At 43.1% G+C, this 43,211-nt stretch carries 39 protein-coding genes (1 of these 39 only partly in view); 28 read left to right on the top strand and 11 right to left on the bottom strand.

What is annotated here, in order from left to right:
- Positions 1–134: 134 nt before the first annotated feature.
- Genes M3197_RS15740 through M3197_RS15730 form a run of 3 tightly spaced genes read left to right on the top strand, consistent with a single transcriptional unit; the run spans position 135 to position 1,468 of the window.
- Positions 135–782 (top strand): pentapeptide repeat-containing protein, encoded by a 648-nt coding sequence (locus tag M3197_RS15740; RefSeq protein WP_251662622.1) that lies wholly within the window; start codon positions 135–137, stop codon positions 780–782.
- A 39-nt stretch (positions 783–821) separates the two neighbouring features.
- Positions 822–1,298 carry a hypothetical protein gene (locus tag M3197_RS15735; RefSeq protein WP_251662620.1) on the top strand — a complete coding sequence of 159 codons (477 nt, stop codon included), beginning with the start codon at positions 822–824 and terminating at the stop codon, positions 1,296–1,298.
- Positions 1,295–1,468, top strand: coding sequence for a hypothetical protein (locus M3197_RS15730; protein ID WP_251662618.1), 174 nt, complete (start codon positions 1,295–1,297; stop codon positions 1,466–1,468). The genes M3197_RS15735 and M3197_RS15730 overlap by 4 nt, the downstream gene beginning before the upstream one ends.
- A gap of 43 nt (positions 1,469–1,511) precedes the next feature.
- Here the strand turns inward: M3197_RS15730 and M3197_RS15725 are convergent, their stop codons facing one another.
- The 4 genes from M3197_RS15725 to M3197_RS15710 all read right to left on the bottom strand — a co-directional run bounded on the left by M3197_RS15725 (position 1,512) and on the right by M3197_RS15710 (position 5,868).
- Positions 1,512–3,623: an MMPL family transporter gene (locus M3197_RS15725; protein ID WP_251662616.1), complete on the bottom strand. Its 2,112-nt coding sequence runs from the start codon at positions 3,621–3,623 to the stop codon at positions 1,512–1,514.
- 254 nt (positions 3,624–3,877) lie between these two features.
- Positions 3,878–4,078, bottom strand: coding sequence for a cold-shock protein (locus M3197_RS15720; RefSeq protein ID WP_025783780.1), 201 nt, complete (start codon positions 4,076–4,078; stop codon positions 3,878–3,880).
- A 158-nt stretch (positions 4,079–4,236) separates the two neighbouring features.
- On the bottom strand, positions 4,237–5,235 hold the full coding sequence (locus M3197_RS15715) for an inorganic phosphate transporter (RefSeq protein WP_251662614.1): 999 nt from the start codon (positions 5,233–5,235) through the stop codon (positions 4,237–4,239).
- A 12-nt stretch (positions 5,236–5,247) separates the two neighbouring features.
- Positions 5,248–5,868 (bottom strand): DUF47 domain-containing protein, encoded by a 621-nt coding sequence (locus M3197_RS15710; protein ID WP_251662612.1) that lies wholly within the window; start codon positions 5,866–5,868, stop codon positions 5,248–5,250.
- 237 nt (positions 5,869–6,105) lie between these two features.
- Here M3197_RS15710 and M3197_RS15705 point away from each other — a divergent pair, with 237 nt between their 5' ends.
- The 9 genes from M3197_RS15705 (at position 6,106) to M3197_RS15665 (ending at position 15,026) form a co-directional block, all read left to right on the top strand.
- Positions 6,106–6,639, top strand: coding sequence for an NfeD family membrane protein (locus M3197_RS15705; protein WP_251662610.1), 534 nt, complete (start codon positions 6,106–6,108; stop codon positions 6,637–6,639).
- A 26-nt stretch (positions 6,640–6,665) separates the two neighbouring features.
- Complete coding sequence (floT, locus tag M3197_RS15700) at positions 6,666–8,228, top strand: flotillin lipid rafts scaffold protein FloT (RefSeq protein WP_251662608.1); 1,563 nt, start codon at positions 6,666–6,668, stop codon at positions 8,226–8,228.
- Positions 8,229–8,729: 501 nt separating this feature from the next.
- Positions 8,730–9,428 carry an ABC transporter ATP-binding protein gene (locus M3197_RS15695; protein WP_251662606.1) on the top strand — a complete coding sequence of 233 codons (699 nt, stop codon included), beginning with the start codon at positions 8,730–8,732 and terminating at the stop codon, positions 9,426–9,428.
- Positions 9,418–10,740 carry an ABC transporter permease gene (locus M3197_RS15690; RefSeq protein ID WP_251662605.1) on the top strand — a complete coding sequence of 441 codons (1,323 nt, stop codon included), beginning with the start codon at positions 9,418–9,420 and terminating at the stop codon, positions 10,738–10,740. Before M3197_RS15695 ends, M3197_RS15690 begins: the two co-directional genes overlap by 11 nt.
- Positions 10,741–10,870: 130 nt before the next feature.
- Complete coding sequence (fumC, locus tag M3197_RS15685) at positions 10,871–12,253, top strand: class II fumarate hydratase (protein ID WP_251662604.1); 1,383 nt, start codon at positions 10,871–10,873, stop codon at positions 12,251–12,253.
- An 84-nt stretch (positions 12,254–12,337) separates the two neighbouring features.
- Complete coding sequence (locus M3197_RS15680) at positions 12,338–12,847, top strand: PCYCGC motif-containing (lipo)protein (protein ID WP_251662603.1); 510 nt, start codon at positions 12,338–12,340, stop codon at positions 12,845–12,847.
- A gap of 282 nt (positions 12,848–13,129) precedes the next feature.
- Positions 13,130–13,636, top strand: a complete 507-nt coding sequence (locus tag M3197_RS15675; protein ID WP_251662602.1) for a DinB family protein — start codon at positions 13,130–13,132, stop codon at positions 13,634–13,636.
- A gap of 133 nt (positions 13,637–13,769) precedes the next feature.
- Positions 13,770–14,432 (top strand): Dph6-related ATP pyrophosphatase, encoded by a 663-nt coding sequence (locus M3197_RS15670; protein WP_251662601.1) that lies wholly within the window; start codon positions 13,770–13,772, stop codon positions 14,430–14,432.
- A gap of 18 nt (positions 14,433–14,450) precedes the next feature.
- Positions 14,451–15,026, top strand: a complete 576-nt coding sequence (locus tag M3197_RS15665) for a YgaN family protein (RefSeq protein ID WP_251662600.1) — start codon at positions 14,451–14,453, stop codon at positions 15,024–15,026.
- 80 nt (positions 15,027–15,106) lie between these two features.
- Here M3197_RS15665 and M3197_RS15660 read toward each other — a convergent pair whose 3' ends face one another.
- On the bottom strand, positions 15,107–16,738 hold the full coding sequence (locus tag M3197_RS15660) for an MFS transporter (protein ID WP_251662599.1): 1,632 nt from the start codon (positions 16,736–16,738) through the stop codon (positions 15,107–15,109).
- Positions 16,739–17,055: 317 nt separating this feature from the next.
- A complete protein-coding gene (locus tag M3197_RS15655) occupies positions 17,056–17,595 on the bottom strand; it encodes a GNAT family N-acetyltransferase (RefSeq protein ID WP_251662597.1) in 540 nt (179 codons plus the stop codon).
- Positions 17,596–17,816: 221 nt separating this feature from the next.
- Here M3197_RS15655 and M3197_RS15650 point away from each other — a divergent pair, with 221 nt between their 5' ends.
- Positions 17,817–19,211, top strand: a complete 1,395-nt coding sequence (locus tag M3197_RS15650; protein WP_251662596.1) for an L-cystine transporter — start codon at positions 17,817–17,819, stop codon at positions 19,209–19,211.
- Positions 19,212–19,992: 781 nt separating this feature from the next.
- Here M3197_RS15650 and M3197_RS15645 read toward each other — a convergent pair.
- A complete protein-coding gene (locus M3197_RS15645) occupies positions 19,993–21,162 on the bottom strand; it encodes a class I SAM-dependent methyltransferase (RefSeq protein ID WP_251662594.1) in 1,170 nt (389 codons plus the stop codon).
- A 45-nt stretch (positions 21,163–21,207) separates the two neighbouring features.
- Positions 21,208–21,939: an oxygen-insensitive NADPH nitroreductase gene (nfsA, locus tag M3197_RS15640; RefSeq protein WP_251662592.1), complete on the bottom strand. Its 732-nt coding sequence runs from the start codon at positions 21,937–21,939 to the stop codon at positions 21,208–21,210.
- A 73-nt stretch (positions 21,940–22,012) separates the two neighbouring features.
- Between nfsA and M3197_RS15635 the strand changes: the two genes are divergently transcribed.
- Together M3197_RS15635 and M3197_RS15630 are read left to right on the top strand one after the other, a co-directional pair.
- Complete coding sequence (locus tag M3197_RS15635) at positions 22,013–23,572, top strand: FMN-binding glutamate synthase family protein (RefSeq protein ID WP_251662590.1); 1,560 nt, start codon at positions 22,013–22,015, stop codon at positions 23,570–23,572.
- Between the two features lie 151 nt (positions 23,573–23,723).
- Entirely contained in the window at positions 23,724–25,361 is a 1,638-nt protein-coding gene (locus M3197_RS15630; RefSeq protein ID WP_251662588.1) for an AMP-binding protein, read from the top strand.
- Positions 25,362–25,397: 36 nt separating this feature from the next.
- Here M3197_RS15630 and M3197_RS15625 read toward each other — a convergent pair whose 3' ends face one another.
- Both M3197_RS15625 and M3197_RS15620 read right to left on the bottom strand, forming a co-directional pair.
- The gene (locus M3197_RS15625) at positions 25,398–25,763 is read right to left on the bottom strand and encodes a DUF2188 domain-containing protein (protein ID WP_251662586.1); all 366 of its coding nucleotides are present in this window, start codon (positions 25,761–25,763) and stop codon (positions 25,398–25,400) included.
- A gap of 38 nt (positions 25,764–25,801) precedes the next feature.
- Positions 25,802–26,281, bottom strand: coding sequence for a nucleoside deaminase (locus M3197_RS15620; protein ID WP_251662584.1), 480 nt, complete (start codon positions 26,279–26,281; stop codon positions 25,802–25,804).
- Between the two features lie 161 nt (positions 26,282–26,442).
- Between M3197_RS15620 and putP the strand changes: the two genes are divergently transcribed.
- The 3 genes from putP to hflX all read left to right on the top strand — a co-directional run bounded on the left by putP (position 26,443) and on the right by hflX (position 30,015).
- Positions 26,443–27,927 carry a sodium/proline symporter PutP gene (gene putP / locus M3197_RS15615; RefSeq protein WP_251662583.1) on the top strand — a complete coding sequence of 495 codons (1,485 nt, stop codon included), beginning with the start codon at positions 26,443–26,445 and terminating at the stop codon, positions 27,925–27,927.
- Positions 27,928–28,014: 87 nt separating this feature from the next.
- Positions 28,015–28,701: a VOC family protein gene (locus M3197_RS15610; protein ID WP_251662581.1), complete on the top strand. Its 687-nt coding sequence runs from the start codon at positions 28,015–28,017 to the stop codon at positions 28,699–28,701.
- A gap of 30 nt (positions 28,702–28,731) precedes the next feature.
- Positions 28,732–30,015, top strand: coding sequence for a GTPase HflX (hflX, locus tag M3197_RS15605; protein ID WP_251662580.1), 1,284 nt, complete (start codon positions 28,732–28,734; stop codon positions 30,013–30,015).
- 98 nt (positions 30,016–30,113) lie between these two features.
- Here hflX and M3197_RS15600 read toward each other — a convergent pair whose 3' ends face one another.
- Positions 30,114–31,832, bottom strand: a complete 1,719-nt coding sequence (locus tag M3197_RS15600; RefSeq protein ID WP_251662578.1) for an ABC transporter ATP-binding protein — start codon at positions 31,830–31,832, stop codon at positions 30,114–30,116.
- A gap of 219 nt (positions 31,833–32,051) precedes the next feature.
- On the opposite strand from M3197_RS15600, the gene M3197_RS15595 reads away from it, so the two are divergent.
- From M3197_RS15595 to M3197_RS15550, 10 genes are all read left to right on the top strand, one after another.
- Complete coding sequence (locus tag M3197_RS15595; RefSeq protein ID WP_251662576.1) at positions 32,052–32,954, top strand: DUF6612 family protein; 903 nt, start codon at positions 32,052–32,054, stop codon at positions 32,952–32,954.
- Between the two features lie 291 nt (positions 32,955–33,245).
- Positions 33,246–34,196 carry an ABC transporter permease gene (locus tag M3197_RS15590; RefSeq protein ID WP_251662574.1) on the top strand — a complete coding sequence of 317 codons (951 nt, stop codon included), beginning with the start codon at positions 33,246–33,248 and terminating at the stop codon, positions 34,194–34,196.
- Positions 34,189–35,139, top strand: coding sequence for an iron chelate uptake ABC transporter family permease subunit (locus tag M3197_RS15585; RefSeq protein ID WP_251662572.1), 951 nt, complete (start codon positions 34,189–34,191; stop codon positions 35,137–35,139). Before M3197_RS15590 ends, M3197_RS15585 begins: the two co-directional genes overlap by 8 nt.
- Positions 35,136–35,897 carry an iron ABC transporter ATP-binding protein gene (locus tag M3197_RS15580; RefSeq protein WP_251662570.1) on the top strand — a complete coding sequence of 254 codons (762 nt, stop codon included), beginning with the start codon at positions 35,136–35,138 and terminating at the stop codon, positions 35,895–35,897. Before M3197_RS15585 ends, M3197_RS15580 begins: the two co-directional genes overlap by 4 nt.
- 23 nt (positions 35,898–35,920) lie before the next feature.
- Entirely contained in the window at positions 35,921–36,898 is a 978-nt protein-coding gene (locus M3197_RS15575; RefSeq protein ID WP_251662567.1) for a siderophore ABC transporter substrate-binding protein, read from the top strand.
- Positions 36,899–37,007: 109 nt separating this feature from the next.
- The gene (locus tag M3197_RS15570; RefSeq protein WP_251662565.1) at positions 37,008–38,954 is read left to right on the top strand and encodes a FapA family protein; all 1,947 of its coding nucleotides are present in this window, start codon (positions 37,008–37,010) and stop codon (positions 38,952–38,954) included.
- A 93-nt stretch (positions 38,955–39,047) separates the two neighbouring features.
- A complete protein-coding gene (locus M3197_RS15565) occupies positions 39,048–40,283 on the top strand; it encodes an MFS transporter (protein WP_285851433.1) in 1,236 nt (411 codons plus the stop codon).
- A 67-nt stretch (positions 40,284–40,350) separates the two neighbouring features.
- The gene (locus tag M3197_RS15560; protein WP_251662563.1) at positions 40,351–41,322 is read left to right on the top strand and encodes a hypothetical protein; all 972 of its coding nucleotides are present in this window, start codon (positions 40,351–40,353) and stop codon (positions 41,320–41,322) included.
- A gap of 125 nt (positions 41,323–41,447) precedes the next feature.
- Positions 41,448–42,164: a uracil-DNA glycosylase gene (locus M3197_RS15555; protein ID WP_432814009.1), complete on the top strand. Its 717-nt coding sequence runs from the start codon at positions 41,448–41,450 to the stop codon at positions 42,162–42,164.
- Positions 42,154–43,211: the 5' portion of an ABC transporter ATP-binding protein gene (locus M3197_RS15550; RefSeq protein ID WP_285851432.1), read on the top strand. The gene runs 712 nt beyond the window's last position; the window shows 1,058 of its 1,770 coding nt (coding positions 1–1,058); its start codon is at positions 42,154–42,156; its stop codon lies off the right edge, out of view. The genes M3197_RS15555 and M3197_RS15550 overlap by 11 nt, the downstream gene beginning before the upstream one ends.

Genomic DNA, 43,211 nt, shown 5'->3' with positions numbered 1-43,211 from the left:
TAGCGTACCCATGGACGTTTGAAGATTCAAATATCTAATTATTATTGTTTATCTGCGTGTCAAAAAAATATTTTTGGCACCCTAACAACGGGTCAAACCGTTGATACATCAACATTTATAGAGGGAGTGATGGTATGAGAAAAATGGGAATTCAAAAACCAAAGTTATCAGCACGACGGGAACAACTACGTGTTGAACAGATTCCTTCAGACCCGGAAACGCTTCGTGGCATTGAAGTGCAGAACGGAGATTTACGTTTTACGAGTGGCATGCAACTTGCAACTGATGATGCAGTGTTCACGGATTGCACTTTTGCAGAAATGGATTTATCCGGCGCCTCATTCGTCGATACGGTATTTGAACGGTGTGATTTCTCGAATGTGGAGGCGGGGCATGCAGACTTATTGCGCTGTGAATTCCGCAACTGCAAATTGACTGGAGCGAACTTCGATCATTCGGTGGTCAAGCATGTACGTTTCGAAGAGTGTGACGCGCGCTACGGCAGTTTTAGTTTCAGTAAGTTGCAGGCGGTTCAGCTCGAAGATTCCCAGTTTTCGGAGTCGGACTTTTTTGAGTGCGTATTAAAAGATATGAAGCTTTCCCGTAGCCAATTGGAGAATGCGAATTTTAGAGAGACAGATCTTGCAGGAGTGAATCTGGCTGGTTGTACATTCGAGCGCTTGGAAGTGACACCGTCCAAAATTGCAGCATGCACAGTTTCTAAGGAACAAGCAATCGGATTTGCACGGATGTTCGGGTTATTGATACACGAAGAATCATGATATACTGAAACGAACAATAAGAGGAGTGTGTAAACACCAATGCTTACATTTGAAGAGAAACAAACAATTATTGAATCTTACCCGGAGCTGTCACGTAAAGACGTTTCAATGAAACGAGTCAATTATCATTATGCAGCTAGTAAATTTGATAAGACAGTTGTCGTTCAGCATTTACATCCAAATGGCAACGCGTTTATTTACGTTGCGGATGTTCCTGGCTATGAGCCGGATAGCCGCGGGCTTGTGAATGTCCGCGAAGCTTCTGAAGCAGAATTACGTAAGACGATTGAAGATGCAATTGCAGGGTTGGCTGAAGAGAAGGTGGAATCAGAACCGGTTGAAGAAGTTTGGTTAGACGGACATAACTCTAAACTCGAGCTAAAAGAAGAACTTGGTGCTTGGAACATCTATCACGGTTTAAATTTGGAAGATAGTTTTGGGGATTACCAAGAAGCTGTGGATTATTTGAGAGAAGAAGGATTTAAGAAAGTGGAGGACGGAGGGATCGTCCGATGAAAGGGAAAACAATCGTGATTGCAGTGATTGTCCTGACAATAGTAGCGGTAGCTGCCATTTACTTTCTAGTCATGGCAACGTTCAAACACGACCAACAAAGTGTCGATTCATCCGTAGACACATCAGTTTCGATTGAATGGATGGAACAACAGGCAACCGTAAGTCTATAAAAAAAGACACATACTCCATGAAGGAGCGTGTGTCTTTTCGTTATTAATCAGCTTTTTTTCGGAATGGCAACCACCAGTTCCAGTCACCAAACAGTTTCATAAGACTTGGAACAAGTAACAAGCGGATAATGGTCGCATCAATTGCTACCGCAAGTGCAATCCCAACACCAATTTGCTTCACAGGCATGACATCTGTAAACGCGAATGCACCAGTCAATACAATCATGATAAGCGCAGCGGACGTAATGACTTTACTTGTCGATGCAAGTCCTTCAACCGTTGATTTGTCATTGTCACCTGTTTCCAAATAGGACTCCTGCATACGAGAAATTAGGAAAACTTCGTAATCCATACTCAGTCCGAAAACGAGGCTGAAAACGATGACCGGGATAATCAGAGCAATCGTTCCAGGATGGAGTCCGAAATGACCATATTGGAAAATGTAGACGAGCAGTCCGAATGACGCCGACAATCCGATGATGTTCATCAGAATCGCTTTAAACGGAATGAGGAGCGATCGGAATGCAATCATTAAAATGATGAACGTTGACACTATAATGATGAGTAGGGCATAGACGATATTGTCTGTAATTTCGTCAAATATTTCTTGGTTGAACTTCGCTTCTCCTCCGATTTGCAAGTTCCATGGAGTCTCTTTCTCAGACCATTTTCGTGCCCAGTCTTGGGCTTTACTTGATGCACCATCCGCTTCCAGTGTTACAGGAATCATAAGGAGGTCTTTGGAGATGAATGCATCGAGCAATGGTTGCAACTGAGCAGATTGTTCTGGGAGTTGTAACGCTTTGGCGAAGTCTTCCGGTTGTTCAATACCACTTTCTGAGAAAACGGTCGTCACTTTACTTGTGAGTGCATCTTTTTCGAGAGCCTGTTGAACGTCTTTGAGTGCATTCAATCCTTCTTCATCTTCCCAACCGCCTGAGCGTTCGGCTATAACGAAAGAAGTGGATTCGTTCCGAATACCAAATGCATCCTCCATATTCTCATAGGCAGACCTTGTGTCATATGAAAGCGGCAAGGAGTCAATCTGCGGAATCGTAAGCGTCATGTTGCGAACGGGTATAAGCGCAATTCCGAGTAGGACAAGTGCAACAATCGTGATGAGGACTGGACGTTTAATGACACCTTCGGCAAAGGAGCGCCAACGATCTGTTCCGGTTTTGACGTTAAGAATCTGTCCTTTGTCAATCAGTTCCTTCAATACAAGGAGCACAGCTGGCAATAGTGTAAGGGAAGCAAGAACTGCCATCGATACGACAATCATGCCACCAAGTGCGATATTTTGGAAGATATCCACACGAATGAGAAGCATCGCACCAAGTCCGATGAAAACACAAAACGCTGAGAAAATAATCGAGCGTCCTGCTGTTTCAATTGTGGTGCGAACCGCTCCAGGGATCGATTGTAGTTTTCGTTCTTCCCGATATCGACTGATGAACAGGAGAGCAAAATCGATACTGAGTGCTAGTCCGAGCATCGGAATAATATTTAGGACGAAGATGGACAAATCCGTGGTTTCGCCGAACAATGCTAGGATTCCGAATGACGTAACAATCGTGGCTATCCCGATTAATAGGGGAACTAGAGAAGCGACAACAGTACCAAATGCGAATAGCAAAACAATGAGTGCAATTGGGAGACCGATAGCTTCAGCCACCATTAAATCTTTTTGACTTGCCGCGTTAATATCTTTTGTAATCGGTGATTGTCCGGTAAGTGTAATACCATTATCTATTCCCACTGTATCGCGAATTTTAGTAACGAGCCCCGACTTATCGCTCTCCCTATCGTCGAAATGAAGCATCGCATAGGAAATGTCGTCTTGATACTGATCCAGTTCGTCTAATGGGGAAATGATATCTTTTGTAATATCTAGCTTTTTGATGGCGGTTAAAGCTTCTGAAATTTCATCATCGGTTTTCCCTTCGAAGACGAGAAACATGGTTTCGTCGGGCTGATCAAAATCTTGCGTTAACGTCTTAGAAACGTCTTCTTGCTCGCCATCCATACGGAATCCATCGCCTTCAAGAAGACCTGGAAGTCGGATAGCGAAAATGGCAAAACCGATGAGTAGCAAGATCCAGAACCCGATTAACCATTTATACCGAGCGGCAACGAAGCCGGAGAATGCCTTCATGTTGAGTCCCTCTTTCTTATGTAAGTTTCGTTATGTTCATCATATCGGGTAGAGTTGAAGAATGGAACTATTTCGTTGGAAGAATTCGTATCTTTGGGTGGAGGAGTGAAGATGAGTTGAATTGACAATGTGGGGGGTTGAAAAAGGAGAAAGGAATTGGAAAGAAGAAGCGAATTAGCATCAAGAAGCAATTCAAAATGAGCATAAAAAAACCGTTCCCTCAGGAGGAAACGGTTTTGAAAGGTTGAAGTTAATTAGTTCTTTTCAACGTTTGTAGCTTGAAGACCGCGTTGGCCTTGCTCGATTTCGAAAGTTACATCCTGGCCTTCTTCAAGAGTCTTGAAGCCTTCGCCTTGGATTGCTGAGAAGTGTACGAATACGTCGTCGCCATCTTCACGTTCGATGAAGCCGTAACCTTTTTCTGCGTTGAACCATTTTACTTTACCATGTTCCATGTTTGTTTCCTCCTCGTATGCGTATTTGCGCATACATTGTGTTACTATCCTTGCTCAAGTCTTGAAAGGGTCAAGTGAACTTAACCATCGCGCCGAACAAAAATAATTCTTCTTTATCATAACAGACGGCTGTTGGCAAAGCAACCCATATGTTCAAATTAAAAAAACAAGTTCAGCAATTGATACAATAGTGCAGCTACTAAAGCAGAGATCGGCATCGTGATCACCCAAGTGATGACAATCTTCTTAGCAGTCCCCCATTTAACGCCTTTTACACGTTGAGCAGAGCCTACTCCCATAATGGAGGAAGAGATCACATGAGTTGTCGATACAGGCAAGTGAAGAAGCGTTGCTCCAAAAATGATGGCAGCAGAATTCAAATCGGCTGCAGCCCCATGAATTGGACGGATTTTCATAATCTTACCACCGACTGTTTTGATGATTTTGTATCCACCGATGGATGTCCCGATACCCATGGAAGTGGCAGCGGCAATCCGTACCCACATTTGAATATCATCACCTGTTTGAAGGTTTGCAGCAATGAGGGCCATCGTAATAATCCCCATCGCTTTTTGAGCATCATTTGTACCGTGTGTAAACGACTGAATCGCAGCTGTGAGAATTTGTAAATACCGAATACGTTTGTTCGCTTTAAACAGATTTCGATTTTTCAGCACAGCACGAAGGAGCGTCATGACGATGAATCCACCGGCAATTGCAATGACTGGTGAAATGAGAAGTGCCTCCATAATCTTTATGAAACCACTGTAGTTCAGAATTCCAAGACCTGCCGCTGAAATCGCAGCGCCTGCAATCGAACCGATTAAAGCATGTGAAGAACTAGATGGAATACCGAAATACCACGTTACCAAGTTCCAGATAATCGCGGACAGGAGAGCCGCTAAAATGACGAGTGACCCGTTGTCTAGTGTGAATGGGTCCACAATATCTTTTGAAATGGTTTTTGCTACGCCAGTGAATGTTAAAGCACCCGCAAAGTTCATTGTCGCAGCGAGTAAAATCGCTGCACGAGGCTTCAGTGCACGCGTCGACACGGAAGTGGCAATCGCATTCGCTGTGTCGTGAAATCCGTTGATGAAATCAAATGCAAGTGCGAAAATGACTATCAAAATTGTCAGAAGCAATACTGTATCCATCAGTCTGCCCCCTTACGCGTTACGCATGATGATCGTCTCAATCGTGTTGGCGACATCCTGGCAGTAATCTGCAACATCTTCTAAGAGTTCGTATATATCTTTAAACTGGATGATTCGGATTGGATCCGTTTCGCGTATGAACAATTGTTTAATGGATGTACGAAGCACTTCATCACAAACTCGTTCATATTCCTTAATAGTGACGGCATGATCACGCATCTCAACAAGTTTTCTTCGTTCTAACAACTTCATCGCTTTTACGATTTCATCGGAACTTTTCACAATGTTGTCCATGAATGTCTGGACGTATTCATCGATTTCAATCAATGAAAACATTTCTAAGTTAGCAGCGAAATGTTCGACTCCGTCTAAAATGTCATCCATCTTTATAGCGAGTTGTAAAATATCTTCACGCTCGATTGGTGTCATGAATGATACGTTCAGTTTTGAGATAAGCTCGTGGATTAGGTCGTCCCCATCCGTTTCGTATTTCTTTAACCGTATACTAACTTCTTTTAAGTCAGCAACGGACGTCACTTTATAATCATTTGCATAGTGCATGGCTTCTTGCACATGTTCTGCGATTGTTAGCAAAGCAGCAAAAAAGGGATCGGTTTTTCTTGGACTGAACATGATTGACCTCCATCCGATTATCGGAAAGTGTATTGGTTAATAACTTATCTATTATAGCAAATTCAGTGTCGTAAGACGAACATATTTTGCGTTTTTTCGACAAAAAAATTGAACTCCACGAATTATTCACAAAAGAGGAGAGAAATAACCAAATTTAAAATTCAGTCACAAAATATTCATTCAAATGAATCCTTTCCAAATCTCGTACGTATAGAATAGACAAAGGGGGTGTTTGAAATGGAACTGTTCGGCATGACGACTCAAGAATTATACTTACCGATATTGATTGTCGCAGGGATTGCAACATTGCTCTACTTATTCTTCAGTGATTTAACGGATGGAGCAGGTGATCTGTTTCCTTTATTGGATCCAGCTGTCATCTTGCCATTCATTACCTTATCGGCAACGTGGGGATATGTATTAGAACTAGCTACAGGACTCGGAAGCGGAGTCATTCTTATTATTGCACTTGCTGCCGGCGCAATACTCGACTTTTTACTATACTTCTTCATTTTGTTGCCACTAAAGTCGGCAGAAGTTTCGATTGCCTATGCGGACGAATCTCTTGCAGGAAAAGTTGCTAAAGTAATTGTTCCGATACCTGCTGATGGCTTTGGTGAAATTGTCATTGAAACAGTCAATGGCGTATTGTCGAAACGAGCGTCAGGCTATGAGAATCTTCCGATTGACTATGGAAAAGAAGTGCTTATTATCGAAGTCGATTCAGGGACATTCATCGTCAAAGAATACGAACCTTTCCGTTTCAAATAATCTTACTAGTTTAAGGGGGAAACAAAATGCCAATAGAATTATCTGGAATTTGGATTGCCATTGCAGTCGCCGTATTTGTTGTGTTAGCTGTCATCCTTGTGTACGTAACCAAGTACCGAACAGTTGGTCCAGATGAGGCCTTAATAGTTACTGGTAGTTATATCGGGTCGAAAAATGTCCATACTGACGACTCTGGAAACAAAGTGAAAATCATTCGTGGTGGCGGTACGTTCGTCCTGCCCGTGTTCCAACAGGCAGCTCCACTCAGTTTGCTGTCCAGCAAACTTGAAGTTACAACTCCTGAAGTATACACGGAACAAGGGGTTCCAGTGATGGCAGACGGAACGGCAATCATCAAGATTGGCGGGTCCATTTCAGAAATTGCCACAGCTGCTGAGCAGTTCCTCGGAAAGTCAAAAGAAGACCGAGAGAACGAAGCGAAAGAAGTATTGGAAGGTCACCTACGGTCCATCTTAGGATCAATGACAGTTGAAGAGATTTATAAAAACCGAGACAAATTCTCTCAAGAAGTTCAACGCGTGGCCTCACAAGATTTAGCGAAAATGGGCTTAGTAATCGTTTCATTTACGATTAAAGACGTACGCGATAAAAACGGTTATCTCGATTCACTTGGTAAGCCGCGTATCGCACAGGTTAAACGTGACGCCGATATTGCTACCGCGATTTCAGAGAAAGAAACGCGTATTAAGAACGCAGAGGCTTCTAAAGAAGCACAGAAAGCTGAAATCGAACGCGCAACTGAAATTGCAGAAGCTGAAAAGGAAAATCAATTAAAAGTTGCAGAATATCGTCTGGAGCAAGACGCAGCTCGTGCACGTGCAGACCAAGCGTACGAACTACAAACAGCCCGCTCCAAGCAGGAAGTTATGGAGCAAGAGATGCAAATCCGCATCATCGAACGTCAGAAACAAATTGAACTCGAAGAAAAAGAGATTCAACGTCGTGAGCGACAATACGACTCTGAAGTTAAGAAAAAAGCAGACGCGGACCGTTACGCAATTGAGCAAAATGCAGCGGCTGATAAATCCCGTCAACTTGCTGAAGCCGATGCAGAGAAATACCGCATTGAAGCGCGTGCAGCTGCAGACGCTGAAAAAGTCCGTCTCGATGGTACAGCGCGTGCCGATTCCCAACGAGCTCAAGGTGAATCTGAAGCAGATATCATCCGTTTGAAAGGTCTCGCAGAAGCAGAAGCGAAGCGCAAAATCGCGGAAGCATTCGAACACTACGGTCAGGCAGCAATGCTCGATATGATCGTCGGCATGCTACCGGAATACGCGAAACAAGTTGCAAGTCCACTTGCTAACATCGATAAGATTACTGTGGTCGATACAGGTAGCGGAGAAGGTGGCGGTGCCAACAAAGTCACGGGCTATGCAACAGACCTCATGTCTACTATGCAGGAATCACTAGGTGCTACAACAGGTCTAAACATCAAAGAAATGCTAGAAAGTTACGCAGGTAAAGGGACATTGCGCCCAAGCCTCGATAACTTAGCGGAAGAACTCAAGAAACCTCGTTCACCACTAGCGGCATCTACAGAAGAATCTGCAACTGACGAAGCGTAAGGGAAAAAGTGAACTAATTGAATGAAGGAAGCTGTTCTCCTTAGATGTCTCGGGAGAATAGCTTTTTTTGTGTGTTGGGATTTTTCAGGAATCTAGTATGTAAAGTGTGGATGTTTCTAAATACTTGGAAGTGCTCATAAAACTGGAGAAACGCTCATATACTCGCAAATGTGCTCATAAATTTGTAAAAGTGATCAAAAATCTCTAGAAGTGCTCATAAGTCCTTGAAAATGATCATAAACGAAAAAAACTGCTCATAAAACTTGAAAACTGCTCATAAACCTCTCATCCAACACCGTGCGTTCCCACGGCCGCGCCAATCCCTATCCACACTATAAAAGTACCCTTCATCCATCAAGACAAAGAAGCCGAATCCACAATTCATTCTGAGAAGCACTCAAACTTCTCTCATCTTAAGAAACTCTTCATATTTCCATACACTACTTCTAAAGAATTGGCTGTCATACTCAAAGTATCAGCAAATTAGAGGAGGACAACAAAGTGATTCATGTAGAACATATACAGCATTCATTCAAAATCGGTAAAAAAGGAAAAGAGCGGCCGATCCCTGTCTTAAAAGACCTTTCTTTCGAAGTGCAAAAAGGTTCCATCATTTCTATTGTCGGAAGAAGTGGATCAGGGAAGTCGACATTACTTCATATTATGGCTGGATTCCTAAAGCCTGAGAGTGGAAAAATTACAGTTAATGGAACAGTGACATCTGATTTCAATGAAACCCAAAGTGCAGAATTCCGACTCGCCCAATTCGGGTTCATCTTCCAGAACTTTCAGCTCATGCCCGGTCTCACGACATTCGAAAACATTGAGCTCCCTTTAAAACTGAAAGGTGTCTCAAAAGCAGAACGCACACAACTCGTGAAGCAACTCATCCAACACGTCGGTTTAAAAGAAGTACAAGACCATTACCCAAATGAGTTATCGGGCGGTCAACAACAACGCGTCAGTATCGCTCGTGCCCTAATCACAAATCCCCCAATCATTTTTGCAGATGAACCAACAGGCAGTCTTGACTCAGAGACGGAACAGGAAATCCTAGCGCTCATCCGTTCATTGAACGAATCACGTGGGATTACTTTCGTCATTATTACGCATGACGATGAGGTTGCGTCAATCGCAGATGAGATTTACCAAATGCATGACGGTGTTTTAAAAGCAGGGGGTGTGCATCATGCAATTTAAGGATCAAATCGATTTTGTTAGCCAGCACATTAAAAAGAACAAACTTCGGGTCTTTATGACGATTTTAGCAGCAACGATGGGGACGGCTTTCCTGATCATATTGGCTTCTGTCGGTTTCGGCATCCAAGACACATTGAAAAAAGAAATTCTCGATAACCGACTTGTGACCCAAGTAGAAGTGTATGCAGCTGATCTAACTATTGACAAAGCAAACGAAATGAAAAAACTGGACCATGTAAAAGCCGTGGTTCTGAGACAAGAAGTGAATGCCTTTCAGGAAACCACACTAGATAAGTATAAGGGTCAAAGCGGACTTCTCGTTTCAGATTTTGAAGAGGAAAAGAAAGCCGGATTCGCTTTAGAAGAAGGACGATTACCGAATGGGAAATATGAAGTGGTGGTCGGACATGACTTCGCTAAAAATTTAATGAATGAAGAAGAGGTAGAAAAATTTCAAAATCAGCAACAAGGCAATAAATTGAATGAAGAAGAACAGGCTGAACTAGAATTGCCACACTATAAAGGAGATTTACTAGGTATGGAAATTGCCTATGAAATTGGAAGCTACGAAACGAATGAATCTTACAAAGAGCCGATTAAACTGACGATTGTAGGAATCGCAAAGGCTCCTGCGAAAGACTTTATTTTAGACGGTAAACTGTACGCAGATGCTTCGCTTATTCCAGAGTTAGAGGCCATTTACAAGAGTCATCAGGCAGAAGAAAGTGAAGACTCGCTTTTCTATCCGAATTTGAATGTATACGCCGATGAACTGCAGAATGTAAAGGGGATCACAACTTCGTTAAAAGATGACGGCTATTCTGTCTATTCCATATCAGAAGAATTGGAGCAAATCGATGTCTTTTTCTTAGCACTGAAAGCAGGTCTCATCTTCGTGGGAACCATCGCGATCTTGATCTCTTCTATTGGTATCTTTAATACGATGACGATGGCCGTGACCGAGCGTACACGTGAAATCGGTGTCATGAAAGCACTCGGAGCGAAGCCGAAATTGATTCAACGTTTATTTTTACTGGAAAGTGCATGGATTGGCATTATTGGAACTGTAATCGCAGTCCTCCTTTCTTATGCAATTAGTATTCTCGCAAACTACATTTTGCCACTCATCGTCGGAGCGGCACTTGGAGAAGAAGATTTCAATGAACTGAACGTTACGTTTTCCATCATTCCATGGCAACTTGTTGTCATTGCATCCGCAATCAGTATTGGCGTAGCGATGATTTCAGGATGGCGTCCCGCACGCAAAGCAACCCAAATCGATGTTATCGATGCGCTGCGCCGTGAATTATAAAAGGAAGATCCGCTCGTTATGGCGGATCTTTTTCTTATTATACTGATTCAAATATCTTTGATTTTACAGCTGAATTCCGGCATGATAGATAAGAAGAAAGTGAATTTATTTGCGAAAAGGGGTTTTCAGGATGGAATACCGCATTGAGCACGATACGTTTGGTGAAATTCAAGTCCCAGCGGACAAACTATGGGGTGCACAAACACAGCGTAGTAAACAAAACTTTAAAATTGGCGGAGAGCGCATTCCAACTGGCGTCATCCAGGCCTTTGCACACTTGAAAAAATCTGCAGCCATTGCGAGTCACTCGTTCGGAAATCTTTCCGAAGTGAAAATGAAAGCAATCTCAGCTGCAGCCAATGAAGTATTAGAAGGTAAATGGGACGACCATTTCCCACTAGTCGTTTGGCAAACAGGAAGTGGAACGCAGTCCAACATGAATATGAACGAAGTACTTGCTAACCGTGGCAATCAGTTGCTTGAAGAGTGGGGCGAGGAAGAGCGCTTGCACCCGAATGACGACGTGAACAAGTCGCAAAGTTCGAATGATACCTTCCCGACAGCGCTTCACGTATCAGGGGTAATCGCGGTTGAACGTGAACTCCTTCCTGCACTTGAAAAGTTAAAGAAAACACTATGCGATAAGTCTGAAGCGTTCATGGACATTATCAAAATCGGACGGACACACTTGCAGGATGCGACACCTCTAACTCTTGGTCAAGAGATGAGCGGTTGGCATCAGATGCTTGTGAAAACAGAGAAGATGCTAAAAGAAAGCGTTCAATCGATGAAAGAACTTGCAATCGGAGGTACTGCTGTTGGTACAGGTCTGAACGCACCAAAAGGATTTGGGGATAAAGTGGCGGAAGAAATTTCGAAGTCTGTCGGGATTGAATTCACGTCAGCCGAAAACAAATTCCACGCACTTACAAGCTATGACGAAGTCGTTTATACACACGGCGCGATGAAAGCACTAGCCGCAGATCTCATGAAGATTGCCAATGACGTCCGTTGGCTTGCGAGCGGGCCGCGTTCAGGTATTGGTGAAATTACGATTCCTGAAAACGAGCCGGGTAGTTCAATCATGCCTGGTAAAGTGAACCCTACACAAAGTGAAGCATTGACAATGGTCGTTGCACAAATCATGGGGAATGACGCAACAATCGGATTTGCAGCAAGCCAAGGGAACTTCGAACTCAACGTATTTAAACCGGTGATCATCTTCAACTTCTTGCAAACGGCAAAACTGTTAGCAGATGGAATGATCAGCTTCAACGACAACTGTGCAGTTGGAATTGAACCAAATCTTGAAGAAATCGATAACAAAGTGAAAAACTCACTCATGCTTGTAACTGCCCTTAATCCGCATATTGGATATGAAAATGCAGCTAAGATTGCAAAAAAGGCGCACAAAGAAGGAACAACTTTGAAGGAAGCAGCACTCAAATCAGGACTTCTAACTGAGGATCAGTTCAATGAATGGGTAGTCCCTTCAAAAATGATTGGACGGTAAGTTGCCACAATATTGTAACGGCACGACCATGTATAATCCTGTATGCTGAGAGGACAACCTTCAAGAAAAGGAGTCGACATGTCTATGAAGAAACGTCTCATGCCGATCTTAGCTGTACTTGTGATTGTTCTCGCTGCATGCAGTGGGAAAACGGCTACAGAACAGCATCATGAAGAAACACCAGCATTAGCAGTAGGGGAAGAAAAACAACTACCGAATGGTGACTTACAACAAGTCACTGCGTCTGCAGAAGAACTGCCTGCTTTCCTCGATGACAAATCAGACGATCTTCAACTTGTTTATCAAGTAGCAGGAAGCGCAGAAGACATTTTGAAATACATGCCGTGCTACTGTGGATGTGCAGATAGCGCAGATCATGGCAGCAACTTGAACTGTTTTGTGGATGAAATTCGCAAAGACGGTTCAGTCGTATGGGATGATCATGGAACACGCTGTGACGTCTGTGTTGAAATTGCAGTTAAGTCTGTCACCATGGCACAAGAAGGTAAATCGTTGAAAGAAATTCGTAAAACAATCGACACAGATTACAACAAAGGGTACGCACGTCCAACGGATACGCCAATGCCATCATAAGATAAGAAAACAGGTTCTCTTTTGAGGGCCTGTTTTTTTAATTCATTCAACCAGTATTTTCGCATAAAAAACCTCTGGAAACCCTATAACAATAGGAATAACCCATAAAGGTTGTATTCTTTTGAAAGGTAGTCTATGATCGGTGTCAGATGAGCTGCAAAAGGGTCGGGAATTTACTATTCTGACAGTTAAATTTAGGGTTCCTTTTTCAAGAATATGAGCGTATGATTCTAATATATTTCAGAGAGAATGCAGACGCGAATACTGCGTAGGAGGGGTACCATGGTTTTTGAAGGCAATAACAAAATACGCAAGAAGATTTTACAGGCAGTCCAAGGACTGACGAATGAGGAACTCAATCGGAAACCTGCCAATGGTGGCTGGTCACCGAAACAAATCCTCGAGCATCTCTCACTCATGGAAACGCTCATCGCTTCAAATGTGGCAAAGGAGTTAAAAAATCCAGAAAGCCCTAAAGCGATGAAAAAGCCAATTTCCATTTCAACCAACCGCATTATTAAAGTAGAAGCTCCAGGACGAACAGTTCCTTCGGATACATTTAAGACGCTTTGCGAGATGAAACAGGAATTACACAATTCCCGGTTATATTTGCTCGACGTATATGATAGCAGCAACAAAGAGTCACTTATGAAAAAGTCATGTAAGCATCCAATTTTTGGACAAATCCCACTGTGTCAATGGTTCCCGTTTGTCGGATTGCATGAAAAGCGCCACCTTAAACAATTGAGAGATACAATCGAATCATTACAACTGAAAAAAGCAATCTAACCAGAAGTTTGTTAACGAGCGTAGGTTATTTAGCAAATCACCCTCTAAGCCGGTTTGTGCGTAGAGGGTTTTTTCATGGGTAAATGTGCGTGCTATACTGTCTGCAAGGAAGCAAATAAGGAGAGTGGATTGTATGGATCGGAAATTCGTAGCATCCTGGAGTGGCGGTAAGGATTCAGCCATGGCTGTTTACAAAGCGTTGGAAAATGGGCGAACCCTTACACGGATATGGACAATGTTTGAAGAAGAGGCAGACCGATCGCGTTCTCATGCTTTGCCAGAGTCCGTTATTCATGCGCAAGCAGAGCGGTTGAAGGTTCCATTGATGAAACGACAAGCATCTTGGGAGACCTATGAAAAAGAATTTATCGGCGCCATGAAAGAATGTACAGATGCAGGGATTCACTACGGTGTATTTGGGGATATCGATTTAGAAGACCATCGAACTTGGGTTCAACAAGCATGTGACCAAGCAGGGATGGCTGCGTGGCATCCGTTATGGCTTATCCCCAGACGTCAGTTGCTGGAGGAATTCATTGCAGCGGGATTTGAAGCGTATATTATTGTAGTGGACACCAGTAGGATGCCAGAACGCTTTCTTGGAAAGCGTTTTACAATTGAATTAATGGATGAACTCGAAGCGCTCGGAATCGATAGTTGTGGAGAATCAGGTGAATTCCATACAGTCGTTGCAAATGGTCCGATTTTTAGTGAGCGAGTTCCACTTCTATTTGGAGAACCTGTGGAAAAAGGAAACTACATCTTTTTACCTACAGACTGCGTCGAATTACGCTAACAAACAAAGGGGATGCGTGTGAAACGATTATGTGTTGCTGGAGTATGGTTATTCGCAACATTGTTGTTAGCGGGGTGCTTTGGAGGCAAGTCCATCACGTTGACACAAAGAACGTTGACAGAAGATGAACAGCGGTTAATCTACAGTGCAGGTGGAATGGAGGCCCTACATTTTACTTCAAAAGACACCTTGGCAGATGGCAAAAGTATTCAACTCACCATTGAGCAATATGAACAAGGGGAATACGTAGGAACGCTTGCGGAAATCCCATGGAATGGTTCAGTAGAACAACAAGTACCATTAATTGGGTTTGGGGTTGAGCAAACTGATGAAAATACAATCGAACGAATCCTTTTCAGCTCACTAGGTGGACGCTTACTACCTGAACTAGAAGTGATGCCGGGAGGATCCACGTTAATGCCGGCCTTTGAAAGTGAACTCACTTTAAAACAAGGGGAAGTTGCCTATCTTGCGTACTATATCGTTTCCGCAAGTGGCAGGGTTCAAACGTTTAACATGGATGATGAAAACGCGTTGAAACAGCTTCAAGCATATGATCGCTGTCTTCTCTTAAAAGCAGAATGGAAAGAGTAACCCGAAGTGTGTTTTAGCTTCGGGTTTTATGGTGTAAAAAAACCGTTCAGAAGTATTCTGAACGGTTCGGTAAAACTGTATTATTCGTTTTTTGAAACAGTCTGTTGGTTTTTTTCTGTTTCCTGTTTATCTAATCTGTTGCTTTCAATCGCGTCCTGTTTATATTGTTTACTAAACACAATGGAAATGATGATCATAAGAAGCGCCATGAAAGCGGTTGTTAAATAGATCGGTTCATATGCGGAGTGTGAAGCTTGTTGAAAGGCTACGTGCAAAGCATCTCGCACTTCAGGAACTGGAATCTGATCGATTTTAGCTTGCAAATCCCCGTAGCTGCTACCCGACAATTCCTCCATAGAACCTTCTGGAAGCTGACTAGGATCGATTCCGTGTTCCTTCAATTTCTGAGGGATTAGCTCTCCAATTTTACTGAATCCATTTTGGATGAAGGCAGCAAATATAGTCGGAGAAATGGTCAACCCTACTTGACGTGCTACGGAAAGAGTTCCTATGGCAGAACCTTTTTGTGTACCAGCGGCGTTTGAAGTGAGTACGGTTAATGGTGCGCCTAGTACGAATCCGAATCCTGTACCTGCAATGACAGAGAACACGATGAACAGCAATTTAGTATCCGCAAAGTAACCAAGACCCCCAAATCCAATAATCCCGATGATTCCAGCAAAAATCAGCGTCTTCACGGGCCCTTTTTTATCAACAAAATATCCACCACCACCAGCTCCGATACCTGAAGCGAGCGCAAGTGGTGTCATCCAATAACCTGATTTCGCAGCGGAAATTCCGAGGATTTGTTGTGCAAAGGATGGAATGAAGATAATCGCACCGATGAACGTCCCTGATAATAATCCCATCACCATCGTCATTGCATAAGTAGGTTTGCGAAGTAGGCTATATGGAAGAATCGGGTCGATTTTGTCCCCTTGCTCGTTCCGCTTTTCAACAAAGATCAACGCTGCGAAAATTAGGACGCCAAGAATAAGTAGACCGAGGACGCTCCACTTGATGAATTCGTCCGTGAAGGAACCGCCACTTCCGATGTTGTTGATGGCAAACATGACACTGAGGATAGAGAACGACAAGAGTGAAATCCCGAGGAAGTCAATTTTAGACATAACATAGGATTTTGTTTCTTCCAACGAGAAGAAACCGACTACGACGAGTACAATCCCGATAGGAACATTAATCAAAAATAGCCAATGCCAGTTTCCTGTAATGTCAATAAGGAAACTCCCGATGCTAGGTCCGACAACGGATGCGATTCCGTTCATCCCTCCTAAAAGTCCGAGCATGCTTCCTTGTTTTTCTTTCGTAATCGTACTTAATACGTGAGAGCTCGCGATAATAAAAATACCACCGCCACCAAATGATTGGAACAAACGGGCTGCGAGGAATAGTGTGAAATTTGGACTAAGCGCTACTCCGAGCGAACCGATGGTGAAGATCGCAATTTCAATGAGAAAGAGTTTTTTCCGTCCATACCGGTCGGCAAGTTTCCCGACGATGGGGGTCATCACAGCAAGACCTAGTGTGTAAAGGGTTATCCCCCAAGATCCTTGCGTAGCACTTACATCGAATGAGGTGTTAATGGTTGTAAGTGCCGCACTGATTATTCCGTTGTCTAGTGCCGCCATGAATACACCCACTAACAGAATGATAAAGCCGATGTTCACGTTAGATTTTTTTTCTACTACCATTGTTTTACCTCCGTTACAGAATGTCTTGAGCACATAAACCATTTAAACAGTGTACCTTATTTACATAAACTTTACATAAACTGCAGATTACAAATCAAGTTTCAAATCATGAGAAGTATTCCACAAGTAGTTAGTGGAACAAGTTTAGCCAACGTATGTTGTTAGTCTAGCGTCACTCGTAGCAGTCTACGTTTAAGAACGCCAATAATCCATTCGAGTGGAAACCCACTACGCCGCCCTAAACAAGATTCATCATTTAAGTAATGATACTAAAAACAGCTGCCACCCCTCTTAACGAGAGTGACAGCCATTTCTTGTTAGTTCCAATCACGCGCAAGCATACTATACATAGCCAAATCATGAAAATGATCATACAGAAACTCACCATCACGTTGAATTCCCTCAAGTTGAAAACCGAGACGCTCTGGAATTGCACGGCTTTTTACATTTTCAACTCCACAACGAATTTCAATACGATTTAGTTTGTATGTAGAAAACGCGCAGTCTACTAGTGTACGAACTGAATCTGTCATAATCCCATGACCTTGAAAACGATCCCCGATCCAATAGCCTAAACTCGTACTTCTATTTATCCAGTCAATTTTGTGAAATCCAATCATGCCTGCAATCTTACCTTCATACAGAATACCTGCTTGGAAGCCATTGTGTTCCGCAAATTGCTTCAACCACATTTCGATGACAGGGCGATAGCTTTCAGGAGAAAGCGCTCCGTCAACCCATGGAAGCCACTCCCGCAAATGCTCCCGTGATTCATTTACCAAATAGAATAGTTCTGCTGCATTCTCTTGTTCGAGTAACTTCAGTGAAACCTTTTCTGAAACAGGAAGTGTAAACATGTGAGCCCTCCATTGTGGTGATAGATTTTGTTTATTGTAGCAAAGTTGTGTGTACTTAGATACTACAAATTAGCTAGATAGGACCACCATTTGGAACGTCTAGTAATAATATTTTATAAAATACTAAAAACACCTTAAATCCTAGTTGACATATCGGAATTAAGTACATAAGATATAATGTATTAGAAAATCATAGATTAATTACAAAGGAGGACGTCGAGATGGAGACAGGATTTGTCTTATTGAATGTAGCGGGATTGCTTTTGTTAGCGAGTATTTTGTTTTGGATGAACCGTAGACACGTTTCGTTTTCAAAGCGTGTATTTACTGGATTGGGTCTTGGAATTTTATATGGAGTGATCTTGCACGTCAGTTATGGGGTTGAATCTACCGCGCTTCAGCAATCGGTTCCCTGGTTCAATATTATGGGCACAGGCTATATTAAACTCTTACAAATGATCGTCGTGCCACTTGTATTCATCTCGATTTTGACTGCTTTTACGAAAGTGGCGGCAGGGAAGAACTTCGGGAAACAAGCGGCCTTGATTTTAGGAATTCTCATTGGAACGACAGCGATTGCTGCACTGATTGGAATCGGATCCTCGCTCTTGTTTGGACTAGACGCTGAGCAAATCGTACAAGGCGATGCTGAGATTTCACGCGGAGTATCATTGGAAGAAACTGCGGCAGGCGTTTCCGATAAAGTGCTGCCTGAACAGTTAATAGATTTATTGCCTGCAAATCCATTTCTCGATTTCACGGGTGCTCGTCCGACATCGACGATCGGCGTTGTCATCTTTGCCGCATTTTTAGGATTTGCATTTTTGACAATCAGGAGGAAGGAGCCTGAACAAGCGGCTGTAGTACAAAAAGGAATCGATGCAGTTTATTCGTTGGTTATGGCAGTCGTAAAAATTGTATTACGACTCACGCCTTATGGAATCCTCGCAATCATGGCACGGACTGTTGCGTTGTCTGATTACGGGGCGATTGTGAATCTTGGTAAGTTTGTAGCTGCTTCTTATGCCGCATTGATTGCCATGTTCATCGTGCACTTAGTGATTCTTGCCGCAACAGGCTTAAACCCAATTACGTACGTGAAGAAAGCGGGAGATACGTTACTGTTCGCCTTCTCATCACGATCTAGCGCAGGTACATTACCATTGACACTCAATACACAGACGTCGCGACTTGGAGTACCTGATGGGATTGCGAACTTCGCTGGATCGTTTGGGCTATCAATTGGTCAAAACGGATGTGCGGGTATTTATCCAGCGATGCTCGCCGTTATGATTGCGCCGACAGTCGGTCAACCGATTGACGCTCAATTCATTTTGACACTGGTTGCAATTGTCGCGATTAGTTCATTCGGCGTCGCGGGTGTCGGAGGAGGCGCAACGTTTGCTGCCATTCTCGTATTGTCAGCGTTGAATCTACCGATTGCCCTTGCAGGGATTCTAATTTCTGTTGAGCCACTTATCGACATGGGCCGCACAGCGTTAAATGTCAGCGGATCCATGACAGCTGGTGTCACAACGGCACGCGTAACAGGAGAACTCGATAATTCGCAATATGATGAAGTGATGGCCCGAGATACATCTGCATCTGAATTGTAAAAAACGTCCGCACTCCATCTAGGAGCGCGGACGTTTTTATGTAAGTTTGAGTTTTAGGGTGAGTGAATTGAACGTGATCAAGCAAGAGGCGAATCCGCTCAAGCAAGCGGGAAAGTGATCAAGCGAGTAGCGAATCCGCTCAAGCAAGCGGGAAAGTGATCAAGTGGGTAGCGGATCCGCTCAAGCAAGCGGGAAAGTGATCAAGCGAGTAGCGAATCCGCTCAAGCAACCGGGAAAGTGATCAAGCGGGTGGCGAATCCGCTCAAGCAATGGAAAGTGATCAAGCGGGTAGCGAATCCGCTCAAGCAAGCGGGAAAGTGATCAAGCGAGTAGCGAATCTGCTCAAGCAAGGGGGGAAGTGATCAAGCGGGTAGCGAATTCGCTCAAGCAACCGGGAAAGTGATCAAGCGAGTAGCGAATCCGCTCAAGCAAGCGGGAAAGTGATCAAGCGGGTAGCGAATCCGCTCAAGCAATGGGGAAAGTGATCAAGCGAGTAGCGAATCCGCTCAAGCAAGCGGGAAAGTGATCAAGCGAGTAGCGAATCCGCTCAAGCAAACAGGAAAGTGATCAAGCGGGTAGCGGATCCGCTCAAGCAAGCGGGAAAGTGATCAAGCGAGTAGCGAATCCGCTCAAGCAAGCGGGAAAGTGATCAAGCGAGTAGCGAATCCGCTCAAGCAAGCGAAAAAGTGATCAAGCGATCAACAAATCCGCTCAAGTATCACCCCCATCATCCCCGCAAAAAAAGAGCACCCTCAATTGCAGGTGCTCTCCTCCCGTTCAATTAGTTACTCAATACATCCAACTTCAATTCATTCTCCAAAAACGGTTTCGCATTCAACAACTCCCTGAAAGCCCTGTACCGCTCAACAGACTCCAAAGAAGGCTGTTTTCCTGTACGATACGCGCGAATCAAAATGTTTTTAGGTGTATGCGCCATGTCGATGAATTCCAGCAACTGTGTCTCATACCCAGCGAGCGTCAACAACTCCGCACGTATCGAATCTGTAGCCAATGCAGAAAAACGTTCTTTTACGAGTCCATGTTGCAACATCACATCTAAAGCAGATGACTGGATTTGACCAAACAATTCATGCTGACAGCACGGTACACTCAAGATTACGCTCGCACCCCAACGAACCGCACGTGCGAGTGCCATATCCGTCGCAGTGTCACACGCATGCAACGTGACGACCATGTCAACAGAGGTTTCATCCTCATAGTCATTAATGTCTCCAACTAAAAACTCTAAGCGATCGTATTCAAGGTCTCGCGCAATCTCAGAGCATTCTTCGATGACTTCCTTCTTCAAATCGAGGCCGGTTACGTGGATATCGAGTCCCTTTTCAATATGAAGATAATGATACAACGCGAACGTTAAATACGATTTACCAGAGCCGAAATCCAAAATTCGGACAGTCCGATCTTTCGGGAGATGGGTCAATGCGTCATCAATATATTCAATGAACCGGTTAATTTGTCTGAACTTATCGTGCTTTTGTTTCTTAACCCGCCCATCTGCTGTCTGCACACCAAGGCGTATTAAAAATGGATAAGGGGTGCCTTCCTCGAGTAAATAATTCTTCTTACGATTGTGCGATAAATCAGCGGTCCTGGACGTTTCTGTCACACTCGACTTCCAAGACACTTTAAATTTCTTAGTCAGCTGTATTTGAATCGTTTCACCTGAAAATTCGGCCTGCACTTGTTTGAAACGCATTAATGCATTCGTCAGAAATAACTCGATGCCTTCGACTGAAATATTATGGTGTTTTAGCACACGTTCAAACTGTTCTTCAAACTGAATGTGCAACTCACCTTTCAATTCAATCGGCTTCGCTTTAATACGCAATAAGCCTTCTGATTTTGTACGGGGTTGACTGAACGTTGCGCGGACAAAAGTACCATCCTTAAGACGCTTCGCTAAGTCGGTGATCAATTTTTCAAACTCCATTAGGTTTGACTCCTTTACAAGAGAGGTAGGGATGAAAAGCGACTATTAGTCAAAGTTAAATCCTCGATCTCTCAGAAATTCTTTCATGTAGGGGCGTTGAGGAGATTGCAAGAAATCAGCCATCTGTTCAGTCCACCCTGTATGCTTACGATTGGAGCTTCGTGTTTCATAATAAGTCTCCATAGTTGCGTCGTATTCACGGAGTATTTCCTCATAGTTGCTAGCGTCATACATATTTTCATGCAACACTGCATCCACTGGTAAACGAGGCTTCACTTCATTAGATTTTGCAGGAACACCAATTGTCATGCCAAACATCGGAACTACACCATCGGGAAGTTTGAGGAGTTCGCTAATTTCTGCAGGGCTATTGCGGACACCCCCGATATAACAAATGCCGTATCCTTTGGACTCAGCAGCGATGGCAACATTTTGTGCAAAGAGTGCTACATCAATCGTTCCGACGAGCATGGCTTCCGCGTGAGAGTAGTCGATTGAACGGTTGTGCAATGCAGCAGCAACTTGTAACCGATGGAAATCCGCGCAAAAGACCAAAGCAGCACCGGCGCCATTAAACTGATGAGGATTTTTAGAATACTCACCTAGTTTTTCGCGAACTGACGCATCAGTTACGTGGATAACAGAATAGGCTTGGACAAAATGAGAACTAGCGGCGTGTTGACCAGCTGTAACAAGTTCTCGGACTGTTTCTGTGGATAAACGCTCATTCGTATAGGAACGAACAGATGCATGAGATTTCAGTAAGTCAATAACCATTGTGAATCGCCTCCAACTAGTGATTGTGATTAATGGTACACCAGTTTGAGACTATAGAAAAGGAGTGGAGCTTATGAACATTTTTGAAGGACTTTCACTAACCACTATGCTGATAGTATCCGCATTTATCGTCATTCCTATTTTGGCAATATCTTATGTATATTTATTTGATAGAAAGCAGAAGCAACATGCTATTTTACGGAATTATCCTATACTCGGTAGAATTCGATATATGATTGAAAAGGTCGGTCCCGAATTTAGGCAATACTTATTTGATAACGATAACGAAGGCAAGCCCTTCAGCCGGGAAGATTATTTGCATATGGTTTTACCGGGGAAATACTTAAAGAGCGTAATTGGATTCGGCTCAAAACGTGATTTCGATGCGCCTGGTTATTATTTACGGAATGCGATGTTTACGAAACAGAACGAAGAAATGCGTGTTGATAATGATCGTAAAGTAGATTCAATGAGGTATATAGTCGATGGTGAAGGGTTATTCTCCCGCAGAGAGCACCAAGAAGAAGTGAAGGCAGATCCGTGGTTACTTCCTGACGAAGATGCAGTTGTGATCGGTCCGAACTGTAAGCATCCTTTCCGCGTCCATAGCTTACTTGGGCAATCTGCCATGAGTTATGGTGCGCTTGGTGAAAATGCGATTACGGCATTGTCTAAAGGAATCGGTATGGCGACGGGTGCATGGATGAATACCGGAGAAGGTGGGTTATCTCCTCACCATTTAGTGGGAGAAGCGGATATTATCGCGCAAATCGGTTCCGGACTGTTTGGATTCCGAACGAGCGAAGGCGAATTTGATTGGAACCTGTTAACAGAGAAAGCGGACAATCCAAAAGTCCGAGCGTTTGAGCTGAAACTAGCACAAGGCGCTAAAATGCGTGGAGGTCACGTAGAAGGTTCAAAAGTGACGGAAGAGATTGCATTGATTCGAAATGTTACCCCGTATAAAACTATTAACAGTCCGAACCGTTTCCATCAGTTTGATGATTTTCCATCTATGTTTTCATTCATCGAGAAAATTCGGAATCATTCGGGGAAACCTGTTGGCATTAAAATTGTAATTGGCGGAATCTCGGATGCAGAAGAATTAGCCTCATTTATGAAAGAAACTGGAATGGGCCCAGACTTCATTTCTTTAGATGGCTCGGAAGGGGGATCAGGTGCGACCTATCAAGACTTGGCAGATTCAGTGGGTTTGCCAATTCGATCTGCATTGATGATTCTGGATGATGCATTAAGGAAATTTGAAGTACGGGATCGAGTAAAAATTATTGCTTCCGGAAAGATGACAACTCCAGACAAAGCAGCAATTGCACTTGCAATGGGGGCAGATCTCGTCCAAATTGCCCGTGGATTTATGATTTCAGTCGGATGTATTATGGCGCAACGCTGTCATACCAATGAATGCCCGGCAGGTGTTGCTACGACAGATAAACATTTACAGCGTGGTCTCGTGGTCGAAGAGAAGAAGTATCGGGTCACCAATTATATTTTGACAATGCGCGAGGGATTATTCAGAATTGCAGCAGCAGCCGGAGTGGACTCCCCGACAAAATTAGAGAGACAGCATGTGTTCTACAAAGACGAACGTGGTAGAGTGACACCAATCGAGTGAAAAACTACACTACTCAACAAGCAGGGGATTTTACACACTTGCTTGTTTTTTTGTCGAATATTTGTAAATATAAATTTAATAATTATTCATCACAATCAGAAAAGTGTGATAGTATAGAAGGAACTTAGAATTAGATAGGGGGATGGGGGAAATGGAGCTGCTGAACAAGACGGTCGGAGAGATTTTAAGTGAGCAAGCAATTTTGCACCCTGAAAACGAAGCATATGTGTACCCGGACCGAGAATTGAGAAAAACGTACACTGAATTCGACAAAGAAACGGATCAACTTGCTAAAGCATTTATGGGGATTGGAATTCAAAAAGGGGAACACGTTGCGATTTGGTCAGATAACAAACCGCAATGGCTGCTGAGTCAATTTGCAACCGGTAAAATGGGCGCTGTTCTCGTTACAGTCAATACAAACTATCAAGCAACCGAGTTACAGTATTTACTGCAACAGTCTGAAGCCACTACTCTCATTTTGGACGAGGGATTTAAAGATACTAGTTATTTAGAGATTTTGCGTTCCATTTGTCCGTCCCAAGAGGAAAGCGACGGGGGGCATATCGATTGTCCAAAGTTGCCGAATTTGAAACGTGTCATTCTAATGACCGAGAAAAATGAAGTAGGGATTTACAATTGGTCTGAGTTTCTAAAACACGCAGACATGGTATTGGATGAAGAGCTAGTGAAGCGCAAGAACTCTCTCAGTCCGGATGATGTCATTAACATCCAGTACACATCTGGAACAACAGGGTTTCCAAAAGGGGTTATGCTCACTCATAATAATGTCGTAAATAACGGCAATATGATCGCAGAAACGATGAAGTTGTCGAATGTGGACAGATTGTGTATTCCAGTTCCATTTTTTCATTGTTTCGGCTGTGTACTTGGAACTCTAGCAGCAGTGTCTCATGGAGCAACGATGGTTATTGTTGAACAGTTTGAAGCTGCCCGCGTTTTACGTGCAGTTCAAGAGGAAAATTGTACGGCATTGCACGGTGTCCCTACGATGTTCATAGCTGAATTGAATCATCCTGACTTTAAAACTTTCGATACTTCCAAATTGCGAACGGGGATTATGGCGGGATCAACTTGTCCTATAGAAGTGATGAAGCAAGTAATCGAAGTGATGGGTGCGGCTGAAATTACAATCTGCTATGGATTAACTGAGGCTTCACCTGTCATCTCTCAAACTAAGACGGATGATCCGATTGAAAAGCGGGTGTCTACAGTCGGCAAACCACATCCTCATGTAGAAGTGAAAATCATTAATCCAGCTACCGATGAAGAACTTCCTACAGGGGAGTCAGGAGAGCTTTGTACCCGAGGGTATCATGTGATGAAAGGCTACTATAATAACTCAGAGGCAACTCGTGAAGCTATTGACGAAGAAGGTTGGTTGCATACGGGGGATATTGCTAGGTTGGATGAAGAAGGCTATCTGGACATAACAGGTCGCATGAAAGACATGGTCATTCGAGGGGGAGAGAATATTTATCCCCGAGAAGTGGAAGAGTTTTTGTACACATACCCTGGAATTTCTGATGTCCAAGTCGTAGGAGTACCCGATGAGAAATATGGGGAAGAACTGATGGCTTGGGTCATCCCGAAAGAAGGAGTGGAACTGGATAAGGAAGAAATCCGGGCATTCTGTAAGGGAGCCATATCGCATCACAAAATCCCACGTTATATTGAATTTACGGATGCCTATCCAATCACGGCTTCAGGAAAGATTCAAAAGTTCAAGTTACGTGAAATGTCTCAAGAAAAAGCGATACATTCTTGAAAAAGACGCATGCCCAACTAGGGGCATGCGTTACTATTATTCATACAGCGTCTGCTCTTTTGTCCCGTCTTCGTGATAAACCGTTAACACACCTTCATGATCGGTTACATAAGGCTTTGCTCTTTTGAGTAGTGCACTTTTTGTGTTTTCCTTATAGATAACAGACGATGCGCTCTTTTTCTTCAGCACCCATTCATCTTCTCGTGAACGTACCTCGAAGTGAGGGCGGTCTTCTGCTTTCCCTTCAACTGAATCTCTTGCTTGCGAAAGTCCGATTGAGATCGCACGGCCCTCTTCGTAACCTTCCCGGAGTAAGGCATTCCCAATTTCAATGGCTTTGTTACGGACATCCACTCCTACATTTTTAAAAGTGTCTGGATAATCGTCTTTTGTCCAAGGCATTTGGAACTCCTCCTCTTTGAATTACATCACATGGGATTTTATTTGCTTGAAGTATTGGATTGTTGGTTGGAAGCTGCTATGAAAGGTTCCAGCCTATGATCGGTTTCCAATTGCATAAAAGGAATATCCCTCATTGCACCTGGCTTATCCTGATCACTGTAAAAGTGCTCTACTTTATCGGGTTTAGGGAGGATTTCCATCGCTTCTTTTTTGCTACAAGCGTAATAGATTTCCCCAACTCGAGCTTGATAAGACGCTGCTAAACACATCGGGCACGGCTCGCCACTCGCATAAAGAATTGTATCCGAGAGGTCTGTCGAAGCAAGGATTCGACATGCTTCCCTGATTGCGACCAATTCCGCGTGTGCAGAAGGGTCGTGATCCATTTCTACCGAATTAACGCCACTTGCAATAATTTCACCATCTCGTACGATGACAGCGCCATATGGGCCGCCACCTTGAAAGACGCTATCAGTTGCTAGATGGATAGCATCATTTAAAAAACGTTCGTGATCCAATTGAATTCCTCCTGTCGAATACTAGCTATTTCCCGGGAAATAAATCGAAAATAGGTGTGGCACAATATACCTAACTTGCCTATAATGGATTTGACCGGGCTTGCATAAGGTAATGAAAGCGGTTGCGGTTACTTATAAAAAAGAAAAAGGGGGATTGAACTATGTCAGATGATAGTTACAAACTAATTGCGATTGTGCTCTATATGGCTGCCATGGTTTTCATAGGTTGGTATGCGTTCCGCCGCACATCTAATTTAACTGATTACATGCTCGGTGGTCGTTCACTCGGACCGGCAGTTACAGCGCTCAGTGCTGGTGCTGCAGACATGTCAGGATGGCTACTACTCGGATTGCCAGGTGCAATTTATGACAAAGGGTTACCAGAGGTTTGGATAGCAATCGGGTTAACAACCGGAGCGTATCTAAACTGGTATTTTGTAGCGCCACGTCTACGAGTGTATACCCAAGTAACGAATGATTCAATCACAATTCCAAGTTTTCTCGAAAATCGATTGAAAGATAAATCGAGACTTTTAAGAATCGCTTCCGGATTTATTATTCTTGTCTTCTTTACATTTTACGTATCTTCCGGAATGGTTGCAGGAGGTAAGTTCTTCCTTAGTTCATTCGGCTTGGATTATCATGTTGGACTGATTATTGTGTCGGTTGTCGTCGTTGGGTACACCTTATTTGGTGGATTCCTTGCTGTAAGTTATACGGACTTCGTGCAAGGTCTCATCATGTTCTTAGCACTTATTCTCGTTCCAGTAGTTGCTGTGTTTGTGACGGGCGGAATTCCTGAAACAGTGGACTCAATCCATGCAGTGAATCCGGATATGCTTAGTCTTGTAAAAGGGGCTACTCTTCTCGGGGTCATTTCATCGGTTGCTTGGGGTCTAGGCTATTTCGGCCAACCACATATTATCGTACGCTTCATGGCTATTAAATCTGTTAAGGAAACAAAAAGTGCACGTCGCATCGGAATTAGTTGGATGATTTTAAGCTTACTCGGTGCAGTGGGAACTGCACTCGTCGGAATTGCTTATTTCCAACAAAATCCGGGCACGAAGTTAGTCGATTCTGAAACTGTCTTCATCGCACTTGGGCAAATTATTTTCCATCCATTCATTGCAGGGATCATGCTCGCAGCAGTTCTTGCGGCAGTTATGAGTACGATTTCTTCACAGCTTATCGTTACGTCTTCAGCATTGATTGAAGACTTATATAAGGCTGTTTACAAAACGGATGGTACAGATAAGCAATACGTATTCCTTGGACGTATGGCAGTACTTGTCGTATCACTCATTGCAATGGTGCTTGCTTGGCCAAATAACGAATCCATTTTGAAGCTCGTATCATTTGCTTGGGCTGGTTTTGGTGGAGCATTCGGACCAATCATCCTTTTGTCCCTTTACTGGCGCAAACTGACAGCCAAAGGCGCACTATTCGGAATGGTTGCTGGTGCCATCGTTGTTGGTGTATGGGGGAACATTCCAGCACTATCAGACACTTTGTATGAAATCTTCCCTGGCTTCATAGTTTGTCTGCTCGTTACGTATTTTGTTAGTCTTGCAACTTACAAAGAAAACAAAGAAATCGAGCGTGAATTTACAGAGTCATTAGACCTTTTGAAACGCGATCGATAATTAGGTGGCCGTCCATATAAATGGGCGGCTTTTTTCATGGTTTCTTTCTGCGGGTGGGGTATGATACTAGTAAAGGGGGAACTGGTTATGAAACTCGATCATGTTGTTTGGTTTACAGAACGTACACCGGAAGTAGTTGCTAAACAGTATCCGGGTGCAGTTGTGGGTGGAAGACACGAACATTGGGGGACATACAATGCACTCCTTTACTTGCAAAATGCCTATATTGAATGGCTGGCGATTGAAAACACGGATGTAGCAGATTTCTCCTCACACCCTTTAGTCGAGCTATTGAAACACGACTTAGCAACTTATGGAGAGGGCTGGGGTACGCTATGCATTTCAACCGATAATATTCAACTGCTTAATAAGAATCTTGAAAGAATGGGGATGCATACTTCTGGCGTGCTCGATGCTTCACGTCTAACCTCTTCAGGAACTCTTAAGAAATGGAAAATGCTATTCGTGAATGAAAAGGATTTAACTGACCTTCCTGCTCCGTTCTTCATTCAATGGGAAGAAAGTGAACAGAATCGTCGCCTTTCATTACGTACAGAAGGTGTAATCACTAAGAATAGTGATGCTGAACGAATTTTGGAATGTGGACTTGTTACTAAAGATCCTAAACAGGCGCTCGAACGCTGGTGTAGGATTCTCGGAGTACAGCCCGAAGACAAGGAAAGTCTTATGTTGAATGACATAAGATTACGCTTTATAGAAAATCCGAAAGAACGGAATCGTATGCATACTGTTGTGACAGGGCAAGCTGAATAATAAGGTAAATGATTGGAAGAAGGTGTTTGAATGGATGAATTGGAACAACTAAAAGAAACCGCGATACTTGTTGGGGTAGAAGAGCAGAACGATGATCATTTTGAATACGAGCTAGAGGAACTTGGTAATCTTGCGGCTGCTGTAGGAGTGAAAGTTGTCGGAAGTGTTGTCCAAAAGTTAGAGCGTAAGCATCCGACAGGTTATATCGGAAAAGGAAAGATTGATGAAGTAAGATTATTTGCAGATGAAGCAGGAGCAAATCTCATCATTTTCAATGATGAGCTGTCCCCTTCACAATTACGTAACTTGGAACGCGATTTAGAAGTGAAAATCATTGACCGTACGATGCTCATCTTGGACATATTCGCTAGAAGAGCCCGAACCCACGAAGCGCGAATGCAAGTTGAACTAGCAGAACTTCAATATTCATTACCAAGATTAGTCGGTTTACGAGCTTCCCTTGGTCGGCAAGGAGGAGGAACAGGCGGCGGCTTCCAAAACAAAGGTGCTGGTGAGACGAAATTGGAGCTTGATCGCCGTAAAATTGAAGAGCAAATTGCGAAGTTGCGTAAAGAATTAGAAGGGATGAAGCAACAGCGCGATGTCCAAAGGAAACAACGAAAACGTAGTGGCACACCGGTCGTTTCAATCGTAGGCTATACGAATGCTGGAAAATCGACGTTGATGAATAGAATTTTATCTGAAGCGAACGGTGATGAGGCGAAGACTGTAATGGAGAAAGATATGTTATTTGCCACGCTCGACACATCAGTTCGGAACGTGACACTAATTGATCGCAAACCATTCATCTTAACCGATACCGTTGGTTTTGTTGCAAAGCTTCCTCACCATCTAGTGAAAGCCTTCCGTTCTACATTAGAGGAAGCCCGTGAAGCAGATTTGCTACTCCACGTTGTAGATGTTGCAAATCCCGAGCACCGCCATATGATTGACGTCACGAACAAAACACTCCAAGAAGTCGGTGTGGAAGATATCCCGACATTGTACGTCTACAACAAAGCGGATCTTGCTAGTGATGTGGATTACCCGCGTGTACAAGATGACCAAATTTGGCTTTCAGCAAAGACGGGTATGGGCATAGATGAGTTAGTTACTCTCATTGAGCACAAAGTCTATCAAAAACATATTACGTGTAAACTACTCATTCCATTTGACCGTGGAGATTTGGTATCCTATCTGAATGAGGAAACGTATGTGAAATCTACGGAGTACGAAGAAGACGGCACTTTGATGGTTGTAGAAATGGACGAGCGCGAACGGAAGAAACTTGAGGAATACATTGTCAGTCATTAATAGAAAAAGAACGGCACCGCCAGTATTGGCAGTGCCGTTCTTTTTTTCTATAAGAGAAAGGGGGTGGGATAGTAGTAGTATGCCCGTTTTCTACTTTCTTAAACCTGTTGAAATTGATTTGCGTGTAATTTTGAAAAAATACCATTCTGCGCAACTAGTTCGGAATACCCGCCATCTTCCACAATCCCTTCAGGTGTCACAACGACAACACGATCTGCATCGCGAATTGTCGCGAGTCTGTGGGCAATGACGAGAGTCGTTCGGTTCTCAGAAAGCTCTGTAAGAGATTCTTGAATAATACGTTCTGTCTCAGTATCGAGCGCCGAAGTTGCTTCATCCAAAATTAGAATCGGTGGATTTTTTAAGAACATACGGGCAATTGCGAGACGCTGTTTTTGACCACCTGACAATTTCAAGCCGCGTTCTCCAATTTGTGTTTCGTAACCATCAGGAAGATTAGCGATGAAGTCTTCTAAATGAGCACGCTTAGCGGCTTCGTAGATTGCCTCATCGGGAGCATTCAAATCTCCGTAAGCAATGTTTTCTTTTACAGTACCGGTAAAGAGGAAAACGTCTTGTTGGACGATACCGATTTGACGGCGTAACGAACGTTGACTCATATTACGGATGTCTAACCCATCGATTGTAATCTGTCCTTCACCCACATCATAGAACCGAGGAATCAGTGAACAAATCGTCGTTTTTCCAGCTCCTGATGGCCCGACAAACGCAATGGTTTGTCCGGATTGAATCGACAAACTCAGGTTGTTGAGAACTGGCTTTCCTCCATCATAACCAAATGTAACATCGGAAAGTGTGATATCTCCGTTTAAGTGGGCGACGTCAATCGCATCTGGAGTGTCTTTGATTTCGGGTTCTTGGTTAAGTAAGTCCTGAAAACGGCTAAACCCAGCCATCCCTTTCGGATAGAGTTCTAGCAATGCACTGATTTTATCAACTGGTTTAATGAGGATGTTGACGAACAATATGAAACTAACCAATTCCCCAATAGAGAGCGTCTTTTGGATGGTAAACCACGCTCCAACAACTAAAATTACAAGTGTGAGCAGGCGCGTCATCATATAAATGGAAGATGTCGTCCAAGCCATTACATTATAAGCGACTAGTTTAGCAAGCCGGAAGTTCCCGTTGTCATACTGGAAACGAGCTAGCTCAAAACTTTCATTTGTAAATGATTTTACGACTCGTGATCCTGAGACAGAGTCTTCTACACGTCCATTCACTTCTGCAATTTTTCCATACATGTTAAGCCAGGCAGAATTCATGGCTTTGTTACAAAAAGCAACGAGGACAATTAGGAAAGGCACCATAACGATTGCAATGAGAGCGAGTTCAGGATTGATAGAGTACATCAGTACGAATGCTCCTATAATGGTCATGACTGCAATGAAAGCATCTTCTGGTCCGTGATGGGCTAGTTCACCGATGTCAAAGAGATCGGTTGTAATCCGTGTCATGATATGTCCCGTTTTTGTATTGTCAAAGAATCGGAACGACTGCTTTTGTACATGATTGAAAAGCTTCTCGCGCATATCGGTTTCGATATTAATGCCCAGTTTGTGTCCAAGGTAACTAACAATGTATTGAAGGAATGTACTAAATAGATAGATGATGAGTAACAAAATACTTATTGTAGTAATCATGCCCCAGTCTTTAGTAGGCAAGAGTTTATCGATGAACCCCTGGACGGCGATTGGAAATGCTAGTTCAAGTAAGGCGACAAATATAGCACTCGAAAAGTCAATCATGAACAGTCTTTTGTGCGGTTTATAATAGGAGAAAAATTGTTTTAGCATTATACCCGTCCTTTTTGCAATTTTAGTGCTAGTATACACGGTTTAATCAGAAAGTTCGACATAACTCACGGAATATTCTACAACCCGGGACTTTTGTTTGGAAAATGGGGTATGGACAAAAAGAAGGATTTTCAGAGTTTTTGGAAATAGTGTGAAACCGAACCTATTTCATGTCGTAGACTAATATGTAATGAAGTTTCATAAAAAGGAGAAGATTTCATGAAAAAGTGGACAAAAGGAATTGCAGCGGGCTTACTCGTACTAGCACTTGGAGCGTGTGGATCAGGTGAAGAGCCTAATGCAGAGGCAGATGCAAATACAAATACAGGCACTACAAGTAACGGTAAAGACACGAGTAAAAAAGAACTTACAGCTCAAGAAGTTTATCAAAAGTCTTTAGAAGCGTCGGAATCGATTAACAGTATGCATGCGGAATTTTCCATTCAACAAAATATGAAGACAACTGGAGAAGAAAATTTGAGCATGAAAAATGATATTGCTCTCACAATGGATATGGTAACAGAACCGTTGTCACTTCATCAGAAAATGGTAGTGGAAGGGGATGCTGAGGGATCGATGAATCTCGAGATGTATGGTGAAGGAGATGAACTATACATTCAGACGCAAGAAATGGAAGGCGATTGGATCCTCGTTCCTGCAGAAATGCAAGATGAAGTGTTAGATGGCATGAACAGTTCCAATGCAATGATGGACTTGGAAGTGTTCAAAGACTTTACAGAAGAATTTACACTTGAAGAACAAGGAGAAGAATATATTTTGAACTTATCCGTATCAGGCGATAAGTTTGGCGAACTCCTGAAAGAACTCATGGATCAAACTGCAGCGGGGAGTCAAGGATTGGAAGGTGAGGAAGAAGGGTCGATGGAAAATGTAGAAGTGAAGAAGATAGAACTCACACTTCATATTGACAAAGAAACCTACTATACGAATTCGTTTGACATGAAACTGGATGCGATTATGGATTTAGCTGGCTATCGAACAGTCGCAATCCAAAATATCAACGCTAAAATGAGCAAAGTCAATGAGCTTGAAGAAATTGTCATTCCAGACGAAGTACGAAACAACGCTTATGATATGTCCGGAAATAAGGTCGGCGAGTGAGGATAGTAAGATGAATGGAACGTCCAGTTAGTGTCGACATATAACAGGCGGGAGGAAAGCGCGTGCTATCCTTCCACCTGTTTTTTGTTTTATTTCCTCTTTTGTGATTCCTAGATTGCTCTCATTCTCACTACAAACCCATACCCATCAAGTTCACAAATTAGTGAGAATCATTGTCAATTATCTGTTGACTTCCAATATGCTTTTGCTATAATGGGAACTGCGGCTAACTGATAATTGTTTTCATTTAAACGACTTTAGCCCGCAAATATCTAGATATCGGAGTTCTTCATGAAGAAACGTTATTTGATAATCGCTCTAATTCTCCTTTCACTACTTTCTTTGTTTGTGGGAGTGAGCCATATTTCACCAAAGGACCTGCTGGATTTCCGCTCTGAAGAAACCGAAATTTTTCTCATTAGCCGGTTGCCGAGATTACTTGCGATTTTGCTCGCAGGTGCAGGAATGAGTATTACAGGTCTAATCATGCAACAACTCAGCCGCAACAAATTTGTATCCCCGACAACGGCAGGTACATTAGATGCCGCAAAGCTTGGGATTCTCGTTTCAATGTTGTTGTTTACGAACACGTCAACGATTGAGAAAATGCTCGTTGCGTTTGCATTTGCTTTAGGTGGCACCTTGTTATTCATGAAGATCTTGGACCAAGTTAAATTTAAAGATGCCATTTTTATACCGCTTGTAGGTCTCATGTTCGGTAATATTTTATCGTCGATCACTACTTTTTTCGCCTACAAAGCGAATGTGATCCAAAACATGTCCTCCTGGTTGCAGGGAGATTTCTCCCTCATTATGAAAGGCCGTTACGAATTGCTATACATAAGTATCCCCGTTCTCATCATTACCTACATCTATGCAAACCGGTTTACGGTGGCTGGAATGGGTGAAGATTTCTCCAGAAACTTGGGGCTTGCTTATCGAAGAATTGTGAACATTGGGCTGATATTGGTCGCGCTTATTACAACAACGGTTGTTTTGACTGTGGGGGTTATTCCTTTTTTAGGACTAATCATTCCCAATATTGTTTCCATCGTCAAAGGTGACAATTTGGAAAAAACATTACCACATACTGCGATGCTAGGGGCGATCTTTTTACTCGTGTGTGACATTCTCGGAAGGGTCATTATTTACCCATATGAGATTTCTATTAGCTTGATGGTTGGCGTCATCGGCAGCGCGATATTCCTCTATATGTTGTTTAGGAGGAAAGCCTATGCGTAATCGTACTAAAATGCTCATACTCACTGTTGCTGCTCTCGTTTTCTGTGGACTGTATTTGTTCGAGGGACTAAATGGAAGTTATGATTATGCGTTGCCACGTCGAGGTATTAAAGTCGTCGCCATGGCATTAACTGGTGTAGCGATTGCCTATTCAACAGTCATCTTCCAAACAATAACGCACAACCGTATTTTGACGCCAAGTATTATGGGACTCGATTCCTTATATATCTTACTACAAACCGTACTGATCTTTTTCCTTGGATCAACACACGTCACAATTGTAAATAAGCAAGTGAACTTTGTGTTATCGGTTGGGGCTATGGTTATCTTCGCCCTACTGCTTTATCAGTTCTTGTTTAAAGCAGGAAAGCGTCCGATTTACTTTTTGTTACTCGTCGGGATTATTGTGGGAACCTTTTTCCAGAGTATCTCTACGTTTCTGCAAGTACTGATAGACCCCAACGAATTTTTACGAGTACAAGACAAATCCTTTGCGAGCTTTAATAACATTAACGGGGATCTTGTCTGGTGGGCGCTCGGGATTCTGATTATTACGCTCATCATAGGATGGCGGAAGTTTAACGAATTGGATGTGCTGTCACTCGGTCGCGACACAGCCATTAACCTTGGTGTCAATCACGATAAAATCGTCAAAACGATGCTTATTCTGTCATCAGTTCTCATCGCTGTATCGACAGCGCTCGTCGGTCCGATTACATTTTTCGGCCTCATCGTTGCCAATCTGTCGTATCAGTTTTTCAAGACTTACAAGCACTCCATTTTAATTGCAGGGGCTTCAGTCATGAGTATCATCGCGCTAGTTGGTGGACAATGGATAGTCGAAAGAGTATTCACGTTCTCCACAACACTTAGCGTCATCATTAACTTCGTTGGTGGAGCGTACTTCATCTACTTACTATTAAAGGAGAGTCGATCTGCATGATCCAGGTTCGAGAATTGACAAAAGCCTATGGTAATAAAGCAGTCGTTGAGAAAGTGAGCGTGGATATTCATCCCGGTAAGATCACTTCTTTCATCGGACCGAACGGGGCGGGTAAATCGACACTTTTGTCTATGGTAAGTCGCCTGCTTGATGCGGACACAGGTGAAGTACTCGTCGATAACAACAACGTTAAAAAGATGAAGTCTAACGAGTTTTCTAAACGGGTATCCATTTTGAAGCAATCCAACTTCATGAACGTCCGGTTAACAATACGTGAACTCGTGTCGTTTGGACGCTTTCCTCACTCTAAAGGACGACTGCAAGCAGACGATATTCAAATCGTAAACCAAGCACTCGACTATATGGACTTAATGAGTATGCAACACATGTACTTAGAAGAGCTATCTGGTGGTCAAAGGCAGCGCGCGTTCATCGCAATGGTTATTGCACAAGATACCGATTATATTTTGTTGGATGAACCGCTAAATAACTTGGATATGAAGCACTCTGTCCAAATTATGAAGATTCTACGTCGCCTAGTGAATGAACTCGGTAAAACTGTTGTCATCGTTCTGCACGACATCAACTTTGCTTCTGTCTACTCAGATCGTATCGTCGCTTTAAAAGAGGGCCGCGTTGTGAAAGATGGTCCGACGAATGACATTATCAACTCTGAATCACTTCGGGAAATCTATGATATGGATATCCCGATCCAGCAGATGAACAATTGTCGCATCTGTGTGTACTTCAACTCATAAACGAAAAGGATGGTATAGAAAACATGAAAAAGCTTACCGTATTATTGATGGCGTTCGCATTGATGCTCGTACTTGCAGCATGTGGTTCTAAGGATGAAGATAAGAAACCAGAAGCAAACAATGCAGGATCAGATAACTCATCTGAAAGCAGTGAAGAAGCAAAAACGGAAGAAATGACATTCAAGCATGAGCTTGGTGAAACAACATTGGAAGGCACTCCGAAAAAAGTTGTAATATTTGACTTCGGTGTATTGGATACATTAGACGAGCTTGGTGTTGAAGTAGCAGGTCTTCCACAATCCAATGTACCTGCATACTTAGAGAAATACGCTAGTGACGACTACACAAATCTTGGTAGCTTGAAAGAGCCTGACTTCGAAGCGCTTCACGCTCTGAAGCCGGATGTGATTTTCATCTCTGGACGTCAAGCTGACTTGTACGATCAGTTTGAAGAAATTGCTCCAACGATCTATATGGGAATCGATACTGCAAACTACATGGATTCATTTAAGAAGAATATGGATACCATCGCTCAAATCTTCGACAAAGAAGATGAAATGAAATCAGAAGTCGCTGATGTGGAAAAGCAAATTGAGGACATTAACGCAAAAGCCTCTGAAACAGATAGCAAAGCATTAATTACTCTTGCAACTGAAGGAAAAGTAAGTGCATACGGTCCAAGCTCACGTTTCGGGTTGATTCACGATGTATTTGGATTTACACCGGCTGATGAAGGAATTGAAGCTTCTACACACGGACAGAACATTACGTTTGAATATATTCTTGAAACAAACCCGGATATTCTTTTCGTAATCGACCGCGATGCGGCAGTTGGTAAAGGTGCGAATGCTAAGAAGACAATTGAAAACGATCTTGTCAAGAAAACAAATGCATTCAAAAACGAGAAAATCGTTTACCTTAATGGAGAATACTGGTACCTTTCTGGTGGCGGATTGAAGTCCATGAAAGAAATGATCAAAGAAGTCGAAGCAGGACTATAATTACATGAAAAAGACCGATTCCCCCCATGGAATCGGTCTTTTGTGTCTGCCGGAGAAGTCTTTGCTATGCTACACTTTAAGCATTAGAACGAAGAGAGTGGGAGACGGTATGGGAAAAGCGATTACGGTGCGTGGAAAGTCGGTTGAACAAGCTGTAGAGACGGCACTTGACATCTTATGCCTGGACTTGTCAGATGTACATATCCATGTGAACAAAACTGCGGAATCTAGTGGATTCACCGGTGCATCCAGATTTGCGGAAGTGACCGTGACTCCAGTACGATACAACGCACCTACTACAGATTTGCTAATAAGCGAATCTGGACAAGCAGGTGTCAGGATTACAGGCGGACGAGTTGAGGTGCATGAAGCATCCGCAAATGTTCTCCCGTCAATTGAAGCGGGGACGGGTGTATTAGTAATTGTGAATGGTGAGAAAATAGATGGAAGAAGAAAAATTTCAGAATCAGATATTGTACATATTCGAACAATTGACGAGCTGACTCGAGCACAGTTATCCATTACAGTACGGGAGCAAGGAGCGCTCGCACTGTTAACTGTATCTCCAGGTAAAAAAGTAACTCGTACTGTCAAAGATTCAGGGTATGAGCATAATTTGACGGTAGTAGCGGAAGAGATTCATGAGATTGTAAATGATTGTTCTCAACAAATGATTCGGGAAGCATGCGCACAGCTGGGAATTAGCGCGCCATTAGACAAACGAGTGTTGTGGGAAGCCTGTGAGACGGTTGTACCCTATGAAGCAATTATAGCACGTGGAATTTTTCCGAAACCAGGACTTGATGGAGATGTTGAGGTCCAAATTGACGTGGATGGAATAACCCTCGCCGACGAAGGGAAAGTGAATTACCGGGAGCAAGCATCGATGCAACTCGTTCAAGATGGTCAACTTGTCGCTGCGGTCCTTCCTCCAATTCCTGGACAATCCGGAGAAGACGTTTTTGGTAATGAGATTATGGCAGAAGATGGGCAAACTGCAGCAATCCGATTAGGCAAGAATGTTACGAAAACAGGAAACCATATCTTTGCAAATTGTTCCGGAAATCTTGTCTTAGAACGCACAGATAATGTGATTTTCATAGATATCGCTGACTCATTAGAAATGGATGAAGTGAATTTTGCTAGCGGAAATATCCATTTCGATGGTGATGTAACTGTGAAAGGAAGCGTCAGCCAGGGGTGTCTATTGGAAGTAACAGGAGCCGTTGAAATTGGTGGCGAAGTTAGTAAAGCTGAGGTGTATGCGGGGAAGTCTGTCCATGTGGCAGGCCACGTTTCGTCGTCGACAATTGAAGTGGGACAACAACAATCTGCAGATGCGAAATACGCTGTTGAATTAGAGACGCTTCTTCCTATTCTCAACAAGCTTGGGGCGTTCATCCAAGACATTGGAGCTTTGCGTGAGGTTGAACTGTCTACGTTAGATGGACAAGACCTGAAGAAACTGTTCCGTATTGGATTCGGAGATAAATACTCATCATTCCAAGAACAGCTTCAAACTTTCGCGCAGCGTAGAGAACCGATTGCAACAGATCCGGACTGGAATGAGTTACAAACAATTTTGTACAGTATATTTGTGAACACGATGAATCCAGGAGTAAAAGACGGATTGGAGTTTCTTGACCTAATTTCAAAAGCCCAACAGTTGGCAGTAAGTCATCTTCCTAAGGAGACAGTAACTTCAAGTCGTTTACGAATGCCGTATGCAGTGAATAGTACTCTGAATTGTGCGGGAACTATTGAAATCATTGGGAATGGACTGGCTCAATGTAAAGTCCATGCGCAGTTGGATCTCTTAGCAGAAGGGGTTTGCCGGGGCGGGGAACTTGTTGCAGATCGACACGTATCCATTCGGGAATGTGGTTCTAAACGTGGTGGACAAACGATTGTCCGTACAAAAGAAGCAGGATCCATTGTCATCGGAATCGCACATGCAGGAACGGTCCTTATCGTGGGGGATCAATCATATCATTTGTCGGAAACGCTTATCGGAGTCACAGCTAAATTGCAAAATGGAGTGTTAACCGTCCGTTAAGAGGTACTCTAAATTATTCTTTACCCTTTTGTTAAATGATTGTATAATGACAGGTGTCATGACAGAAGTTTAGACATTGGGGGAGCATAGACAATGGCAAATACTATGGAACGCGTATCTTCAAAACCTCTGAAGAGGCGAACTATTTCACGGAACAAATTACTCGTAATATCAGGAACTGGCTGGATGTTTGATGCAATGGATGTAGGAATTCTGTCGTTTGTAATTGCGGCTATTGCAGTGGAGTGGAATTTGACTCCTGCAGCAATTGGATGGGTTGGGAGCATCAACTCATTAGGAATGATGTTCGGTGCAATTGGGTTTGGACTATTAGCAGATCGAATCGGTAGAAAGCAAGTTTTTATGATAACGCTGGTATTATTCTCGGTGGCAAGCGGATTATCTGCACTCACAACAACTCTTGCAACATTTCTAATCCTAAGATTTTTTGTTGGAGCAGGACTCGGCGGTGAGCTGCCGGTTGCTTCTACATTAGTTTCAGAAAGTGTGGAAGCGAAGGAGCGTGGAAGAATCGTTGTCCTGTTGGAGAGTTTTTGGGCAGCAGGATGGCTTATCGCTGCTTTAATCGCATATTTTGTCATTCCGACGTACGGTTGGCGAGCGGCTCTTGTCCTAACTGCGATGCCTGCATTTTATGCAATCTATTTGAGACGCAACTTGCCGGACTCACCAAGATTTGTACAAGCCGGAGAACCGAGGCAATCTGTTGGGGAAAAAATAACTGCTTTGTGGGCAAAGCCTTTTAGAAAAAGGACCTTGATGCTTTGGATTGTTTGGTTTACAGTCGTCTTCTCTTATTATGGAATGTTTTTATGGCTACCTAGTGTGATGGTCTTGAAGGGGTTTGCAATGATCAAAACCTTCGGCTACGTCTTGCTGATGACGCTAGCGCAGCTTCCAGGTTATTTCTCAGCGGCATGGTTAATTGAGCGGACAGGCCGCAAGTTCGTCCTTGCAACCTACTTGATAGGGACAGCGATAAGTGCATTTGCATTTGGAAACGCAGACACGTTAGCCCTGTTGTTATTATTCGGTGCGCTGCTATCATTCTTTAACTTAGGTGCTTGGGGTGCGCTCTATGCGTATTCACCAGAACAATATCCAACGTCAATCCGTGGAACCGGAACGGGGATGGCGGCAGGAATCGGTCGGATTGGTGGGATCTTTGGGCCTTTATTGGTCGGTACCTTGCTAACAGCTGGCTACGGATTTGGTCTGATTTTTGGGATTTTCTGTGGTGCTATATTAATAGGGGTTCTTGCTGTCCTATTTTTAGGCACAGAAACGAAACAAATAGAACTTGAATAACGTAGAAGAGACACTGTGGAATTTTCGCAGTGTTTTTTAGTGCAATGGTTTAATGGGGAGGTGTACTTTGGAGAAAGTGAAGAACACAGCATGGGCGGTAACGGGATTTCTCTTATTTCTATTTTCAACTATGATGTTTCTCGATGAAGTACGGAATTTTCAAAAGACAATCCAAAGCGAACAAACTAGCCCAGTAGAAGTTGCAATTACAGGAAAACAGGTTGAAAGAAGTTATTTAGGGAAGAACCATTATTTAGTTATGCTAAGTAAAGGCAACGAAGAAAAAGTCTCTATGAAACAGACGATCGGCACCTATTCAGAGGTAAGTAAAGAAGAATATGAAACACTTAAACCGGGTGACAAGATTCAAGGCGTTATAAAAGGTAGGGTGTTCTATACCCAACTTGATGGAAAAGAGGCTCATAAAGAACATTGGATTATGCTTGTAGTGACAGTCATTTTCCCGATAATGTACCTCATTTATCAGCTATCCAAATTGATAGTCTATTTAAGGGTGCGGAATCCGTTTTCCAAATCATTTGGAACCATTTTAAAAATCATACTGTCAGTAGGATTAGGTAGCTTGCTACTAGCTGGTTACGGATTAATGTTCAGTGATCTATTTCGATGGATTAGTGAAAACGTTGGGGACCAGACATATAGAATTGCGGAAATCACTGATAGTCGAATTGACATAGGACATGGACGATATGCAGAAACAAATTATTATTTGGCATTCAATTTCAGTGTAGACGGAGAATCCTTTCATATGACGAAAGAAGTATCGGCATATGATTACAAAAAAAACTTCAAATTAGTGCAAATCCGCTATCCGGTAGGACATCCAGATCAAGTCAGTATTGGAGGATACCACTGGAGGGATGCGTTGCATCTCATTTCGTACAGTTGGTTCGGAATTTATTTTTGTGTGATTATCATTACGGGACTACTGATATTTGCAGCAGTTAAGATAAAACAAAAAAAGAGAGCAATCGAAGAATCGAGAAAGCAATCGAGAAGAAAGTTCCGGAAACGTTAAAGCAAGTTCCCAGAGCATTAATATCGCTCGAGTTGTGGTAGGTTATATCGAAGAGCAATCACGTTTGGTACATTGTGTCTTTTGTAATGAATAAATGGAGTGATGAGGTGAGAAGCATGAATAAAATGCAGTCATTCAGGATTCCCGAGTTTGTCGCCGATCTGGGGAAGAAACGAATTGAAGGATTCCCAGTGGAAGGGTTTGTGTATGGGGAGGGACCTCGTCAACCGAAACTGATGCTAATCGGCGAAGCACCTGGTGAAACGGAAGCGCTAGGTGGTATTCCGTTTACAGGAAGAGCGGGGAAAGAGCTTATGAAATCACTTGCTTCCATCGGTCTTACGAGAGAAGATGTGTATATAACGAGTGCAGTTCGAAGCCGTCCATATCGCTTTGGTCAACGAAAAGAACGTGATGGGACGTTGACAGAACGCAAATACAATCGTCCCCCTAGTAAACTCGAAATCCTTGCACATGCACCTGTTCTCGATTTTGAAATTGCAAATGTTCAACCGGAACTCATTGTTACACTTGGTAACGTGAGTTTGCAGAGGTTGATCGGCACACAGGCTAGAGTAACGGAACTTCATGGGAAACCGTTAAACCAGCCCGTGCGTTTTTTACGTGAATTGGAGGATGTGGAATATGGGTGGACGGAAGAATCCTACACAATCATCCCTACTTTTCATCCGGCGTCCATCTTTTATCGTCCATCTCATCGACCATCGTTAGAATCGGATTGGCTTGAAATCGGACGGATTCTTCGGGAGCGGAACGAACAAAAATCCAGTAGTGAACCTAAGCAAATAATAAGTGAAAGTAGGATTGTGGATGGAAAGTAACATAGAAGTGGTTCAAGAAACAAAACAAACAAAAGGGTCATTGAAAGAGTTCTTCAGCTTGCTGAAACAGTTAGACTGGCCGAAGGGGATTACGGTAGCGGCTTTAGTATTAGCACTATTTTCAACACTAGCAAGTCTTGCAATTCCTCTAGTGACGAAGCAACTCGTTGACTCGTTGACAAGTGACTTATTTAACTGGAAAACAGCTATTTTCCTATTTACTGTTTTTGTAATCCAGGCACTGCTAGGCGGGGTCTCCTACTACATGCTTGCCTATATTGGAGAAACAATTGTTGCGGACCTAAGGACGCAACTTTGGTGCAAAGTGCTTCGTTTACCGGTTCCGTATTATGATGAAACTGAAACCGGCGAAACGATGAGCCGAATTACGCAAGATACAACGATTTTGAAGCAACTAGTTTCCGACCACTTAGTGTCACTCGTTACTGGAATCATTTCCATTATCGGAGCAATTGCGATTCTCTTGTACCTAGATTGGAAGATGACCCTCATCATGCTCGTTAGCATTCCTATTAGTATGGCGATCATTTTTCCTTTAGGCCGTGTCATGCACAAAATTGCCAAGGCAACTCAAGCAGAAATGGCGAAGTTCTCAGGGCTCTTAGGTCGCGTACTTGGGGATATACGTCTTGTAAAAGCATATCGTGCAGAACCGTATGAGCAGGAAAAAGGATCTGTGGCCATTCGTTCGTTATTTGGTTTTGGACTGCGTGAAGCGAAAATTCAGGCGGTGATTTCACCAGTCATGACACTGATTATGATGGGGATTTTAGTTGCGATCTTAGGATATGGCGGTGCCCAGGTTTCAAACGGTGCACTTTCTGCTGGAACACTTGTCGCAATAATTTTTCTCATGTTCCAGATCATTGTCCCGTTTGCACAAATGGCTCAAGTGTTTACGGTCTTCCAAAAAGCTGTCGGAGCGACAGAGCGTATCCAACAGATCTTAGGGATGGATAGTGAACGAACGGAAGGAGTAACAGGAGATTTGGAATCGGTACTTGCATTTCAAGAGGTGTCGTTTTC

Source organism: Sporosarcina aquimarina, assembly GCF_023715615.1.
GTDB classification, from domain to species: Bacteria; Bacillota; Bacilli; order Bacillales_A; family Planococcaceae; genus Sporosarcina; species Sporosarcina aquimarina_A.
Note: the sequence above shows the minus strand (reverse complement) of the source record. Positions and strands in the feature narration are given on the sequence as shown.

Bases quoted from the DNA above. Each gene is read 5' to 3' on its own strand.
- M3197_RS15740 (WP_251662622.1), top strand. From the start codon at position 135: ATGAGAAAAATGGGAATTCAAAAACCAAAGTTATCAGCACGACGGGAA.
- M3197_RS15735 (WP_251662620.1), top strand. From the start codon at position 822: ATGCTTACATTTGAAGAGAAACAAACAATTATTGAATCTTACCCGGAG.
- M3197_RS15730 (WP_251662618.1), top strand. From the start codon at position 1,295: ATGAAAGGGAAAACAATCGTGATTGCAGTGATTGTCCTGACAATAGTA.
- M3197_RS15725 (WP_251662616.1), bottom strand. From the start codon at position 3,623: ATGAAGGCATTCTCCGGCTTCGTTGCCGCTCGGTATAAATGGTTAATC.
- M3197_RS15720 (WP_025783780.1), bottom strand. From the start codon at position 4,078: ATGGAACATGGTAAAGTAAAATGGTTCAACGCAGAAAAAGGTTACGGC.
- M3197_RS15715 (WP_251662614.1), bottom strand. From the start codon at position 5,235: ATGGATACAGTATTGCTTCTGACAATTTTGATAGTCATTTTCGCACTT.
- M3197_RS15710 (WP_251662612.1), bottom strand. From the start codon at position 5,868: ATGTTCAGTCCAAGAAAAACCGATCCCTTTTTTGCTGCTTTGCTAACA.
- M3197_RS15705 (WP_251662610.1), top strand. From the start codon at position 6,106: ATGGAACTGTTCGGCATGACGACTCAAGAATTATACTTACCGATATTG.
- floT (WP_251662608.1), top strand. From the start codon at position 6,666: ATGCCAATAGAATTATCTGGAATTTGGATTGCCATTGCAGTCGCCGTA.
- M3197_RS15690 (WP_251662605.1), top strand. From the start codon at position 9,418: ATGCAATTTAAGGATCAAATCGATTTTGTTAGCCAGCACATTAAAAAG.
- fumC (WP_251662604.1), top strand. From the start codon at position 10,871: ATGGAATACCGCATTGAGCACGATACGTTTGGTGAAATTCAAGTCCCA.
- M3197_RS15680 (WP_251662603.1), top strand. From the start codon at position 12,338: ATGAAGAAACGTCTCATGCCGATCTTAGCTGTACTTGTGATTGTTCTC.
- M3197_RS15675 (WP_251662602.1), top strand. From the start codon at position 13,130: ATGGTTTTTGAAGGCAATAACAAAATACGCAAGAAGATTTTACAGGCA.
- M3197_RS15670 (WP_251662601.1), top strand. From the start codon at position 13,770: ATGGATCGGAAATTCGTAGCATCCTGGAGTGGCGGTAAGGATTCAGCC.
- M3197_RS15660 (WP_251662599.1), bottom strand. From the start codon at position 16,738: ATGGTAGTAGAAAAAAAATCTAACGTGAACATCGGCTTTATCATTCTG.
- M3197_RS15655 (WP_251662597.1), bottom strand. From the start codon at position 17,595: ATGTTTACACTTCCTGTTTCAGAAAAGGTTTCACTGAAGTTACTCGAA.
- M3197_RS15650 (WP_251662596.1), top strand. From the start codon at position 17,817: ATGGAGACAGGATTTGTCTTATTGAATGTAGCGGGATTGCTTTTGTTA.
- M3197_RS15645 (WP_251662594.1), bottom strand. From the start codon at position 21,162: ATGGAGTTTGAAAAATTGATCACCGACTTAGCGAAGCGTCTTAAGGAT.
- nfsA (WP_251662592.1), bottom strand. From the start codon at position 21,939: ATGGTTATTGACTTACTGAAATCTCATGCATCTGTTCGTTCCTATACG.
- M3197_RS15635 (WP_251662590.1), top strand. From the start codon at position 22,013: ATGAACATTTTTGAAGGACTTTCACTAACCACTATGCTGATAGTATCC.
- M3197_RS15630 (WP_251662588.1), top strand. From the start codon at position 23,724: ATGGAGCTGCTGAACAAGACGGTCGGAGAGATTTTAAGTGAGCAAGCA.
- M3197_RS15625 (WP_251662586.1), bottom strand. From the start codon at position 25,763: ATGCCTTGGACAAAAGACGATTATCCAGACACTTTTAAAAATGTAGGA.
- putP (WP_251662583.1), top strand. From the start codon at position 26,443: ATGTCAGATGATAGTTACAAACTAATTGCGATTGTGCTCTATATGGCT.
- M3197_RS15610 (WP_251662581.1), top strand. From the start codon at position 28,015: ATGAAACTCGATCATGTTGTTTGGTTTACAGAACGTACACCGGAAGTA.
- hflX (WP_251662580.1), top strand. From the start codon at position 28,732: ATGGATGAATTGGAACAACTAAAAGAAACCGCGATACTTGTTGGGGTA.
- M3197_RS15600 (WP_251662578.1), bottom strand. From the start codon at position 31,832: ATGCTAAAACAATTTTTCTCCTATTATAAACCGCACAAAAGACTGTTC.
- M3197_RS15595 (WP_251662576.1), top strand. From the start codon at position 32,052: ATGAAAAAGTGGACAAAAGGAATTGCAGCGGGCTTACTCGTACTAGCA.
- M3197_RS15590 (WP_251662574.1), top strand. From the start codon at position 33,246: ATGAAGAAACGTTATTTGATAATCGCTCTAATTCTCCTTTCACTACTT.
- M3197_RS15585 (WP_251662572.1), top strand. From the start codon at position 34,189: ATGCGTAATCGTACTAAAATGCTCATACTCACTGTTGCTGCTCTCGTT.
- M3197_RS15580 (WP_251662570.1), top strand. From the start codon at position 35,136: ATGATCCAGGTTCGAGAATTGACAAAAGCCTATGGTAATAAAGCAGTC.
- M3197_RS15575 (WP_251662567.1), top strand. From the start codon at position 35,921: ATGAAAAAGCTTACCGTATTATTGATGGCGTTCGCATTGATGCTCGTA.
- M3197_RS15570 (WP_251662565.1), top strand. From the start codon at position 37,008: ATGGGAAAAGCGATTACGGTGCGTGGAAAGTCGGTTGAACAAGCTGTA.
- M3197_RS15565 (WP_285851433.1), top strand. From the start codon at position 39,048: ATGGCAAATACTATGGAACGCGTATCTTCAAAACCTCTGAAGAGGCGA.
- M3197_RS15555 (WP_432814009.1), top strand. From the start codon at position 41,448: ATGCAGTCATTCAGGATTCCCGAGTTTGTCGCCGATCTGGGGAAGAAA.